The organism is Acidovorax sp. Root217 (assembly GCF_001428645.1).
GTDB lineage: Bacteria > Pseudomonadota > Gammaproteobacteria > Burkholderiales > Burkholderiaceae_C > Acidovorax.
Map to the genome: position 1 here is coordinate 97,374 of NZ_LMIH01000006.1, position 54,760 is coordinate 152,133.

At 68.1% G+C, this 54,760-nt stretch carries 55 protein-coding genes (1 of these 55 running past the window's edge); 29 read left to right on the forward strand and 26 right to left on the reverse strand.

Translation table 11 applies throughout. The features are described 5' to 3' along the window. Positions 1-157: 157 nt before the first annotated feature. The 3 genes from ASE31_RS04500 to ASE31_RS04510 all read left to right on the forward strand — a co-directional run bounded on the left by ASE31_RS04500 (position 158) and on the right by ASE31_RS04510 (position 3,240). Complete coding sequence (locus tag ASE31_RS04500) at positions 158-1,582, forward strand: FAD-binding oxidoreductase (protein ID WP_057200346.1); 1,425 nt, start codon at positions 158-160, stop codon at positions 1,580-1,582. Positions 1,583-1,717: 135 nt separating this feature from the next. Beyond that, on the forward strand, positions 1,718-2,467 hold the full coding sequence (locus ASE31_RS04505; RefSeq protein ID WP_057200347.1) for a hypothetical protein: 750 nt from the start codon (positions 1,718-1,720) through the stop codon (positions 2,465-2,467). Positions 2,468-2,499: 32 nt separating this feature from the next. Continuing rightward, the gene (locus ASE31_RS04510; protein WP_057200348.1) at positions 2,500-3,240 is read left to right on the forward strand and encodes a metallophosphoesterase; all 741 of its coding nucleotides are present in this window, start codon (positions 2,500-2,502) and stop codon (positions 3,238-3,240) included. A 13-nt stretch (positions 3,241-3,253) separates the two neighbouring features. Here the strand turns inward: ASE31_RS04510 and ASE31_RS04515 are convergent, their stop codons facing one another. Together ASE31_RS04515 and ASE31_RS04520 are read right to left on the reverse strand one after the other, a co-directional pair. Beyond that, the gene (locus tag ASE31_RS04515) at positions 3,254-3,598 is read right to left on the reverse strand and encodes an antibiotic biosynthesis monooxygenase (RefSeq protein WP_057200349.1); all 345 of its coding nucleotides are present in this window, start codon (positions 3,596-3,598) and stop codon (positions 3,254-3,256) included. Beyond that, the gene (locus ASE31_RS04520; protein WP_057200350.1) at positions 3,595-3,939 is read right to left on the reverse strand and encodes an NIPSNAP family protein; all 345 of its coding nucleotides are present in this window, start codon (positions 3,937-3,939) and stop codon (positions 3,595-3,597) included. The genes ASE31_RS04515 and ASE31_RS04520 overlap by 4 nt, the downstream gene beginning before the upstream one ends. 116 nt (positions 3,940-4,055) lie before the next feature. On the opposite strand from ASE31_RS04520, the gene ASE31_RS04525 reads away from it, so the two are divergent. Then, positions 4,056-4,379, forward strand: coding sequence for a YnfA family protein (locus ASE31_RS04525; RefSeq protein WP_057200351.1), 324 nt, complete (start codon positions 4,056-4,058; stop codon positions 4,377-4,379). 4 nt (positions 4,380-4,383) lie between these two features. Here the strand turns inward: ASE31_RS04525 and ASE31_RS04530 are convergent, their stop codons facing one another. Then, positions 4,384-5,229: a FadR/GntR family transcriptional regulator gene (locus ASE31_RS04530; protein ID WP_057200791.1), complete on the reverse strand. Its 846-nt coding sequence runs from the start codon at positions 5,227-5,229 to the stop codon at positions 4,384-4,386. A 259-nt stretch (positions 5,230-5,488) separates the two neighbouring features. Between ASE31_RS04530 and ASE31_RS04535 the strand changes: the two genes are divergently transcribed. The 7 genes from ASE31_RS04535 to ASE31_RS04565 all read left to right on the forward strand — a co-directional run bounded on the left by ASE31_RS04535 (position 5,489) and on the right by ASE31_RS04565 (position 12,886). Next, positions 5,489-6,694: an ABC transporter substrate-binding protein gene (locus ASE31_RS04535; RefSeq protein WP_057200352.1), complete on the forward strand. Its 1,206-nt coding sequence runs from the start codon at positions 5,489-5,491 to the stop codon at positions 6,692-6,694. Positions 6,695-6,786: 92 nt separating this feature from the next. After that, a complete protein-coding gene (locus tag ASE31_RS04540) occupies positions 6,787-7,647 on the forward strand; it encodes a branched-chain amino acid ABC transporter permease (RefSeq protein WP_057200353.1) in 861 nt (286 codons plus the stop codon). Between the two features lie 8 nt (positions 7,648-7,655). After that, complete coding sequence (locus tag ASE31_RS04545; protein ID WP_057200792.1) at positions 7,656-8,654, forward strand: branched-chain amino acid ABC transporter permease; 999 nt, start codon at positions 7,656-7,658, stop codon at positions 8,652-8,654. Further along, entirely contained in the window at positions 8,651-9,436 is a 786-nt protein-coding gene (locus ASE31_RS04550; protein ID WP_057200354.1) for an ABC transporter ATP-binding protein, read from the forward strand. Before ASE31_RS04545 ends, ASE31_RS04550 begins: the two co-directional genes overlap by 4 nt. Next, positions 9,433-10,137: an ABC transporter ATP-binding protein gene (locus ASE31_RS04555; protein WP_057200355.1), complete on the forward strand. Its 705-nt coding sequence runs from the start codon at positions 9,433-9,435 to the stop codon at positions 10,135-10,137. The genes ASE31_RS04550 and ASE31_RS04555 overlap by 4 nt, the downstream gene beginning before the upstream one ends. A gap of 26 nt (positions 10,138-10,163) precedes the next feature. Next, positions 10,164-11,420: a Zn-dependent hydrolase gene (locus ASE31_RS04560; protein ID WP_057200356.1), complete on the forward strand. Its 1,257-nt coding sequence runs from the start codon at positions 10,164-10,166 to the stop codon at positions 11,418-11,420. Continuing rightward, positions 11,417-12,886, forward strand: coding sequence for a M81 family metallopeptidase (locus ASE31_RS04565; RefSeq protein ID WP_057200357.1), 1,470 nt, complete (start codon positions 11,417-11,419; stop codon positions 12,884-12,886). Before ASE31_RS04560 ends, ASE31_RS04565 begins: the two co-directional genes overlap by 4 nt. A 19-nt stretch (positions 12,887-12,905) precedes the next feature. Here the strand turns inward: ASE31_RS04565 and ASE31_RS04570 are convergent, their stop codons facing one another. Continuing rightward, positions 12,906-14,492: an ABC transporter substrate-binding protein gene (locus tag ASE31_RS04570; protein WP_057200358.1), complete on the reverse strand. Its 1,587-nt coding sequence runs from the start codon at positions 14,490-14,492 to the stop codon at positions 12,906-12,908. A 152-nt stretch (positions 14,493-14,644) separates the two neighbouring features. Beyond that, positions 14,645-15,115, reverse strand: coding sequence for a BON domain-containing protein (locus tag ASE31_RS04575; RefSeq protein ID WP_057200793.1), 471 nt, complete (start codon positions 15,113-15,115; stop codon positions 14,645-14,647). 115 nt (positions 15,116-15,230) lie between these two features. Between ASE31_RS04575 and ASE31_RS04580 the strand changes: the two genes are divergently transcribed. The 5 genes from ASE31_RS04580 (at position 15,231) to pdeM (ending at position 22,048) form a co-directional block, all read left to right on the forward strand. Further along, positions 15,231-15,734, forward strand: coding sequence for a DUF2199 domain-containing protein (locus ASE31_RS04580; protein ID WP_057200359.1), 504 nt, complete (start codon positions 15,231-15,233; stop codon positions 15,732-15,734). A 101-nt stretch (positions 15,735-15,835) separates the two neighbouring features. Beyond that, on the forward strand, positions 15,836-16,897 hold the full coding sequence (locus ASE31_RS04585; RefSeq protein ID WP_057200360.1) for a ligase-associated DNA damage response exonuclease: 1,062 nt from the start codon (positions 15,836-15,838) through the stop codon (positions 16,895-16,897). After that, on the forward strand, positions 16,894-18,606 hold the full coding sequence (locus ASE31_RS04590; RefSeq protein ID WP_057200361.1) for an ATP-dependent DNA ligase: 1,713 nt from the start codon (positions 16,894-16,896) through the stop codon (positions 18,604-18,606). Before ASE31_RS04585 ends, ASE31_RS04590 begins: the two co-directional genes overlap by 4 nt. Beyond that, positions 18,603-21,317 carry a ligase-associated DNA damage response DEXH box helicase gene (locus ASE31_RS04595; protein WP_057200362.1) on the forward strand — a complete coding sequence of 905 codons (2,715 nt, stop codon included), beginning with the start codon at positions 18,603-18,605 and terminating at the stop codon, positions 21,315-21,317. The genes ASE31_RS04590 and ASE31_RS04595 overlap by 4 nt, the downstream gene beginning before the upstream one ends. A 23-nt stretch (positions 21,318-21,340) precedes the next feature. Beyond that, positions 21,341-22,048, forward strand: a complete 708-nt coding sequence (gene pdeM / locus ASE31_RS04600) for a ligase-associated DNA damage response endonuclease PdeM (RefSeq protein WP_057200363.1) — start codon at positions 21,341-21,343, stop codon at positions 22,046-22,048. A gap of 19 nt (positions 22,049-22,067) precedes the next feature. Here pdeM and ASE31_RS04605 read toward each other — a convergent pair whose 3' ends face one another. Beyond that, a complete protein-coding gene (locus ASE31_RS04605) occupies positions 22,068-22,478 on the reverse strand; it encodes a nuclear transport factor 2 family protein (protein ID WP_235514263.1) in 411 nt (136 codons plus the stop codon). Between the two features lie 304 nt (positions 22,479-22,782). On the opposite strand from ASE31_RS04605, the gene ASE31_RS04610 reads away from it, so the two are divergent. Then, positions 22,783-25,017, forward strand: coding sequence for an NADP-dependent isocitrate dehydrogenase (locus ASE31_RS04610; protein WP_057200364.1), 2,235 nt, complete (start codon positions 22,783-22,785; stop codon positions 25,015-25,017). Positions 25,018-25,119: 102 nt separating this feature from the next. Here the strand turns inward: ASE31_RS04610 and ASE31_RS04615 are convergent, their stop codons facing one another. Next, positions 25,120-26,511 carry a hypothetical protein gene (locus tag ASE31_RS04615; RefSeq protein ID WP_157412359.1) on the reverse strand — a complete coding sequence of 464 codons (1,392 nt, stop codon included), beginning with the start codon at positions 26,509-26,511 and terminating at the stop codon, positions 25,120-25,122. Positions 26,512-26,795: 284 nt separating this feature from the next. Between ASE31_RS04615 and ASE31_RS04620 the strand changes: the two genes are divergently transcribed. From ASE31_RS04620 to ASE31_RS04645, 6 genes are all read left to right on the forward strand, one after another. Then, positions 26,796-27,449, forward strand: a complete 654-nt coding sequence (locus ASE31_RS04620; protein ID WP_057200366.1) for a TetR/AcrR family transcriptional regulator — start codon at positions 26,796-26,798, stop codon at positions 27,447-27,449. Between the two features lie 16 nt (positions 27,450-27,465). Beyond that, the gene (locus ASE31_RS04625; RefSeq protein ID WP_057200367.1) at positions 27,466-27,798 is read left to right on the forward strand and encodes a hypothetical protein; all 333 of its coding nucleotides are present in this window, start codon (positions 27,466-27,468) and stop codon (positions 27,796-27,798) included. A gap of 202 nt (positions 27,799-28,000) precedes the next feature. Next, a complete protein-coding gene (locus ASE31_RS04630) occupies positions 28,001-28,993 on the forward strand; it encodes a tripartite tricarboxylate transporter substrate binding protein (RefSeq protein ID WP_057200368.1) in 993 nt (330 codons plus the stop codon). Between the two features lie 108 nt (positions 28,994-29,101). Continuing rightward, positions 29,102-30,265: a Gfo/Idh/MocA family protein gene (locus ASE31_RS04635; protein WP_057200369.1), complete on the forward strand. Its 1,164-nt coding sequence runs from the start codon at positions 29,102-29,104 to the stop codon at positions 30,263-30,265. Positions 30,266-30,313: 48 nt separating this feature from the next. Then, positions 30,314-31,525, forward strand: coding sequence for a dihydrodipicolinate synthase family protein (locus ASE31_RS04640; RefSeq protein ID WP_057200370.1), 1,212 nt, complete (start codon positions 30,314-30,316; stop codon positions 31,523-31,525). A gap of 5 nt (positions 31,526-31,530) precedes the next feature. Beyond that, positions 31,531-32,409, forward strand: a complete 879-nt coding sequence (locus ASE31_RS04645) for a sugar phosphate isomerase/epimerase (protein ID WP_057200371.1) — start codon at positions 31,531-31,533, stop codon at positions 32,407-32,409. Between the two features lie 30 nt (positions 32,410-32,439). Here ASE31_RS04645 and ASE31_RS04650 read toward each other — a convergent pair whose 3' ends face one another. After that, positions 32,440-33,687: an MFS transporter gene (locus tag ASE31_RS04650; protein WP_057200372.1), complete on the reverse strand. Its 1,248-nt coding sequence runs from the start codon at positions 33,685-33,687 to the stop codon at positions 32,440-32,442. Between the two features lie 104 nt (positions 33,688-33,791). Here ASE31_RS04650 and ASE31_RS04655 point away from each other — a divergent pair, with 104 nt between their 5' ends. Continuing rightward, complete coding sequence (locus ASE31_RS04655; RefSeq protein WP_057200373.1) at positions 33,792-34,628, forward strand: helix-turn-helix domain-containing protein; 837 nt, start codon at positions 33,792-33,794, stop codon at positions 34,626-34,628. A gap of 141 nt (positions 34,629-34,769) precedes the next feature. Continuing rightward, positions 34,770-35,363, forward strand: coding sequence for a DUF4124 domain-containing protein (locus ASE31_RS04660; RefSeq protein ID WP_057200374.1), 594 nt, complete (start codon positions 34,770-34,772; stop codon positions 35,361-35,363). 45 nt (positions 35,364-35,408) lie between these two features. Here ASE31_RS04660 and ASE31_RS04665 read toward each other — a convergent pair whose 3' ends face one another. Together ASE31_RS04665 and ASE31_RS04670 are read right to left on the reverse strand one after the other, a co-directional pair. Beyond that, positions 35,409-35,846: a hypothetical protein gene (locus ASE31_RS04665; protein WP_057200375.1), complete on the reverse strand. Its 438-nt coding sequence runs from the start codon at positions 35,844-35,846 to the stop codon at positions 35,409-35,411. 16 nt (positions 35,847-35,862) lie between these two features. After that, on the reverse strand, positions 35,863-36,270 hold the full coding sequence (locus tag ASE31_RS04670) for a tautomerase family protein (RefSeq protein WP_057200376.1): 408 nt from the start codon (positions 36,268-36,270) through the stop codon (positions 35,863-35,865). Positions 36,271-36,411: 141 nt separating this feature from the next. Between ASE31_RS04670 and ASE31_RS04675 the strand changes: the two genes are divergently transcribed. After that, complete coding sequence (locus ASE31_RS04675; RefSeq protein WP_057200377.1) at positions 36,412-37,329, forward strand: LysR substrate-binding domain-containing protein; 918 nt, start codon at positions 36,412-36,414, stop codon at positions 37,327-37,329. Positions 37,330-37,350: 21 nt separating this feature from the next. On the opposite strand, the gene ASE31_RS04680 is transcribed toward ASE31_RS04675, so the two are convergent. The 4 genes from ASE31_RS04680 to ASE31_RS04695 all read right to left on the reverse strand — a co-directional run bounded on the left by ASE31_RS04680 (position 37,351) and on the right by ASE31_RS04695 (position 40,911). Beyond that, entirely contained in the window at positions 37,351-37,992 is a 642-nt protein-coding gene (locus ASE31_RS04680) for a nucleoside/nucleotide kinase family protein (protein WP_057200378.1), read from the reverse strand. A gap of 15 nt (positions 37,993-38,007) precedes the next feature. Then, complete coding sequence (locus tag ASE31_RS04685) at positions 38,008-38,799, reverse strand: ATP-binding cassette domain-containing protein (RefSeq protein ID WP_057200379.1); 792 nt, start codon at positions 38,797-38,799, stop codon at positions 38,008-38,010. Further along, positions 38,799-39,758 (reverse strand): ABC transporter permease, encoded by a 960-nt coding sequence (locus tag ASE31_RS04690; protein ID WP_057200380.1) that lies wholly within the window; start codon positions 39,756-39,758, stop codon positions 38,799-38,801. The genes ASE31_RS04685 and ASE31_RS04690 overlap by 1 nt, the downstream gene beginning before the upstream one ends. Before the next feature lie 145 nt (positions 39,759-39,903). Continuing rightward, positions 39,904-40,911 (reverse strand): sugar ABC transporter substrate-binding protein, encoded by a 1,008-nt coding sequence (locus ASE31_RS04695; protein ID WP_057200381.1) that lies wholly within the window; start codon positions 40,909-40,911, stop codon positions 39,904-39,906. Positions 40,912-41,226: 315 nt separating this feature from the next. On the opposite strand from ASE31_RS04695, the gene ASE31_RS04700 reads away from it, so the two are divergent. The 3 genes from ASE31_RS04700 to ASE31_RS04710 all read left to right on the forward strand — a co-directional run bounded on the left by ASE31_RS04700 (position 41,227) and on the right by ASE31_RS04710 (position 44,724). Further along, complete coding sequence (locus ASE31_RS04700; RefSeq protein WP_200961070.1) at positions 41,227-42,243, forward strand: LacI family DNA-binding transcriptional regulator; 1,017 nt, start codon at positions 41,227-41,229, stop codon at positions 42,241-42,243. Positions 42,244-42,573: 330 nt separating this feature from the next. Next, positions 42,574-43,206, forward strand: coding sequence for a flavin reductase family protein (locus tag ASE31_RS04705; protein WP_057200382.1), 633 nt, complete (start codon positions 42,574-42,576; stop codon positions 43,204-43,206). 93 nt (positions 43,207-43,299) lie between these two features. Beyond that, complete coding sequence (locus tag ASE31_RS04710; protein ID WP_057200383.1) at positions 43,300-44,724, forward strand: hypothetical protein; 1,425 nt, start codon at positions 43,300-43,302, stop codon at positions 44,722-44,724. A 7-nt stretch (positions 44,725-44,731) separates the two neighbouring features. Here the strand turns inward: ASE31_RS04710 and ASE31_RS04715 are convergent, their stop codons facing one another. From ASE31_RS04715 to rsmG, 12 genes are all read right to left on the reverse strand, one after another. After that, positions 44,732-45,670 carry an alpha/beta hydrolase gene (locus tag ASE31_RS04715; RefSeq protein ID WP_235514264.1) on the reverse strand — a complete coding sequence of 313 codons (939 nt, stop codon included), beginning with the start codon at positions 45,668-45,670 and terminating at the stop codon, positions 44,732-44,734. A 34-nt stretch (positions 45,671-45,704) separates the two neighbouring features. Further along, on the reverse strand, positions 45,705-46,640 hold the full coding sequence (locus ASE31_RS04720; RefSeq protein WP_057200385.1) for a hypothetical protein: 936 nt from the start codon (positions 46,638-46,640) through the stop codon (positions 45,705-45,707). A 28-nt stretch (positions 46,641-46,668) separates the two neighbouring features. Beyond that, entirely contained in the window at positions 46,669-47,286 is a 618-nt protein-coding gene (lpoB, locus tag ASE31_RS04725) for a penicillin-binding protein activator LpoB (RefSeq protein WP_057200386.1), read from the reverse strand. Positions 47,287-47,315: 29 nt separating this feature from the next. Continuing rightward, entirely contained in the window at positions 47,316-47,714 is a 399-nt protein-coding gene (locus tag ASE31_RS04730; RefSeq protein ID WP_057200387.1) for a YcfL family protein, read from the reverse strand. Between the two features lie 31 nt (positions 47,715-47,745). After that, entirely contained in the window at positions 47,746-49,296 is a 1,551-nt protein-coding gene (locus tag ASE31_RS04735) for a COG3014 family protein (protein WP_057200388.1), read from the reverse strand. A gap of 321 nt (positions 49,297-49,617) precedes the next feature. Continuing rightward, positions 49,618-50,370, reverse strand: coding sequence for a hypothetical protein (locus tag ASE31_RS04740; RefSeq protein ID WP_057200389.1), 753 nt, complete (start codon positions 50,368-50,370; stop codon positions 49,618-49,620). A gap of 424 nt (positions 50,371-50,794) precedes the next feature. Continuing rightward, complete coding sequence (locus ASE31_RS04745; RefSeq protein WP_057200390.1) at positions 50,795-51,712, reverse strand: ParB/RepB/Spo0J family partition protein; 918 nt, start codon at positions 51,710-51,712, stop codon at positions 50,795-50,797. Between the two features lie 57 nt (positions 51,713-51,769). Continuing rightward, entirely contained in the window at positions 51,770-52,066 is a 297-nt protein-coding gene (locus ASE31_RS04750; RefSeq protein WP_057200391.1) for a cupin domain-containing protein, read from the reverse strand. 6 nt (positions 52,067-52,072) lie between these two features. Further along, positions 52,073-52,642: an alpha/beta hydrolase gene (locus ASE31_RS04755; protein ID WP_200961071.1), complete on the reverse strand. Its 570-nt coding sequence runs from the start codon at positions 52,640-52,642 to the stop codon at positions 52,073-52,075. A 35-nt stretch (positions 52,643-52,677) separates the two neighbouring features. Next, positions 52,678-53,478: a ParA family protein gene (locus ASE31_RS04760; protein WP_057200392.1), complete on the reverse strand. Its 801-nt coding sequence runs from the start codon at positions 53,476-53,478 to the stop codon at positions 52,678-52,680. A gap of 16 nt (positions 53,479-53,494) precedes the next feature. After that, positions 53,495-54,109: a LysE family transporter gene (locus tag ASE31_RS04765; RefSeq protein WP_057200393.1), complete on the reverse strand. Its 615-nt coding sequence runs from the start codon at positions 54,107-54,109 to the stop codon at positions 53,495-53,497. A gap of 122 nt (positions 54,110-54,231) precedes the next feature. Then, positions 54,232-54,760, reverse strand: the 3' portion of a protein-coding gene (gene rsmG, locus ASE31_RS04770) for a 16S rRNA (guanine(527)-N(7))-methyltransferase RsmG (protein ID WP_057200797.1). It continues 149 nt past the right edge of the window; 529 of the gene's 678 nt are visible here — the last part of the coding sequence; its start codon lies off the right edge, out of view; the stop codon is at positions 54,232-54,234.

The following is a 54,760-nucleotide window of genomic DNA, read 5'->3' on the forward strand; positions in this document are numbered from 1 at the left end:
TCGAACGTAATGTAAATGGCCCGGTACGCGGCGACATCGGTGCATACCCGGGTGCATCCGCGCCGCATCCAGGGATGTGCGGCGCACAAGCACACGCCCCGGACCATGCCGCCCTAAAATGACCGAAGCACCACTGCCCACGCACGGAGACAAACCCATGAACGCCCCCACCGCCGCCTCGCACCTGCTGCCCGAGATCCACCTGCGCGAGGTGCCCCAGGCGCTGATCGATGCGCTGCAGGCCCGTTTCGGCGCCCGGTGCTCGCTGGCCCAGGCCGTGCGCGAGCAGCATGGGCGCGACGAAGGCTCACTGCAGGCGCCACCGCCCTCGGCCGTGGTGTTTGCCGAAAGCACGCAGGACGTGGCCGATGCCGTGAAGCTGGCCAGCCAGTACGACGTGCCGGTGATCCCCTACGGCGCGGGCTCCTCGCTCGAGGGCCATCTGCTGGCCGTGCAGGGCGGCATCAGCATCGACGTGAGCCGCATGAACCAGGTGCTGAGCATCGATGCCGAGGACCTCACGGTGACAGTGCAGCCCGGCATCACGCGCAAGGCGCTCAACGACGCGGTCAAGGACACGGGCCTGTTCTTCCCCATTGACCCCGGTGCGGACGCCAGCATCGGCGGCATGAGCGCCACGCGCGCCAGCGGCACCAACGCCGTGCGCTACGGCACCATGCGCGAGAACGTGCTGGCACTGGAGGTGGTGACCGCCAGCGGCGAGGTCATCCGCACCGGCACGCGCGCCAAGAAGAGCAGCGCCGGCTACGACCTCACGCGCCTGATGGTGGGCAGCGAGGGCACGCTGGGCGTCATGACCCAGATCACCGTGCGGCTGTACCCCCTGCCCGAAGCCGTGTCGGCGGCGATCTGCTCCTTCCCGAGCATCGAGGCGGCCGTGCGCACCACCATCCAGACCATCCAGCTCGGCGTGCCGATCGCGCGCGTGGAACTGATCGACCACCACACCGTGCGCATGGTCAACGCGCACAGCAAGCTCGGCCTGCGCGAGGAACCCATGCTGCTGATGGAGTTCCACGGCTCGCCGTCGAGCGTGAAGGAGCAGGCCGAGACCGTGCAGGAGATCGCCAGCGAGTTCGGCGGCAACGCCTTTGAATGGGCCAGCACGCCCGAGGAACGCACGCGCCTGTGGACCGCGCGGCACAACGCCTACTTCGCGGCGGTGCAAAGCCGCCCCGGCTGCCGTGCCATCAGCACCGACACCTGCGTGCCCATCAGCCGCCTGGCGGACTGCCTGCTCGACTCGGTGGCCGAGGCCGAGGCCAGCGGCATCCCCTACTTCCTCGTGGGCCACGTGGGCGACGGCAATTTCCACTTCGGCTACCTGCTGGACCCGAACATCCCCGAAGAGCGCGTGACCGCCGAGGACCTGAATCACAAGCTCGTGGCGCGAGCCCTGGCGCTGGGCGGCACCTGCACCGGCGAGCACGGAATAGGCCTGCACAAGATGGGCTTTCTGCTCGACGAGACCGGAGCCGGCGCGGTGGACATGATGCGCGCCATCAAGCGCGCACTGGACCCGAAGAACATCCTGAACCCGGGCAAGATCTTCGCGCTGTAAAGGCGGCCGTGAGGCCGTTGCCCCGGACGCGGCCTGGTTTGCGGGCATAAGTCACACATTCCCGCAGGGCGGTGCGGCGCGCCGCATACAGGCTGGCGTATCGTGGCCGATTTCCGGCCTCTTGCTTCGCCTGCCATGCACGCCACCCACCGCCCCTTGGTCTTTGCCATCGCCCTTGTGGGCGGCCTTTTCTTTGGCGCCCTGTTCGCGGTGTCCCTGGCCCGGCCCGCCTGGGTGGAGCAGACGGCCCGCACGATGATCCGCGCGCAGATCGAAAAGAGGACCGGCGAGAAGATCGCGGCGCTGGACGCACGCTTTCTCGATGGCAAGGCACGAGCCCTGCTGCAGGAGCGCGAGCGCGAAATCGCCGCCGTGCGCAGGGCACTCACCGACGGACTGCCCGCACGCATCGCGGCCATCGCGGCCGAAATGGGCATCCCCGAATGCGAATGCCGCAAGCGCACCTCCGAACGCATGGCGCTGAAACTCGGCACCCTGCAGCAGATGCAGACGCAGCTCTCGGACCTGATCCGTACCCAGTACCTGGAGACCGCCGGCCAGCTGCTGCGCGAACTGCGCATCTTCAGCGGCGCCAATGCCCTGGCCTTTGCCCTGCTGGGGATCGCGGCGCTCAGGAAGCCTGCAGCCCGCCTACAGCTGCTGCCCGCCGCGGCCACCTTGCTGCTGGCCACGGCTGCTGCCAGCGGGGTCTACCTGTTCGGGCAGAACTGGCTGCACACCATCGTCTTCGGCGACTATGTGGGCTGGGCGCTGCTGGGCTATATTGCACTGGTCTATGCATGGCTGTGCGACCTGCTTTTCAACCGCGCGCAGGTGACCGCCCATTTGCTCAGCAGCGCCGGCGGCAGCGTGTCCCCCTGCTGACGACTCAACCGCCACCCCACGCCCCCCATTCCATGCGCATCGCTTTTGTCTCCGACATCCACGGCAACCTCGCGGCCCTCGAAGCCGTGGCGGCGGACATTGCCCGGCGCGGCGCCGACCGGGTGGCGAACCTGGGCGACAACCTTTCGGGCCCCCTGCTGCCGCGCGAGACGGCGCAGTGGCTGATGGCCTCGGACTGGCTGTCGCTGGTGGGCAACCACGAGCGCCAAGTGCTGCAACTGCGCCCAGGACACGGCGGGCCTTCGGACCAGTACGCGCATGCGCAGCTCACCGAAGCGGAGTTTGCGTGGATGCGCAGCCTCACCCACACCCTGCGCCTGGACGAGGGCGTGCTGCTGTGCCATGGCTCGCCGCGCAGCGACCATGAATACCTGCTCGAAACGCTGGATGGCTCCACGGTGCGCGCCGCCACCCCGACCGAGATTGACGAGCGCCTGGCAGGCCAGTACGCACCGCTGATCGCCAGCGGCCACACGCACGTGCCACGCCAGGTGCGCCTGGGTGCGGGTGTTCTGCTGGTCAACCCCGGCAGCGTGGGCCTGCAGGCCTACGGCGACGACCACCCCGTGGCACACAAGGTAGAGAACGGCACGCCTGAGGCGCGCTACGCGATCGCCGAATCAACCGCGCAGGGGTGGCAGGTGGAGCACATCGCCGTGCCTTACGACCACGAATCGATGGCCCTGCTGGCCGAGCGGCGGGGCCGGCCGGAATGGGCCCATGCCCTGCGCACCGGTCGCATGCCGGTGTGAGGCCTGCCCTTTTTCAGCCATGCACCGCACGCGAATCACCGGGCGCCTGCGCCCGGTCGTTCATGCCGTAATCGCGCACCACCGCCGCCACGCGCAGCCGGTAGTCGGCAAGCACATGGTCGCGCCCGGTCGCCTGGGTGCTGCGGTGTGCCTCCTGCTGGCGCCAGCGGGCCACGGCTTCTTCGTCGCGCCAGAAGGACAGCGACAGCAGCTTTCCCGGCGTGGCCAGGCTCTCGAAGCGCTCGATGGAGATGAAGCCGTCGATCTGCGCCAGCAAGGGCTTCAAGGCCGCGGCGGCATCCAGGTAGGCGCCGCGCTGGCCGGGCGCTGGCAGCACCTCGAAGATCACGGCCATCATGGCGTGGACTCCTGCGCGTGGGCCGGCAGGCCCAGCGTGCCCTGCACGCCCTGGGTGAACGTGCGCTCCTCGCGCAGGATGAAGCGCTTTTCCTGCGCGAAGGCAAAGTTGGCACGGCCCTCGGCATCGGTGCGCAGGCGCGCGCGGTAGGCCTCGTAGGCGGCCAGCGAGTCGAAGCCGATCAGGCCCCAGGCCTCGTAGTTGCTGCCCTCGTGCGGCAGGAAGTAGCCCAGCAGGTGGCCGCCGCAGCGCGGGATGATCTCACCCCAGCGCCGCGCATACTCGGCAAAGGTGTCGCGCTGGAAGGGATCGATCTCGTAGCGGATGAAACAGGTGATCATGGAATGCAAAGCCTCGTGTTGGAACAGGCTTCACGATAGGCGCTTGACCGCCCCGGATGCTTCGCCCACCATCGAAGCATCATGACCAAAGTCGCCCTGCCGACCCTGCCCTCCGCATGAAGACCCTGCTGCTGTTCATCGCCACCGCGCTGGCCGAGATCGTGGGCTGCTACCTGCCCTACCTGTGGCTCAAGCAGGGCAAGACTGTATGGCTGCTGCTGCCCGCAGCCGCCAGCCTGGCGCTGTTCGCCTGGCTGCTGACCCTGCACGACACGGCGGCCGCCGGACGGGTGTATGCCGCCTATGGCGGCGTCTACATCGGCGTGGCGCTGGCCTGGCTCTGGGCGGTGGACCAGATCCGACCCACGGCCTGGGATGTGGCTGGCGTGGCTGTGGCCTTATGTGGCATGGCGCTGATCATGTTCCAACCGGCGCGCTGAACCGCTAATCGGCAGTCTTCGGCTTGGTCGTCTTGGCGGTGGCTTTGGGCCGCACATGGGCCGAGCGCGGGCTGCGCAGCGTGTCGGCGTCCAGGATCAGCCGGCCCTGGATGCGCCCCTTCATGCGCTTGACGCTACTGGCCGCGTCCTGCATGTGCCGCGCCATCAGCGTGCGCACGGTTTCCACGTCGCGCGCCCGCGCGGCCTGCACGATCTCGCGGTGGAAGTTGGCATTGACCTCGCCAAAGCGCCGGTGCTCGGCCTTGGGCGTGCGGTTGCCGTAGACGATGAGCTGGCGCAGCATCTCGTTGATGAGTTCGCAGTTGAAGCGCAAAAATGGGTTCGGGTTGGCCGCGGCCAGGATGTCGTGGAAGTTCACGTCCTCGCGCCGCTGGCTGAGCATGTCCTCGCTGCTCGAAGCCGGGTCGCAGCAGGCGATGGAGTGCTCCAGCGCCTCGAAGTCGGCCTCGGTCAGGTGCGGCACGGCGCCGGCGGCCAGCTCGGGCTCCAGGAACTGGCGCACGGCATAGATGTTGTCGATGGTCACTTCCTGGAAGAACAGGTAGTTCTGCATGAACTGCAGGGTTCGGTCCAGCGGCACCTCGGCGATGGTGCCGCCGCCCGAGGGGCCGGTGGAGATGGTCACCAGCCCCTGCACCTCCAGCGACTTGAGCGCCTCACGGATGGTGCCCTTGCTGACCTCGAACTGCGCCTGCAGCTCGCTCTCGCGCGGCAGGCGGTCGCCCGGGCTCAGGTTCTTCTCGGTGATCAGGCGCTTGATCTCCTGCGCCACCAGGTCGGGGCGCTTGAGGGCTTTGAGCGGCTTCTGTGCGGACGGTTTGGTTGGCATGGAGGGATTGTCGTTGCTCGGACGGATGCGCACGCCGGTGCGCGGCAGGGGTGAAGTACCGCCCATGGTGCAGTGTATGCACCGCATGGGGGCGGCGGAAGGGATGCAGGGTTTCCACGCACGGTGTTTATTCTATTTATCACTATAAATAGCAGAAATGAGCGCGAACGACGCTCTGCAGCGATGGCACGCCATGTGCTTTGCACAAGCCGTGCCCCGCTTTCGGCCACCCGGCCTCAACCCCTCCACAGGAGCCCCCATGCACCGTCGCCACCTCTTGCAACTCTCTGCCCTGGGCGCACTGCCCGCATCGCTGGGCCTGGCCCAGAGCGCCTGGGCGCAGGCCAGCGGCGCCATCCAGTTCGGCTGCCCGGTGCCCATGTCGGGCGCGTTCGCGGCCAACGGCAAGTTCGCGGACCTGGGCATGAAGCTGGCCATCGAGCAGTACGGCACGGCCCTCAAGCGCCCCCTGGCCTACACGGTGCTGGACACCGAAGGCAAGCCCGCCACGGCCGTGCGCAAGGTGCAGGAGTCCTCGCAGCAGCAGGGCACGCGCTTCTTCGCGGGCGGCATCCTGTCGTCCGAATCGCTGGCCATGGGCAAGGAGGCCGAGAAGGCCGGCGGCATCTTCATCACCACCGCCGGTGCCGACGAAATCACGGGCAAGGACTGCAATGCCGCCACCTTCCGCTGGTCGGTGCCCACCTTCGGCGCCATCGAGCAGACGGTGCGCCCCCTGGCCGAGGCCCTGCCCAAGGCCAAGCGCTGGTACACCATCACGCCGCAGTACGTGTTCGGCGACGGTCTGCTCTCGGCGGCCAAGAACATCTTCAAGGAAAAGGGCCTGGAGCACGTGGGCAACAGCTACCACTCGCTGACCGAGAAGGAGTTCAGCGGCTACCTGACCAACGCCATGGCCGCCAAGCCCGACGTGCTGGTGCTGCTCAACTTCGGCTCGCAGTCGTCCGACGCGCTGCGCCAGGCCGTGAGCTTCGGCATGCACAAGAACATGACCATCCTAGTGGCCTGGGCCTCGGGGCTGGAGCAGTTCGAGTCGCTGGGCGCCGACCTGTGCGAGGGCGTGTACTTTGGCGCGCAATACTGGCACACGGCCAATGCACCGCTGAACCTGGACCTGGTCAAGCGCAGCAACGACAAGTTCAAGTCCAACCCCAACTACAGCCTGGCGGGCTCGTACATCTGCACCAAGCTCATGATCGACGGCATCATCAAGGCTGGCACGGTGGAGCCCAAGGCCGTGATCGCCGCCATGGAAGGCATGAAGTACCAGGGTCTGACGGGTGATGAAGAGATCCGCAAGGGCGACCACCAGGTGCTCAAGAACTACTACCTGCTCAAGGGCAAGGCCAAGGCGAAGATGGCCAACAAGGACGACTACGTGGACGTGGTCAGCTCGGGCAAATCCTTCCTGCCCCTGGACCAGACCGGCTGCAAGCTCGCTTGAGCACCACGCGGCCCACTGGGCCGCGCCCTGAATCAGCACCCATCCATGGCCCCGCACACGGGCCGGGTGTCCCCTCCTTCTTCCCCTCGTCCATGAACATCTACCTGCTACAGGCCATCAACGGGATCGGCATCGGCATGCTGTACTTCCTGCTGGCGGTCGGCCTGTCCATCGTGTTCGGCCTGCTGCGCTTCGTGAACTTCGCGCACGGGGCGTTCTACCTGCTGGGCGCCTACTTCTGCTTCCAGATGACGCGCTGGGGGCTGAGTTTCTGGCTCGCCCTGGCCGTGGTGCCCGTGGTCGTGGGCGCGCTGGGCTGGCTCACCGAGAAGCTCGTGCTGCGCCATGTGTACGCCAAGCCGCACGAGTTCCACATCCTCGTCACCGTGGGCCTGGCCCTGGCCATCCAAGAGCTGGTGATCCTGCAATGGGGCCCGCTCGGCGACAGCGTGCCGGTGCCTGACCTGCTGCAGGGCGTGGTCATGTGGGGAGGCATCGTCTACCCCAAGTACCGGCTGTTCGTGATCGGCTTTACGGCCGTGCTGGCCGTGGGCCTGTGGTACGTGCTCGAAGGCACGCGCCTGGGCAGCGCGGTGCGCGCGGGCAGCGAATCGACCGAGATGGTCTCGCTGCTCGGCATCAACGTGTTTCGCATCTTCAGCCTGGTGTTTGCGCTGGGCGCGGCCACCGCGGCGATTGCCGGGGTGCTGGCCGCCCCGATGCGCGGGGCCGAGCCCTTCATGGGCATCGAGGCGCTGGGCGTGGCCTTCATCGTGGTGGTGGTCGGGGGCATGGGCAGCTTTGCCGGCGCGCTGATCGGCGGCCTGCTGATCGGCATCGTGCAGAGCGTGATGAGCACCGTGTGGCCCGAGGGGGCGCGGCTGATGATCTACATCGCCATGGCCGCCGTGCTGCTGCTGCGCCCGCATGGCCTGCTGGGCCGCAAAGGATGAACACCACCATGACGACACTTCTGCGCAAAAATTTCCACCTGCTGCTGGCACTGGCCGTGGTGCTGGTGATGCCGCTGACCATGCAATCGGGCTCGCTGGCCAGCGAGGTGCTGATCTATGGCCTGGCCGCCATGGGCTGCAACCTGCTGCTGGGCCACACCGGGCTGCTGTCCTTCGGACAGGGCATCTTCTTCGGCCTGGGCAGCTACACCATCGCCCTCACGCTCACGCGCTGGCCCCTGCCGATGCCGCTGGCCCTGGCGCTCGCCGTGGTGATGGGCGCGCTGGGCGCGGCCATCGTCGGCTGGGTGGCCATCCGCCAGCGCGGCACCTACTTCGTGATGCTGACCCTGGCCTTCGCGCAGATGTTCTACTTTCTCGCCTACTCCATGCCCGGCATTACGGGCGGCGACAACGGGCTGATGGACATCCCGCGGCCCTCGCTGGCCATGGGCGGCTTCACGCTGTGGCCGCTGGTCTCGCCGTGGCAGTACTACGGCTTCGTGGCCACGGTGTTCCTGGTGGCCTTCTGGCTGCTGCAGAAGGTGTCGGCCTCGGTCTTTGGGCGCACGCTGCTGGCGGTGCGCGACAACGAGGAGCGCGCAGGCGCCATCGGCTACAACCTGCGCTTGCTCAAGCTGCAGGCCTTCGTGATCTCGGGCGCGGTGACCGGCCTGGCCGGCGCTCTGCACGCCATGATGACCGGCATCGCCCCACTGGCGAATGCCGAATACCACACCAGCGAAATGATCCTCGTCATGACGGTCATCGGCGGCACGGGCAACCTGCTGGCCTCGCTGCTGGGCTCAGCCTTCTACCTGCTGCTGGGCGACTGGCTCTCCACCCTGTGGCCGCGCTGGCTGCTGATCTTGGGCGTGGTGCTGATGGTGGTCAGCCTGGGCATGCAACGCGGCCTGTGGGGCCTGGGCGAATCCATCTGGAACCTGCTGCGCGGCAAGGGCCGCGCCGAAAAGGCCGACGCCAGCACGCAAGGAGGCCAGGCATGAGCACTGCAACCCTCTCCCCCATCCTGCTCGAAGCCGTGGGCGTGGAAAAGCGCTACGACAAGTTCGCAGCCCTCGCGGGCGTGGACCTCAAGGTGCGCGCGAACACGGTCCATTCGGTCATCGGCCCCAACGGTGCCGGCAAGACCACGCTGTTCCACATGCTCACGGGCACCAAGGCCGTGAGCGGCGGGCGCATCGTGTTCGACGGGCACGACGTGACGCACGAGCCAGACCACCGCCGCGTGCAGCGCGGCATGGCGCGCTCGTTCCAGGTGACGAGTCTGTTCCTGACCCTGCCCGTGCGCGAGAACCTGCGCCTGGCCGCCCAGGGCACGGCGCCGCGCCACGCGCTCAACTGCTGGCATGCGCCGCAGGGCGCGCGCTCGCAGGCCGAGGTGGTGGCCAGCGTGCTGGCCCGCCTGGGGCTGGAGCGCCATGCCGACACGCCGGTGGGCAACCTCTCGCACGGCCAGCAGCGCCGGTTGGAGGTGGGCATGGCGCTGGCCGCGCGGCCCAAGGCGATCTTCCTGGACGAGCCCACCTCGGGCATGGGCATCGACGACCTCGATGACATGAAGCGGCTGATCCAGGGCCTCAAGGACGAGCACACCGTGGTACTGATCGAGCACAACATGAACATCGTGATGGACATCTCCGACACCGTGACGGTGATGCAGCAGGGCCGCGTGCTGGCCGAAGGGCACCCGCACGCCATCCGCAGCGACGACCGGGTGCGCAGCGCCTACCTGGGCAACATGATCACGGGGGGCAAGGCAGCATGACGATCCTCGACATCCAGGGCTTGCACGCCCACTACGGCAAGAGCCATGTGCTGCAGGGCGTGGACCTGCGCGTGGGCGACGGTGAGCTGGTCACCCTGCTCGGGCGCAACGGTGCCGGCAAGACCACCACGCTCAAGAGCATCTGCGGCGTGGTGCCGCCCACCCAGGGCCGTGTGCGCTTCGCGGGCGACGAGGTGCAGGGCCTGGCCACGCACGCCATCGCCCAGCGCGGCGTGTGCCTGGTGCCCGAGCACCGCGGCATTTTCAAGCTGCTCACGGTGGAAGAGAACCTGCTGCTGGGCCAGCGTAAGCGCTCGCCCTGGCAGCTGCCGGACATCTACCGCATCTTTCCGCGCCTCAAGGAGCGGCGCAGCAATGGCGGCGGCCAGCTCTCGGGTGGCGAGCAGCAGATGCTGGCCATCGGCCGCGCGCTCATGAATGCGCCGCGCCTCTTGATGCTGGACGAGCCCGTGGAGGGCCTGGCGCCGGTGATCGTCGAGGAGATCGTGGCGCAGCTCAAGACCATCAAGGCCGCGGGCGTGGCCATTTTGCTGGTGGAGCAGAACCTGGAGGTCTGCACCCAGCTGGCCGACCGGCACTACGTGATCGAGCAGGGCGCCATCGTGCACGAGGCGGACAACGCCGCCTTCCTGGCCGACGACGCCATCAAGGACCGCTACCTCGGCGTCGGCCTGGCATAGATTTTTCAGGAAAGCTTACCGTGAACATGATGACCAACCCCTCTGCCCTGCTGCCGCGCGTGAACGGCGCGCGCCTGTGGCAATCGCTGATGGACCTGGCGCAGATCGGCGCCACGCCCAAGGGCGGCGTGTGCCGCCTGGCCCTCACCGCGCTGGACGGCCAAGGCCGCGACCTGTTCGTGCGCTGGGCGCGCGAGGCCGGCTGCAGCGTGCGCACCGACGCCATCGGCAACATCTTCGCGCGCCGCGCGGGGCGCAACGACGCCCTGCCCCCGGTGATGACCGGCAGCCACATCGATACCCAGCCCACGGGCGGCAAGTTCGACGGCAACTACGGTGTGCTGGCTGGCATCGAGGTGGTGCGCACCCTGAACGACCACGGCATCGCGACCGAAGCCCCCATCGAGGTGGCGGTGTGGACCAATGAAGAGGGCTCGCGCTTCGTGCCGGTGATGATGGGCTCGGGCGTGTTCGCCGGCGCCTTCACGCTGGAGCATGCGCTGGCCCAGCGCGACGCGCAGGGCACCAGCGTGGCCGAGGCACTGACTGCCATCGGCTATGCGGGCACCGCCGGCCCCACCCCGCCCGTGGGCGCGTACTTCGAGGCGCACATCGAGCAGGGCCCGGTGCTGGAAGCCAATGGCTGCGTGATCGGCGTGGTGCAGGGCGCCCTGGGCCAGCGCTGGTACGACGTGACCGTGCAGGGCATGGAGGCCCATGCCGGCCCCACGCCCATGGAGCTGCGCCGCGACGCGCTGCTGGCCGCCAGCACGCTGGTGGCCGAGGTGAATCGCATCGCCCTGGCCCATGCGCCGCATGCCCGCGGCACGGTGGGCGTGCTGGAGGTGTTCCCGAGCTCGCGCAACGTGATCCCCGGCAGCGTGCGCATGACGGTGGACCTGCGCGCCGCCGACGACGCCGAGCTGCTGCAGATGGACGCCGAGCTGCGCACCGCCTGCGAGCGCATCGGCACGGCCCACCGCACGCCCATGGCGGTGGAGCAGGTGGTGTACTTTGCGCCGCAGCCGTTTGCGCCCGCGCTGGTGCAAGGCGTGCGCGCCGATGCCCAGGCCCTGGGTTACACCGCGATGGACGTGGTCAGCGGTGCCGGGCACGATGCCGTGTACCTAGCACGCCTGGCGCCCACCGCCATGGTCTTCGTTCCGTGTGCCGACGGCATCAGCCACAACGAGATCGAGGACGCCGAGCCCGAGCACCTGGAGGCCGGCTGCAACGTGTTGCTGCAGGCCATGCTGCGCAGCGCGAAGGTGGTGGCCGCATGAAGATCCTCATCGCCCGCCTGAACCACGAGACCAACACCTTCTCGCCCGTGCCCACGCCGCTTGCGGCGTTCGCGCCCACCTACGGCGAAGAGGCCTTGCGCGACAACCTGGGCATGCGCACGGCCATGGCCGCCTTCATCGACCTGGCCCAGGGCCTGGGCGCCACGCTGGTCACGCCGGTGTCGGCCATGTCCAACCCCAGTGGCCTGGTGCACGCCGCCGCCTACGACGAACTCACCCGCCGCATCGTGGAGGCCGCCCCCGGCTGCGACGCCATCCTGCTCGACCTGCACGGCGCCATGGTGGCCGAGAACAGCCCCGATGGCGAGGGCGACCTGCTCGAACGCGTGCGCGCCGCAGCGCCCGGCGTGCCCATCGGCGTGGCGCTGGACCTGCACGGCAACATCACGCCGAAGATGGTCGCCAACGCCGACGTGATGGTGGGCTTCAAGACCTACCCGCACATCGACATGTACGAGACCGGCGAGCACGCGGGCCGCCTGCTGCTGGCCATGCTGCAGGGCCAGGCGCGCTACAGCGTGCGCTGGCACCAGCTGCCCATGATGGGCCACACCCTGCGCAGCACCACGCTGCAGGGCGCCATGCTGCGTGCAGTGGATGCCGCCCGCGCGGCCGAGGCCGATGGCGTGCCAGCCGCTTCGGTGTTCGCGGGCTTCTCGCTGGCCGACATCGAGGCGCCGTTCATGAGCGTGGTGGTCACCGGCCTTGCCGATGCGCCCGAAGCAGCGCAGGCCGTGGCCGACCGCATCGCGGCCACCATCTGGCAGGAGCGCACCGAGTTCGTCTACGACAGCGAGCCCCTGGCGCAGTCACTGCAGCGCGCACAGACCCTGGCGCAAGGCGCCGAGCGCCCGGTGCTGCTGCTGGACCACAGCGACAACTGCATGTCCGGGGGCACCTGCGATGCCATGGACGTGCTGCAGGCCGCGCTCGACGGCGGCCTGTCGGACATCGCCGTAGGCCCCCTGTGCGACCCCGAGGCGGTGGCCGAGCTCGTGGCGGCCGGCGTGGGCGCGCAGTGCACGGTGCGCCTGGGCAACAAGGTGCCGCTCACCCAGCTCAACGTGGCCAAGGAGCCCGTGGCGCTGACCGGCACGGTGCGCGCCATCAGCGACGGCGAGTACACCGTGACTGGGCCCATCTACACCGGGCAGCGCTGCGCGATGGGGCGCACCGTGCTCTTCGACACCGGCAGCGCACAGATCGTGGTGACCGAGAAGACCCACGAGCCCTGGGACCTGGGCGTGTTCTCGTGCGTGGGCGTGGACCCCACGGCGCACCGCTTCGTGCTGCTCAAGTCGCGCATGTACTGCCGCCCGGTGTTCGTACCGCTGTCGCACGCGCTGGTCGAATGCGACAGCCCCACGGGAGTGACCAGTTCCAACTACGCGCTGTTCCCGTTCAGGAACGTGCGCCGGCCGGTGTTCCCATTGGACGCGGTTTGAGGGAACACCGGCACCGGCATCAGTTCACCTTGATCAGGCGCCAGTCGATGCGGTTGTCAGGCCGCTGCACCAGCTCGACGTTCTTCTTCATCGCCCAGGCCAGCATCTGGTTGTGCAGGGGGATGTTGGCCACCGTGTCGTTCTGCAGCTGCAGGCCTTCGGTCAGCAGGCGGTTGCGCACGGGCTGGTCGATCTCGGTCTTCACGCGGTCCACGACGTAGTCCATGCGCTCGTTGCTGTAGCGGCCCAGGTTGTAGTTGCCGTCGCCGCCCGTGGTCTTGGTACGCGTGAGCGACTGCAGGGTGTACAGCGCGTCGAAGGTCGGCACGCCCCAGCTGAGCAGGGTGATGCTGGCTTCGTGCCGCTGCGCCATGGGGTAGTAGGTGATGGAGGGCATGGTGCGCAGCTTGGCCTTGACGCCCACGCGCGCCCACATCGAGGTGATGGCCTGGCACAGGTTCTCGTCCTGGATGATGGAGTTGTTGCTGCAGGCGAAATCGACCTCGAAGCCGTCCTTGTAGCCGGCGTCGGCCAGCAGCGCCTTGGCGGCATTGGGGTCGTAGGGCAGGCGCTTGTCCACGGCCTCCGTCCAGCCGTTGACCAGGGGCGAGACCATGGCGCCCGTGGGCTTGGACATGCCGCGCATGGTCACACGCTGCAGGGTGGCCACGTCGATGGCCTGGTACAGCGCCTTGCGCACGCGCAGGTCCTTGAGCGGGTTCTTGCCCTTCACGCTGCTGCCCGGCAGCTCGTCGCGGAACTGGTCCAGGGCCAGGTAGACGGTGCGGTTCTCGACCATCTCCATGACCTTGATGCTGGGGTTGGCCCTGAGCCGCTCCAGGTCCTGCAGACTGGTGTCGCGCACCATGTCGACCTCGCCCGAAAGCAGGGCCGCGATGCGCGTGGCCTCGGACTTGATGGGCGTGTAGACGATCTCGGTGACATTGCCCTCGCTCTTGCCGGCATTCCACCACTGCGGGTTGGCGGCAAACACCAGCTTCTGGTCGGGTACCCATTCCTTGAGCACGAAGGGCCCGGTGCCCATGGCATTGCGGTGCGAGAAGGTCTCGTCCTTGGACTTGATGTCCTTGGGCTCGACAGCGTTGTTCTTCTCGGACCAGGCCTTGCTCATCACGCGCAGCTCGGTCAGCTGGTTGAGCAGCACCGGGTTGGGGTTCTTCAGAAAGATGTCGATGCTCTCGCCATCCACCTTGGCGATGCGGTCCATGCTCTGGGTGTAGATGGCGTAGGTGGAACTCTTGCCCATGGCGCGCTGCAGCGAAAACACCACGTCATCGGCCGTCATGGTGGAGCCGTCGCTGAACTTCACACCCTGGCGCAGCTTCACGCGCAGCTGCGTGGGGCTGACCTGCTGCCAGGACGTGGCCAAGAGCGGCTCGACCTTGAGCGTGCGGCTGTTGAACATCACCAGCGACTCGTACACCGCGGCATGGATGCCGTTGCCCAGGGCGCTGTTCTGGGAGTGGATGTCCATGGTCTGGATGTCGGTGGACCCGGCCCACTTGAACGGTTTTGCCGATGCGTGGGGGGCGATGGCTGCCAGGGCCAGGGTGGCGGCCGCGAGCAGGGAGTGCTTGAAGTGCATGGGGGTTTCCTTTGCAAAACAGGAAGGTTTGTAAGAACCGGCAATATGCAGCAGGACGCGCGCGCGCAAAAGCCCCCGTCCGGGCAGTGTGGTTCGCCCGCGCAATTGCGCGTCAGGGCCGATTGCGCAAACGCCGCACCTGCGGTATCTGTCTACTTGGCAAGAGGGTAGCGCGCTGCGCCCCGTTCGGTACCCACCTGCAGCAGGTTGATCACGCCCATCACGTCGTCCACCAGCTCCACGGCCTTCTCCAGCGCCCGCGCCTGCTCGGCGGACTGCACGCAGCCCATCAACGTGACCAAGCGCCGCTCGCCCAGCACCCACACGCTGGTGTCCTGAAAGCGCCCCTCCTCGCGGACGTAGCGCTGCACGCGCGGGATGATCTCGGCGTCGTACAGGTAGGAGTTGGACAACCGGCAGCGCCCCACGCGGTGGCAGCTGCCGCCATGCTGCGAGCGCACATGGGCCAGCTCACGCACCTCGGCCTCGGTGTACAGAGGGCCCTCGGGCACGGGGCAGGCCGCGATGGCCGAGGTCACCTGTACGAAGGGGTCATTGAAGGCGTTGGTGCGGGCGACGGGCGCCTGCGGCACCGGGCTTTGCGCAAAAGCGCCCGATACCATGGCAACGGCCAGTGCCAGGGTGCACCGCCGAACTCCATGGAATGTGAAAATGCCTTTCATCGGATGCCCTCCTTTCGGCACAGCCGCTGCTCCACCAACGAATGAACGCGTTCCCATGACCGGATTCCTTTGCGCAACCTGCGGCCAGACCCACGACAGCATACCGATGTGCCTGGGCGCCCCTGCACCGGAGCTCTGGTTCTCGGTACCCGAAGCAGAACGTGAAGCAAGGGCAGAACTGTCGTCGGACCAGTGCGTCATCGACGGCCAACACTTTTTCATTCTCGGCCGGATCTTGCTGCCCGTCGTCGACGGGGACGATTCTTTCGTCTGGCTCGCATGGGTGTCCCTGAGCGAGGCGAATTTCATGCGCAGCTGCGAGCTGTGGGAGAGCGAAGGGCGCGAGGCCGAGCCAGCGTTTTTCGGTTGGCTGCAAAGTGCCCTGCCTGGCTATGCGCCTGGCACGCTGAGCCTGAAGACGAACGTGCAGACCATGCCCCTGGGACAGCGCCCCCTCATCACGCTGGAGCCGACGGACCATCCGCTAGCGATGGAGCAGCGGGAGGGCATCACCATGGCCCGGGTGCAGCAGATTGCGGAAGCGGCTTTCCATGGATGATCGACGGCAGCGCCGGCTGTAGGACACGGCTGCGAGTTGCCGGACGAGCCATCGCAGGGCTCCGTTCCACGCTTAGGATGGACTGCACTCCTACCTGCACCATGCCCAGCGACCTCATCGTCCACCGCCCCGAAGGCCTGTACTGCCCGGCCGGCAATTTCTACATCGACCCCTGGCGGCCGGTGGAGCGGGCTGTGATCACGCATGCGCATTCGGACCATGCACGCATGGGCTCGGCGCACTACCTGGCGCACCAGGACAGCGAGGGCACGCTGCGCAACCGGCTGGGGGCCGACATCGATTTGCAGACGCTGGCCTATGGCGACACCATCGACCACCACGGCGTGCGCCTGTCGCTGCACCCGGCGGGGCATGTGCTGGGTTCGGCCCAGGTGCGGGTGGAGCATGGCGGCCAGGTGTGGGTGGCCTCGGGCGACTACAAGCTCGAGGACGATGGCACCTGCCCGCCGTTCGAGCCGGTGCGCTGCCATACCTTCATCACCGAGTCGACCTTTGGCCTGCCGATCTACCGCTGGCCCTCGCAGCCCGTGCTGTTCGCCGACATCAATGCCTGGTGGGCGGCGAATGCGGCCGTTGACAAGGCCAGCGTGCTGTATGCGTATGCTTTCGGCAAGGCGCAGCGGCTGCTGCACGGGGTGGACGCGGGCATCGGCCCCATCGTCGTGCATGGCGCGGTGGACCCGCTCAACGCCGTGTACCGCGCAGCAGGGGTGGCGCTGCCGCCCACGCTGCGCGTGACGGACCCAGGCGTTACCAAGGCCGAACTGCGCCGCGCGCTGGTGCTGGCACCGCCCTCGGCGGCGGGCACGCCCTGGCTCAAGCGCTTTGGCGAGCATTCCGATGCCTTTGCCAGCGGCTGGATGCTGGTGCGCGGCGCGCGCCGGCGCCGCGGCGTGGACCGGGGCTTCGTGATGAGCGACCACGCCGACTGGCCCAGCCTGCAAAAGGCCATCGGCGCCACGGGGGCGGAGCGCATCATCGTCACCCACGGCAGCACCGAGGTGATGGTGCGCTGGCTGTGCGAGCAGGGGCTGGACGCCCAGGTGTTCGCGACCGAATACGGTGCCGACGACAACGAGGGCGATGCCGGGGCAGCGCCGCCAGCGCAGGCCGAGGCACCGGCGCCCGAGGCAGCGCCATGAAGGCTTTTGCCACGCTGTTCCAGGCACTGGACGCCACCACCGCGCAGTCGGCCAAGCTCGCGGCGCTGGTGGCCTACCTGCGCGTGGCGCCGCCGGCCGATGCGGCCTGGGCCACCTACTTCCTGGCGGGGGGCAAGCCGCGCCAGATGGTGCCCACCAAGCGCCTGAAGGCGCTGGCGCAGGAAGCGGCGGGCCTGCCCGAGTGGTTGTTCGAAGAAAGCTACCAGGCCGTGGGCGACCTGGCCGAAACCGTGGCCCTGCTGCTGCCCCCGCCTGTGCAGCCGGTGGATTTGCCGCTGGCCGAGTGGATGGCCCAGCTGCTGCCCCTGCGCGCCCTGCCGCCCGAGGAGGCCGACGCCCGGCTGCGCACGCAGTGGGACATGCTGGCGCCGGAGCAGCGCTTCGTGTACTTCAAGCTCATCACCGGCAACTTCCGCGTGGGGGTGTCGCGCCTGCAGGTGACCCAGGCGCTGGCCACCGTGAGCGCGCTGGACCCCAAGCGCATCGCCCACCGGCTGATGGGCTACACGCAGATCGGCCGACAGCCGCAGGCGGGCGACTACAGCGCGCTGGTGGCGCCCGTGGAGGAAGCTGCGGACGGCGACACGGGCAGTGCGGCGGACCCAGGCATGGCCGGCCAGCCCTACCCCTTCTTCCTGGCGCACCCGTTCAGCCAGCCGGTGGCCGAGATGCCCGCGCTGCTGGGCGCGCCAGAAGACTGGCTGGTGGAATGGAAGTGGGACGGCATCCGCGCGCAGATCGTGCGCCGCGGCGGTGCGGTGTGGGTCTGGTCGCGCGGCGAGGAGCTGGTGACCGACCGTTTCCCCGAGCTGGCCGAGGCGGCGATGGCGGCCTTGCCCGACGGCTCGGTGGTCGATGGCGAGATCCTGGTGTGGCTGCCCGATGAGCCCCAGCCCCGCCCCTTTGCCGACCTGCAAAAGCGCCTGGGCCGCAAGACCCTGGGCCCGAAGCTGCTGCGCGAGTTGCCCGTGGTGCTGGTGACCTACGACCTGCTCGAACATGCGGGCCAGGACCTGCGCCAGCAGCCCCAGCAAACGCGCCGCGCGCTGCTGGAGGCCACGCTGCTGCAGTCCGACGCGGCTGCCATTGCACCCGCGCCGCAAAACACACTGCGCCTGAGCACGCTGCTGCAGGGCAATGACTGGGAAGACCTCGCGCGCCAGCGCGAGGCGGCGCGCGGGATGGGCACCGAGGGCTTCATGCTCAAGAATCGCCAGGCGCACTATGGCGTGGGCCGCACCAAAGACGTGGGCGTGTGGTGGAAGTGGAAGATCGATCCCATGAGCGTGGACGCCGTGCTGATCTACGCCCAGCGCGGCCACGGCCGCCGCGCAAGCCTGTACAGCGACTACACCTTTGCCGTGTGGAACGGACCACCCGACGACCCCGAGCGCCAGCTGGTGCCTTTCGCCAAGGCCTATTCGGGCCTGACGGACGTGGAGATCGGCCAGGTGGATGCCATCATCCGCAAGACCACGCGCGAGAGCTTCGGGCCGGTGCGCAGCGTGGATGCGAGCATGGTCTTCGAGCTGGGCTTCGAGGGCATCGGCAAGAGCCCGCGGCACAAGAGCGGCATCGCGGTGCGCTTTCCGCGCATGCTGCGCTGGCGCCAGGACAAGACCGTGGCCGAGGCCGATACCCTGCAGACCCTGATGGCCCTGTTGCCAGGGCAGGACGCCACCGCATGAGCACCGCCCGCCGCCCGCGCAAGCCGCTGCCCACGGTGGCCACCAGCGCGGCCACCGGCTGGATGGCTGCGCGCGGCTGGCAGCCCTTCGGCTTTCAGCAGGAGGTGTGGCGCGCCCTGGGCGAAGGCCGCTCGGGCCTGCTGCACGCCACCACCGGCGCGGGCAAGACCTATGCCGTGTGGCTGGGGGCGCTGCAGCACCTGGCGCTGGCAGGCGCGCCCGTGGCACCCGTTGCAGAGGCGAGCGCGCGCACGGCGCTGCGCACACGCCGTGCTGCAGCACCGCCGCTCACCGTGCTGTGGATCACCCCCATGCGCGCCCTGGCCGCCGACACGCTGCGCGCACTGGCAGCGCCCCTGCCCGACCTGGCGCCAGACTGGACCAGTGGCCTGCGCACCGGCGACACCGCCAGCGGCGAGCGCGCCGCGCAGGACCGCCGCCTGCCCACGCTGCTGGTGACCACGCCCGAAAGCGTGTCGCTGCTGCTGGCGCGGGCCGATGCCCATGAGCGCCTGCGCCATGTGCAGCTGGTGGTGGTGGACGAGTGGCATGAGCTGGTGGGCAACAAGCGCGGCGTGCAGACACAGCTGGCGCTGGCGCGCCTGTCGGGCTGGAACCCCGCCCTGCAGGTCTGGGGCATGTCGGCCACGCTGGGCAACCTGCAGGAGGCGCTTGACACGCTGCTGCCCCGCCCGGTGCAGGGCGCCCCCGCCGCACCGCCCGCCGTGCTGGTGCAGGGCCGCATCGACAAGGCGCTGCAGGTGGACGTGATGCTGCCCGCCAAGGTGGACCGCTTTGCCTGGGCCGGCCACATGGGCCTGGCGCTGCTGCCTCAGGTGGTGGAATCCATCGAGGCCTGTGCATCCTCACTGGTGTTCACCAACACCCGCTCGCAGGCCGAGCGCTGGTACCAGGCGCTGCTGGAGGCACGGCCCGACTGGGCCGGCACGATCGCGCTGCACCATGGGTCGCTGGGCCAGGAAGTGCGCGCCTGGGTGGAAAACGGGCTCAAGGCCGGCCTGCTCAAGGCGGTGGTCTGCACGTCGAGCCTGGACCTGGGCGTGGACTTTCTGCCCGTGGAGCAGGTGCTGCAGATCGGCTCGGCCAAGGGTGTGGGGCGGCTGGTGCAGCGCGCGGGCCGATCCGGGCACGCGCCGGGGCGCACGTCGAGCATCACCCTGGTGCCCACGCACAGCCTGGAGCTGGTGGAGGCGGCCGCCGCGCGCCACGCGCTGGCGCTGGGCCGCATCGAAGACCGGCACACGCCGCGCGCGCCGCTCGATGTGCTGGTGCAGCACCTGGTCACCGTGGCGCTGGGAGGCGGCTTCGTGCCCGAGGCGCTGCTGGCCGAGGTGCGCCGCGCCCCGGCCTATGCCGCGCTGGCCGACAACGACTGGCAGTGGGCCCTGCAGTTCGTGCGCCAGGGCGGGGCCTCGCTGACCATCTACCCCGACTTCCAGCGCGCCGCGCCCGATGAGAAAGGCGTGTGGCGCGTGCCCGATGCGCGGCTGGCGCGCCGCCACCGCAGCAACATCGGCACCATCGTCAGCGATGCCAGCATGCAGGTGCAGTTCGTGAGCGGCGGGCGCCTGGGCTCGGTGGAAGAGAGCTTCATCGCCCGGCTGCGCAAGGGCGACGTGTTCATGTTCGCCGGGCGCCTGCTGGAGCTGGTGCGCACCCAGCAGATGACGGCCTACGTGCGCATCGCCCCCCGGGGCAGCGCCGCGCTGCCGCGCTGGAACGGCGGGCGCATGCCGCTGTCGAACACGCTGGCCGACGCCATGCTGGAGATGCTGGAGCAGGCCGAGCGCGGCGTGTATGCCTCGCCCGAGATGCAGTGCGCCCGCCCCCTGCTGGCCGTGCAGGATGCCTGGTCGGCCCTGCCCACGCCCGGCCGCCTGGTGGCCGAGACCCTGCACACCCGCGAGGGCTGGCACCTGTACCTGTACCCGCTGGCGGGCCGCCTGGTGCACCTGGGCCTGGCCGGCCTGCTGGCCTGGCGCGCATCGCAGCAGGTGGCCAACACCTTCTCCATCGCCGTCAACGACTATGGGCTGGAGCTGCTCTCGGCCAAGCCCATCGATTGGGCCACGCTGCTGCCGCGCATCCTGGGCGAGGGCACGCCCACCGCCCTGGGCGGCGGGCTCGAAGAGGAGGTGCTGGCCAGCCTCAACGCCACCGAGATGGCGCGCCGACGCTTTCGCGAGATCGCGCGCATCGCAGGCCTCATCTTCCAGAGCCACCCGGGCGAGCAGCGCAGCAGCCGCCAGTTGCAGGCATCGTCCTCGCTGTACTACGACGTGTTCGCCCAGTACGACCCCGACAACCTGTTGCTGGCCCAGGCCCGCGCGGAGCTGCTGGCCAACGAGCTGGACATGGAGCGCCTGGCCCGCACGCTGCGCGGCATGCAGGCGCAGACCCTGTCCATCCATGCGCTGGAGCGCCCCACCCCGTTCGCCCTGCCCTTGATGGTGGAGCGCTTTCGCGAACGCCTGAGCACCGAGACCCTGGCCGACCGGCTGGCGCGCATGGTACAGGCGCTGGAAAAGGCCGCCGACGACACCACCGGCACCCACCTCGCCGACAATCCCGTGGACCCGGCCGACATGGCCTGGGATGTGCCCGACGGCGCCACCGCGCCACCCCGGCGCGCGCGCCGAGGCGATGCGGGAGACAGCCCCCGCCGACCCCGAAGGCGCCACGGATTCTGAGCACGACGACGACCGAAACCCCCTTGAACGCAGACCCTTCTTTCGCCCATTCACCCACCGCCCCTCCCCCAGGCGCCCAGGCCATCACCCTGCCTGGCGGCACCGCCCTGTGGCTGCTGCCCCAGCGCGCCGTGTGGTGGCCTGCCGCGCGCGCCGCCTTCGTGGCCGACGTGCATTTCGGCAAGGCCGCCACCTTCCGCCGCGCGGGCCAGCCCGTGCCACACGGCACCACGGCCGACAACCTGGCCCGGCTCGACGAAGTGCTGGCCGTGACGGGCGCGGAGCACCTGGTCTTCCTCGGAGACTTTCTGCACGCGCGCAGCGGTGCGGCAGACGCCCTGTGGCAGCAGCTGCAGCCCTGGCGCGAAGGCCAAGCTGCAGTGCGCATGACGCTGGTGCGTGGCAACCACGACGTGCATGCGGGCGACCCGCCAGAAGCCCTGGGTATCACCCTGGTCGATGAGCCCTGGCAACCGATGGAGGGGGTCGAGGTGCTGGCCTGCCACCACCCGCATTCGGTAGCGGGGGCCACGGTGCTGGCGGGGCACCTGCACCCCACGGCGACCCTGTACGGACTGGCGCGTGACAGCGTGCGCCTGCCCTGCTTTGCATGGACGCCGGGGCTGGTCGTGCTGCCGGCGTTCGGAGCGTTCACGGGATCCGCGGTGGACCAATTGCCACCGGGCACGCTGCGTTTCGTGGTGGCAGGGGCGCAGGTCCGGCGCCTGTGAGCGCACGGCGCGCGCTGCGTCAGAACATTCCGTTCCCGTGCGCCGACCGTTCGGGGACCACCTGCAGCACATCCCAGTGCTCCACGATCTTTCCGTCCGCGTCGAGCCGGAAGATGTCGATGCCCGCATAGTCCTTGTCGCCCGGCCAGGTCTGCAGGCAATGCAGCACCACGTGGTCCCCCTCGGCCAGGGCGCGCTTGAACTCCACGTGTTTGCCGGGGTACTCCCGCGCCATGCGCTCGAAGTAGTCGATGAATGCCTGCTTGCCATCGGCCACGTGCGGGTTGTGCTGGATGTAGACGCTGCCTGCGTACCGTTCGATGGCCTGCGCGGGCTGGCACTGGTTGAACATCAGGTCATAGAAGGCCATGACGTTGCGCTTGTTCTGTTCCTCATCCATGCGGGCCTCCTGGTGGCTGCGGTCAAGCATAGGGCCACCAGCCGGAGCCCTGAACCGCCGGCCATATTGCCACGCGGCCTGCCGCTTGGCCCTTCTGCCGATGAGGATTTTGAGCTGATTTGGGGCCGCGCCATCTGGACTCCCCGCCCCTCGCACAAGAGCAAACCGATAAAAAAAATCCCCCGACCCAACGGTAAATTTTGCATAGTGGAATTCAATTGCAAAAATGGGGGTCCGGGAAAGCAGCAAAAGACGAGAATGCGAGAGCATTCGCGTTTGGCCCCTGCCATACCCCGGCAAAGGGCATTTACACACCCGTTTCGTGAGACAAGCCATGACGACACAGCAACCGACCATCATCTACACCCTGACCGACGAGGCACCTCGCCTGGCCACGGCTTCCTTCCTGCCCATCATCCGCACGTTCGCCGCACCTGCCGGCATCAACGTGGCGGAGTCGGACATCTCCGTGGCCGCCCGCGTGCTGGGCGAGTTCCCCGAGTTTCTGAAGGAAGAGCAACGCGCTCCGAACACCCTGGCCGAGCTGGGCAAGAAGACGCTGCAGCCCGATGCCAACATCATCAAGCTGCCCAACATCAGCGCCTCGGTGTCGCAGCTCAAGGCGGCCATCGCCGAGCTGCAGGGCAAGGGCTACGCACTGCCCGACTACCCGGACCAGCCCAAGGACGACAAGGAAAAAGAGATCAAGGCGCGCTACGGCAAGTGCATCGGCTCTGCTGTGAACCCCGTGCTGCGCGAAGGCAACTCCGACCGCCGCGCGCCCGCCGCCGTGAAGAACTACGCGCGCAAGAACCCCCATTCGATGGGTGAATGGAGCCAGGCATCGCGCAGCCACGTCTCGCACATGCACCACGGCGACTTCTACCATGGCGAAAAGTCCATGACGCTGGACCGCGCCCGTGAAGTGAAGATGGAACTGATCACCAAGAGCGGCAAGGCTATTGTCCTCAAGCCCAAGGTCGCGCTGCTCGACCGCGAGGTGATCGACAGCATGTTCATGAGCAAGAAGGCGCTGCTGGAGTTCTACGAGAAGGAAATCGAAGACGCGCGCAAGACCGGCGTGATGTTCTCGCTGCACGTGAAAGCCACGATGATGAAGGTGTCTCACCCCATCGTGTTCGGCCACTGCGTGCGCATCTTCTACAAGGACGCGTTCGCCAAGCACGCCAAGACGTTCGACGAGCTGGGCGTGAACGTGAACAACGGCATGGTCGACCTGTACGCCAAGATCGAGACGCTGCCCCAAAGCCAGCGCGACGAGATCAAGCGCGACCTGCACGCCTGCCACGAGAACCGCCCCGAGCTGGCCATGGTCGACTCGGCCAAGGGCATTACCAACTTCCACTCGCCCAATGACATCATCGTGGACGCGTCCATGCCCGCGATGATCCGCAACAGCGGCAAGATGTGGGACGCCAACGGCCGCCTCAAGGACGTGAAGGCCGTGATGCCCGAGTCGACCTTCGCCCGCATCTACCAGGAGATCATCAACTTCTGCAAATGGCACGGCGCGTTCGACCCCAAGACCATGGGCACGGTGCCCAACGTGGGCCTGATGGCCCAGCAGGCCGAAGAGTACGGCTCGCACGACAAGACGTTCGAGATCGCCGAAGACGGCGTGGCCAACATCACCGACCTGGCTACCGGCGAAGTGCTGCTGTCCCAGAACGTGGAAGCCGGCGACATCTGGCGCATGTGCCAGGTCAAGGACGCCGCGATCCGCGACTGGGTGAAGCTGGCCGTCACGCGCGCCCGCAACTCCGGCATGCCCGTGGTGTTCTGGCTCGACTCGTACCGCCCGCACGAGGCGCAGCTGATCACCAAGGTCAAGATGTACCTGCACGAGCACAACACCACCGGCCTCGATATCCAGATCATGAGCCAGGTGCGTGCCATGCGCTACACGCTGGAACGCGTGATCCGCGGCCAGGACACCATCAGCGCCACCGGCAACATCCTGCGCGACTACCTGACCGACCTGTTCCCCATCATGGAACTGGGCACCTCGGCCAAGATGCTGTCCGTCGTGCCCCTGATGGCCGGCGGCGGCATGTACGAAACGGGTGCCGGCGGCTCCGCGCCCAAGCACGTGCAGCAGTTGGTGGAAGAAAACCACCTGCGCTGGGATTCGCTGGGCGAGTTCCTGGCGCTGGCCGTGTCGTTCGAGGACATGGGGCTGAAGACCGGCAACGCCAAGGCCAAGGTCCTGGCCAAGACGCTGGACGCCGCCACGGGCAAGCTGCTGGACAACAACAAGAACCCCTCGCCCAAGACCGGCCAGCTGGACAACCGCGGCAGCCAGTTCTACCTGGCCCTGTACTGGGCCCAGGAATTGGCCGCGCAGACGGACGACAAGGAACTGGCAGCGCACTTCGCGCCGCTGGCCCAGGAACTGACCGCCAAGGAAGACACCATCGTGGCCGAGCTGGCCGCCGTGCAGGGCCAGCCCGCCGACATCGGTGGCTACTTCCTGCCCGACGTCGCCAAGCTGGACGCCGTGATGCGCCCCAGCGAGACGCTGAACAAGGCACTCAAGGCCTTTGCCTGATTCTTTCGCTGCGGAGCCCCACACTCCCATAGCCCAGGGCCCCGATCGGGGCCCTTTTTCTTTGCCTGTTGCCCTGCCAGCAAGCAAGCTGGCGGGTGCGGGCTACGGCCGGTCGCGGTCCACCACGCGGCTGTTCAGGGGCTTGGGCACGTAGGCGGGCAGGAAGGCGCAGCCCTTGCCGAATTGGGCCTCGTAGGCCGGGCACTGCTGGGCAATGCTGTCGGGCGTGGGCTTCACGCCCTCGTCCACCCAGCGCAGCAGCGCGGTCATCAGCGTGGGGTAGGTCGGGTCGCTCAGGTAGCTGTGGGTGTTGTGCTGGGTGAAGGTCTGCACCAGGCGCGCGCCGCTGCCGGCGCGCTCCATGGTGCCCTTGAAGTAGGCATCGAGCTCGACGAAGGCGGTAGGGTCGTCCACGCCCTTGACGGTGAGCACCGGCACGGCGATGCGGCCCGTGGGGTCGGTGTCCTGCGCGAAGCGCGCCAGGGCCTGCGGATCAGCCTTGTAGCGCAGCACGGCAGCGTTGAGCGCCGCATCGTCGGCGGAGCCCGTGTACCGGGCGCCCGTGTTGCCGAAGGGGCTGGCGTCGCCCGTGCGCAGGTGCACCACGTCACGGTAGTGGAAGGTGCCCCAGTTCAGGTGGCTCTGGATCGAGCTGGCAGGGATGCGGAGCACGTCGACGATGGTCTTGACCTTGCGCTGTTGCTCGGGCGTGCGCTCGGCGGCCGGCTTGTTCAGGCCCAGGCACTCGTTGGCGCGGGCCGTGAGCTCGGCGGCGCTCATCTTCGCATCGGCCGGCAGGCCGATGTTCAGCGGGTACTGCGCCTCGCTGGGCAGCGGGTGGTTGTTGCACAGGTGCTGGTAGACCACGCGCAGGTCGGTGCGGAAGTCGTACGAGCGGCTGCCCCCGGCCAGCAGGCCGCTGGTGAGCAGCACGGCATCGTAGGGCTTGCCGGCCCCGTTGCCGAACATGTCGGCCCCCATGGCGGCCACGCCGGCGCCCCAGGACTGGCCGTGCAGGATGGTGCGGCGCGGCTGGGCCACCTGGGCCACGAAGATCTGGCGCAGCCGCTCGGTGTCCTCGGCCGCGGCGCGCACGGCCACACCGCCCTGGCGGAAGGTGCTGCCCGCCCAGGCATAGCCGGCGCGGACCATGATGGACCAGCGCTCCAGGTCCTCCACCGCGCGCTCGGCCTTGGGCGCGCCCAGCGTGGGGCCGCCATGCGAGTGCATCACCAGCACCCGGTTCCACTGGTTCGGCATGGCAATGAGGTAGTAGGCCCCCGCCGAATCCTGGCCCGACAGGCAGCGTGCGATGGCCGCGATGTCCTTGGGGCAGGCGGTGGCGACCGGGGCCGCCTCCTTGCTGGCAGGCAAATCGCCCACACTGGCGGTCGGCGGCGTCTTCATTGGGGCGCAGGCGGCCAGCAGGCCGGCGGCCAGGCCCGCCAGGGGCAGGCGCATCGCGCGCACGAGGGGTGCAGGAAGGGAGTGCATGGGCGATTCGTCTCCGGGTATGTTGTGTGGTTCTGCGAAAGCAGCGGGCGGCAAGGGCCTTGGCACATCGTAGAAAGGGCCCTGCGTGCCGTCAAATAGCCTGTGCAGGGCAGCTCCATATGCTGTGCGTATGCAGATGCGCCAGCCGGGAACCTGTTGGCGCTCTGGCTATAGTGCCGGGTGCCCGTGTGGACCCCTGCCGCGCCGTGCATCGCCACCACAAAATCGCTTCTGGATTTCCAGAAGGACTGGATTTTGTTAACCATATAGTGAACTATTCGGGCATGACCAAAGACACAGAGCCGACTCCTGCCAAGGAGCGCCAGCGCGACGCCGACCGCTCACAGAGCGCGATCTTCAGCGCGGCACGCGACGAATTCGCCGAGCACGGCCTGGGCGGCGCCCGCATGGACCGCATCGCCGAGCGCGCCGGCCTGAACAAGCGGTTGATCTACTACTACTTCGAGGACAAGGAAAAGCTCTTCCAGGCCGTGCTGGAGCAGGCCTACCTGCACATCCGCGAGGAGGAGCGCAAGCTCAACCTGCTGGAGCTGGAGCCCGCCACCGCCATCCGCCGGCTGGTGGAGTTCACCTGGGTGTACTACCTGGAGAACCCGCAGTTCCTGACCCTGCTCAACAGCGCCAACCTGCACAAGGCACGCCACCTGCAGGAGTCGCAGCGCGCGCGCGAGATGAACTCGCCGCTGATCGCCACGCTGGGCGAGGTGCTGGAGCGTGGCCGGCGCGAGGGCAGCTTTCGCGGCGGGGTGGACCCGCTGCAGCTGTACGTCTCGATTGCCGGGCTGTCGTACTTCTACCTGTCGAACAACCACACGCTCTCGGCCATCTTCGGGCGCGACCTGATGGCGCCCAAGGCCCGCAACGAGCGGCTGACGCACATGTGCGATGTGATCCTGGGCTATGTGCTGAAGGACTGAGGGGAAACACCACTCCATGTACATCGCAACGCTCCTGTTCTACTTCGCGGTCCCTGCAGCCATGGCGGCCTTTCTCCTCTGGCGCGCCTACCAGATGGGCACCGGGAAGCGTGTCGAACTCACCCGCCAGTGGATCGTGCGCCCGCCCGAAGGGATCGAAGGCTGCGCGCGCCTGTTTGCCTGGAGCGACCTGCTCTTTGCCGCCAGCCTGTTGCTTGCCCTCGGCCTGCTGCTCTGCCTTCCGCACTATGCGGCCGCGTGGATTGCGCTCATGGCACTTGGCGGCTTTGTGCACCAGGGCTTCACTGGGTATGCACTCGCCAGGCTGCGCAAGAAGCCGCCTCGCTGACCTGCAGCCGCAGCTGCAGCGCGCTCCCTGGAGTGCGGCGCACCGCTGCCCGCAGTCCTCTTCTCACCCAGTCCACGGGTAAACCCCTAGCCCTGTTGAACGCGTCTGCGTTGACGCAGGCGCAGCAATGCCTAAAAATCTGCTCTATTCACCATTCAGTGAATTAAAGAGCAAGTCCAAGCCTGCCAACGGAGACAAATCCATGCCCTTCATCTGCACCACCCGCCGCGCTGCCGCCACTGCCCTGGCGGCAGCCACGCTCACGTCGCTGTCTTTCAGCGCTTTCGCGCAGGGCGCCTACCCCACCAAGCCGGTGCGCATGATCGTGCCCTTCGCGGCGGGCAGCACCACCGACATCATTGCGCGCGCCATCGCCGACAAGATGGGCCAGAGCATGGGCCAGTCGCTGGTGGTGGACAACCGGGGCGGGGCCAGCGGCACCATTGGCCAGCAGGCGGTAGCCACGGCTGCGCCCGACGGGTACACGGTGATGATCCATTCCTCCTCGCACACCGTGAGCCCGTCGACCTTTGCCAAGCTGCCGTTCGACACCACGGGCGACTTCGCCGGCGTGACGCCGATCTCGTCGCTGCCCAATGCGCTGGTGATCTCGCCCGCCAAGGGCATCAAGACGCTGCAGGACCTGGTGGCTTCGGCCAAGGCCAAGCCCGGCACGGTGAACTTCGCCTCGGCCGGCCAGGGCAGCGCCACGCACCTGAACGCCGAGAAGTTCAAGCTGGCCGCGAAGATCGACGCCACCAACATCCCCTTCAAGGGCTCGGCCGAGGCCGTGACCGAGGTGCTGTCGGGCCGCGTGGACTACTACTTCTCGCCCATCGCGCCCGTCATCGGCCAGATCAAGGACGGCCAGCTGCTGGCGCTGGCCGTGGGCTCGCCCAAGCGCGCGGCCGCCCTGCCCGACGTGCCCACCACGGCCGAGGCCGGCGTGCCCGGCTCGGAATTCAACTTCTGGATCGGCATGATGGTGCCGGCCAAGACGCCGCGCGACATCGTCAATCGCCTGCACGACGAGGTCGTCAAGGCGCTGGCCACGCCCGAGGTGAAGGAGCGCTTCCTCAAGCTCGGCGCTGACGCCTGGACGCTCAAGCCCGAGCAGTTCGACGCCTACATCAAGGACGAGATCAAGAGCAACGCCGCACTCGTCAAGGCGGCGGGTCTCCAGCCCACCCAGTAAACCCGGCCGCGCAGCACCGCACGCCCGCCCCTGCCATGGGGGTGGGCCAGGCCGCGCCTTTGCCATTCCTTTTTTGCAACCTTTGAACTGAACGAACGGACCGACACCATGGCAACCCAACGACTCGGACTCATCATGCACGGCGTCACCGGCCGCATGGGCATGAACCAGCATCTGATCCGCTCCATCTGCGCCATCCGCGCGCAGGGCGGCGTCGTGCTTTCCAACGGCAACCGCGTGATGCCCGACCCCATCCTGATCGGCCGCAACGCCGAAAAGATGGAGGCGCTGGCCAAGGCGCATGGCATTGCACGCTGGGGCACGGACCTTGACGCCGCGCTCGCCAACCCCGAGGACACGGTGTTCTTCGACGCCGGCACCACGCAGATGCGTCCCACGCTGCTGGCCAAGGCCATCCGCGCGGGCAAGCATGTGTACTGCGAAAAGCCCATCGCCACCAATTTGAACGAGGCGGTGGAGATCGCGCGCCTGGCCTCGGGCTCGGGCCTCAAGCACGGCGCGGTGCAGGACAAGCTGTTCCTGCCCGGCCTGCGCAAGCTCGATATGCTGCGCCGCGCGGGCTTCTTCGGCCGCATGCTCAGCGTGCGCCTGGAGTTCGGCTACTGGGTCTTCGAAGGCGACCTGCAGCCCATCCAGCGCCCGAGCTGGAACTACCGCAGCGAAGACGGCGGCGGCATGATCCTGGACATGATGTGCCACTGGCGCTATGTGCTGGACAACCTGTTCGGCGAGGTGAAGTCGGTCTCGTGCATCGGCGCCACGCACATCCCGCAGCGCTGGGACGAGGCCGGCCAGCCGTACAAGGCCACGGCCGACGATGCGGCCTATGCCACCTGCGAGCTCACGGGCCACAACGGCGAGCCGGTGATCGCGCAGCTCAACATGAGCTGGGCCACGCGCGTGCGGCGTGACGACCTCGTCACCTTCCACGTGGACGGCACCGACGGCTCGGCTGTCGCCGGCCTGTCGAGCTGCCGCGCGCAGAGCCGCGTGGCCACGCCACGCCCGGTGTGGAACCCCGACGAGAAGCAGACCATGAACTTCTTCGACCAATGGCAGGAGATCCCGGATTCGCAGGTCTACGACAACGGCTTCAAGATCCAGTGGGAGCACTTCATCCGCCACGTGGTGGAAGACGCGCCCTATAAGTGGACCCTGCCCGAAGGCGCCAAGGGTGTGCAGCTGGTCGAGGCGGCCCTGGAGAGCTGGAAGGAGCGCCGCTGGGTGGACGTGACACCGCTCAAGGGCTGAGCCCGCCGCAGCAATCCCTTTTTTCCATCCACTTTCTCCGATCACCACATGGCCCTCAGCCTATCCCTGCCCACGGCCGATGGCCGCATCACCCACTACACCCTGCAAGGCCGCACGCCGGTCGTGCCGCAGCAGGGTGCGGTGTTCAACCGCATCGCCTACTCGGCCGCCCATGTGGTGGCGAATCCGCTGGCCGCCATCGACCCCTGGCTGCAGTGCGCCGTGGACTGGGACGCGACCATCGCCTACCGCCAGCGCCTGTGGTCGCTGGGCCTGGGCGTGGCCGAGGCCATGGACACCGCGCAGCGCGGCATGGGGCTGGACTGGCCCACCTCGCTGGAGCTGATCCGCCGCTCGCTCGACGCGGCGCGCGACTTCGGGCCCGGCGCGCTCGTGGCCTCGGGCTGCGGCACGGACCACTTGGTGCTGGACGAGGTGAGGTCGGTGGACGACGTCATCCGCGGCTATGAGGAGCAAATGGAGGCCATCGAGAAGCTCGGCGGCAAGCTCATCGTGATGGCCAGCCGCGCGCTGGCCCGCGTGGCCAAGAGCCCTGCGGACTACGAGCGCGTGTACGACCGCATCCTCTCGCAGGCACGCCAGCCCGTGGTGCTGCACTGGCTGGGCGACATGTTCGACCCGGCGCTGGCGGGCTACTGGGGCTCGCGCGACGTGGACGCGGCCATGGACACGGCGCTGGCCGTGATCGCCGCCCACCCGGACAAGGTCGACGGCATCAAGATCTCGCTGCTCGACAAGGACAAGGAGATTGCCATGCGCCGCCGCCTGCCCGCCACGGGCGGCACCGACGGCCAGGGCGTGCGCATGTACACGGGCGACGACTTCAATTACGCCGAGCTCATCGCGGGCGATGGTGCGGGCGCCGCGAAGCGCCAGGGCCAAAGCGATGCGCTGCTGGGCATCTTCGACGCCATTGCACCGGCCGCGAGTGCGGCGCTCGCGGCCCTGGCCGCAGGCGACACGGCGCGCTTTCACGCCATCCTGGGGCCCACGGTGCCGCTGTCGCGCCACATCTTCGCGGCGCCCACGCGCTTTTACAAGACGGGCGTGGTCTTCATGGCCTGGCTCAACGGGCACCAGAGCCACTTCACCATGGTGGGTGGGCAGCAGAGCACGCGCTCGCTGGTGCATTTTGCGCAATTGTTCCGCCTGGCCGACCAGGCCGACCTGCTGGAGCAGCCCGAACTGGCCGTGCAGCGCATGGGCCACCTGCTGGCATTGCACGGCGTGAGCGCCTGACCGCCATGCGTGACTTCTCGCAAGACCACCGCTGGCTGTCGATCAACACCGCCACCGTGCGCAAGCAGCAGGGGGCCGAGATGCCGCTTTCGCGCATCATCGACCAGTGTGCCGAGCGCGGCATCCGCGCCATCAGCCCCTGGCGCGACCAGGTGGCCGCTGCCGGCCTGGATGCCACCGCGCGCCAGTTGCGCTCCCACGGCATGGCGCTGTCGGGCTATTGCCGCGGCGGCTTCTTCCCGGCGGCCGATGCCGCTGGCCTGCGCGCCGCGCTCGATGACAACCGCCGCGCCATCGACGAAGCCAAGACGCTCGATGCCGCCTGCCTGGTGCTGGTGGTGGGCGCCCTGCCCGGCGCGCTGGACGGCACGCCGCACTACACCGACCTCGCCCGCGCACGCGGCGAGGTGTTCGACGGCATTGCCGCATCGCTCGACTACGCGCGCCAGGTGGGCATGCCCCTGGCCATCGAGCCGCTGCACCCCATGCAGGCGGCCGACCGCGCCTGCATCAACACGCTGGAGCACGCGCTGGACATCTGCGATGCGCTCGATGCACAGAAGACCGGTGCGCTGGGCGTGGCCCTGGATGTGTACCACGTGTGGTGGGACCCCAAGCTCGCGCAACAGATCGCGCGCGCCGGCCGGGAGCGCCTGCTGGCCTTCCACGTTTGCGACTGGCGCCTGCCCACGCGCGACCTGCTCAGCGACCGGGGCATGATGGGCGATGGGGTGATCGAACTGAAGAAGATCCGCCAATGGGTGGAAGCCGCAGGCTTCGCGGGCTATGCCGAGGTGGAGATCTTCTCGGCGCTGGACTGGTGGCAGCGCACGGGCGAGGACACGCTGGACACCTGCATCGCGCGGCATTGCACCGTGGTTTGATGTGGCGGGCAGCGCCCGCCACATGCTGCTTCAGGCGGCCACCGGCGCCAGGGTGCGCCGCACGCGGCGCACATTGAAAGCGCTGGCGATCAGCACGCCCTGCACCACGGCCAGGCCCAGCAGCACGGCCGTGAAACGGCCCTGGTCCAGCAGCACGCCGAACAGCAGCGGCGACAGCGCCTGGCCGATGTCCAGCCCCGAGTACACGATGCCGTAGACACGGCCCGTGGAGCCCTCGGGCGTGGAGCGCTTGACCAGCAGGTCGCGCGAGGGGCCGGCGATGCCGGCACAGAAGCCCATCACGCCGAACATCACGGGCACCAGGGCGCCGGGCGGATGCGCCAGCGCCAGGGCCACCGCCACGCAGGCCGCCAGGCCGAAGCCCACGCCCACGATGCGCTCGCAGCGGCTCGGCTCGGCGGCGAGAAAGCCGCCGAGCACCATGCCACCCGCGCTGGCCACCATGTAGACCGTGAGGCACATGGCCGCCAGCGCCACCGGCACCGCGTGCAGTTGTCGCGCGGCCTCGGGCGCGAAGGCCTGCACCACGTTGAGCGAGACGGCGTAGAAGAAGAAGAACGCAAAGCACATCCACACGGCGGGGATGCGCAGGAAGGCGAAGTTGCCTTGCGCTGGCACGCCGGTGGCGCCGACCTTGGCAGCTGGTGGCAGGGCCGGCAGTTCGAGGTGGCGGCGGTTGAACAGCAGCACCAGCAGCACGGCAAACGCCAGCACGCCGGCACAGACCAGCGCCACGCGCCACGAGAACGCGATCGCCAGCGGCACCAGCATGGCCGGCGCCAGCGCCCAGCCCAGGCTACCGGTGATGCCGTGCACGCTGTAGGCATGGCCCAGGCGTGGCGCGCTCACGCGCCGGTTGAGCAGCGTGTAGTCCACGGGGTGGAATACGCCGTTGCCGATGCCCGCGAGCACCGAGAACGCAGCCAGCATGCCGTAGCTGGTGCTGGCCGCAAAGCCGAACGCGGCCAGGCCCAGCAGCGCCAGGCCGCCGAACAGGATGGGGCGCGGACCGAAGCGGTCGACCACGAAGCCCGAGCCCGCTTGCACGGCGCACGAGACCACGAAGAAGATGGTCATGAGGAAGCCGAGTTCGGTGTAGCCGACCTGGAAGGCGTCCTTGAGCCACGGGAACAGCGGCGCCAGCAAGAGCTGGCTGTAGTGGCTGATGAGGTGGGCGATGCCCACGAGGCCGATCACCCCGGCGTCGGCACGCAAGGGGACGGCAGCAACGGGGCTGGTGGGGTTGGCAGAGGTCATGGCGGCATCGTAGTATTGCGCCTGGATTTCTGGAATGCGACGGAAAGACAGCTTTCGGCGAATTTGCGCCAACAGCGCATACAAAACAAAGCACGGAGCCCCCGATGGCACGCACCAGCCAGGTTGCCCCGCTCGGGGACATGGACCCCTTTGCCCCCAACCCTTTACACCCGGTGCGGGTGCGTGCGCGCAACATGCCGGCCGATACGCATTTCGAGCCGCACCGCCACGCCTGGGGGCAACTGGCCTACTGCGCCAGCGGCGTGATCCAGGTGAGCGTAGTGGCCCCGGTCGCACCGACTGCCTACATCGTGCCGCCCTCGCGCGCGGTGTGGATCGCCCCTGGCGCGCTGCACGCCATCGCCGTGCTGGAGGCGGCTGCGTTCCGCACCCTGTACATCGACCCCAGTGTGGTGCCCGCCGACGGTGCCGTCTGCCGCGTGATGGCCGTGACGCCACTGCTGCGCGAGCTGGTGTCCGCGCTGGACCCGGTGGGCGGCACGCCGCCCGGCCCCGCACGCGAGGCAGCCCTGACCGCGCTGGTGCTGGGCGAAATCGGCGACGCCGAAAGCCTGGCCCTGGGCGTGCCCCTGCCCGGGCCCGACAGCGACAAGCGCCTGCGCGCCCTGTGCACCGCCGTGCTGGAGGCGCCCGGCCGCCACGCCACGCTGCACGATTGGGCCACCGACAGCGGCGCCAGCGAACGCACCCTGGCCCGGTTGTTCCACGCGCAGTTCGGCATGGGCTTTGCGCAATGGCGCAAGCAGGCGGTGCTGGCCCATGCCCTGCCCCGCCTGGCGCGCGGTGAATCGGTGGGCCAGGTGGCCGCCTCCAGCGGCTATGCCAGCGAAAGCGCGTTCTCTGCCATGTTCAAGGCAGCCATGGGGCAGCCGCCGAGCTGGTTCATCGGCAGGAACGATGCCTATGCGCCTTCCGCTTAAGTTGCCAGCCACCGTGCGCCACGCGTTCGTGGCAACCGCCAGGTTACTTTCGGCAACCGCTCAAACAGCAGGAGCGATTGAGCAAGCCCGGTGCGGCGATACTGGCAACCTGCAACACAAGGTTTCGGGGGAGAGGGAAGCATGGTTCGACAGCTGTTCATTGCTACCGCCTGTCTGGCGCTGGCGGCCCCGGTCTGGGCCATCAACAAATGCACGGGGCCCGATGGCAAGGTGTCCTTCCAGGACGCGCCTTGCGCGGGCAGCGGCAAGGGCGAGAAGGTCGAGGTGCGGCTGTCGAGCAGCGGCATAGGCAGCGCCGCGCCCGCTGCCGGCGCTGTAGCCCCTGCGGCCAGCCCGGCCTCGGGTGCATCGGCAGCGGCCCCCGCGGCAGGTGCCGCATCCGCCCCTGCCACACCGGCGGCTGCCACGGCGCCGCCCCCCCGCAAGGAAGGCGCCTTTGGCGAAACCTGGCGCCGAAAGACCGATCTGGAGCAACGCCTGGTCCGCGAAGCGCGCGGTGCACTGCAGACCCACCGGCAGCGCTGTGCGGACGAGCAGCGCGACCGGGCCGCCCGCCGCACCCAGGCGCGCACCAACACCGCCGTGGCCGTCTCCGAGCAGGCCATCACCGCGGAAATGCAGGCCGCAGCCGCCGCCTGCGAGCTGCGCGCGCGTGAGATGCAGGCCAATGTGGACGCGCTGGAGAAGGAACTCCGGGAGCTGAGCAAGAAGTAGGTTCAGCGTCCCTGCCTGCGCACCGCTGCGCGGCGACTTCGCAGCCTATCGTTTTGCAGCCAGCCCCTCGGGCCAGAAAGCCGCCCGGATGTCCGGCGCACAGTACGGCACGGCGATCACAGCGCCCCACAGGGCACTTCCCAACGCAAAGGATCCGTGGGCGAGGCCCGACAGCACCACGGGCCCACCGAACACCAAGAGGACACACATCGCCAGGCCCGACCACAACGCAAAGCCGGGCGCCCAGGGGCGAAACCGCAGCAGGCCATAGATACTGGCAAGCATGGCGACCAGGGCCGTCAGCGCCCCCGAGACCAGCGCCAACGTGATGGTCGGCTCCTGGTCTTCCTCCAGGTAGTTCTGGAAAGCGTCCCTCAAGCCCTGGGGCACCAGCTCAGGCAGCAGGAGCCGCTCAGTGACCTCGGCCAGTATGGGGAACACCACGGACGCGATGACCAGCCAGCGGTAGTTTGTCGTGTTCAAAAAAATTCCCGTGTGTTCAGCCCGGCGCTCCGACCTGCTGCACCAGCGCCATGGCAAAGCGCCCGTGTCCCACGGACCAGTCCGAATAATCGTTCTCGTGCATGAAGATGAACACGTCGGCCGGGGCCACGTGCGCCATGGCCTGCAGGTTGTGCGCGATCGCAGCATACAGCGCGCGCTTCATCGCATCGCTGCGCCCGCGCCGCAGGGTGATCTCGACAACGACCACCGCGTCCGACCGCGTCACGCCATTAAAGCTGCGGCTGAAGGCGAACTGCCCCGGCGCATAGCCGGTGACCATGTTGAACAGCTCGTCCTCGGGCATGCCGATGCCCTCGACCAGCGCCTGGTGGATGGCCTGGACGATGGCCTCGCGCTCGGTGGCTGGGGTGGCTTGGGGCAGATGGGTGTGGATGAAAGGCATGCCGGTATGTTCCTGAAAATCAACAATGAGCCCGGCGCGCGCTAGGGTGCCTGCGTCGGATGAGCCGAAATTGTTGCGACTGCCGCCTCGGCCGAAAAGCGATTTATGCTCCGGTCCTATGTGCATCCAAATCACATAGCCATGAAACACCGCCTGCCCCCGCTCGCTGCCCTGCGCGCCTTCGAAGCCGCCGCCCGCCTGGGCCGCATGACGGCTGCAGCCGAGGAGCTGTCGGTATCGCCCGGCGCCATCAGCCGCCAGGTGCGCCAGCTCGAAGACCACCTGGGCCTGGCTCTGTTCGACGGGACCAAGGCCCGGCCCACGCTGACGGCCGCGGCGCGCACGCTGCAGCCGGTGCTGACCCACGCCTTCCAGCAGATCGAGGACACGGTGCGCGCCCTGGGCGACGCCCACCACGGCCCGCTCGACGTGGCCTGCTTCAGCACCTTCACCGTCAAGTGGCTGATCCCGCGGCTGTTCGACTTCCACGCGCAGCACCCGGGCATCGAGGTGCGGCTGCGCACCACCGACACGGGCACCGGTGCGGCGCGCGAGGGCTGCGACCTGCTCATCACCGCCGAGGACGCGGGCATGCCCCGCGATAGCGCCACCACCCTGCCCCTGTTCGCCGAGCGCCTGGGGCCGGTGCTGGCCCCGGCGCTGGCCGCGCGCACCGGCATGCCGCGCACGCCTGCCGATCTGGATGGCCAGCCCCTGCTGCACACACGCTCGCGGCGCAACGCCTGGGCAATGTGGGCCGCATCGGCGGGCACGGCGCTGCCCGCAGCGGCCACCGCCCAGGGCCCGGTGTACGAGCACTACTATTTCACGCTGGAGGCGGCCGTGCGCGGCCTGGGCATCGCCGTGGCGCCCTGGCACCTGGTGATGGACGACGTGCAGGCTGGCCGGCTGGTGGCGCCGCTGGGTTTCGCCGTATCGGGCTACGACTACCTGGCGCTGCGGCGCACGGGGGCCGCGCACCCGCGGCTCGATGTGTTCTGCGCCTGGCTGGGGGCGCAGGCACACACGATGGCCCTGCCCTTCACCATGCAGGCTTGAGGGCGACGCCGGGCCCAGGCGTCAGTCATCCCAGCGAAACAGCCTGTGGGCGCGGGGCCTGGTGGCCTCGATCAGGCGCGCGTTGGGCTCATCGGTGCGGCTGACCCATGCCAGCGCATCCTCGCGGCTGCGGCCATACTCTTCATGGCGCTGGGTCAGGCGGCGGGTGCGCAGGCCGTCGTCGACATCGACGTACCAGACTTCGTCCAGCAGCCCGGCAACGCCTGCCCAATGGCCGCTGTCGAGCAGCAGGTAGTTGCCTTCGGTAATGACCAGCCGGGTCTGCGGCGCCACGGCGATGGCGCCTGCGATGGGCTCTTCGATCTCGCGCCGGAACTCCGGTGCATAGACGACTTCGCCGGGCTGCTGCGCCCGCAGGCGCCGCAGCATGGCGGCATAGCCTGCGCTGTCGAAGGTGTCGGGAGCCCCTTTGCGATCCGCACGGCCCAGCCGTTGAAGCTCCACATTGGCCAGGTGGTATCCATCCATGGGAACCACCTGCGAGACATCGGCGAAAGCCTGCTGCAAGGCCATGGCCAGCAGGGATTTTCCGGCGCCTGGTGGCCCGACCAGCCCGAGCAGCTTGCGTTGGCCGTCCTGGAGGAGTTGATGCGCACGCGCCAGGTGGCAGGGCGGGACGGAGGGAAGTGTGCGGATCGTCATGCGTTCATGGATTCTTCAGGCCCGCCATTCGGCCGGGATCTTTTCCGCAGGCAATGCACCGGTCATGACCGAGACCGTGTCGCTCATGGTCACCGCCTTCGGGTCGAGCACGGCACCGCGCTTGCCCAGGCGCGCGACGTGGATGCGGTCGGCGATCTCGAAAACATGGGGCATGTTGTGCGAGATCAGCACCACCGCCAGGCCCCTGTCGCGCACGCGGCGGATCAGCTCCAGCACCATGTTGCCTTCCTTGACGCCCAGCGCTGCGGTCGGCTCGTCGAGGATCACCACATGCTCGGCAAAGGCTGCCGCGCGCGCCACGGCCACGCATTGCCGCTGCCCGCCGGACAGGGTTTCGACCGCCTGCGTCATCGAGCGGATACCGACCTTCAGGTCGTTCATGCGCGCAATGCTTTCTTCCAGCATCCGCTTCTTGTCGAGCATGCGCAGCACATTGCCCAGGAAGCCTGCACGGCGCAGTTCGCGGCCCAGGAAGAGGTTTTCGGCAATCGTCATCGCGGGGGCAACGGCCAGGTCCTGGTATACGGTTTCGATGCCTTCGCGGCGCGCATCGACCGGACCCTTGAACTGCACCGGCTTGCCGTCGAGCTCGATCACGCCGGCATCGGGAATGGTCGCGCCCGACAGGCACTTGATCAGGGAGGACTTGCCGGCACCGTTGTCGCCGATCAAGGCGAGGATTTCGCCGGCACGCAGCTCGAAGTCGGCGCCGTCCAGGGCCGTGACCTGGCCGTAGCGCTTGACCAGGCCCGTGGCGCGCATGACGACGGGGGATTGCGCAGCCATCAGCGGCCTCCTTTGCGCGACAGTTGATCGACCGTGACGGCCAGGATCACGAGGATGCCGGTGATCAGCATCTGGTACACCGACGACACGCCCATCAGCGTCAGGCCGTTGCGCAGCACCCCCACCACCACGGCCCCGATCAGCGAACCGAGCACCACCCCGCGGCCGCCGAACAGGCTGGTGCCGCCCAGCACGACGGCCGTGATGGCGTCCAGCGCCTCGGTCTGTCCGGCGTTCGGATCGCCCACGCCGGTGCGGGCCACGGCCAGCAGCGAGGCGATGCCATAGAACACCCCGGACAGGGCATAAACGCCCAGGATGATGCGCTCTGGCGGAATGCCGACCAGCCGCGTCGCCTCCGGGTTGTTGCCCACCGCGTAGACATGCCGGCCCGACGCCGTCTCGCGCAGCCAGAACCATACGCCCAGGTACAGCAGCACCATCAACACCGTGCCGTACGCGATGTTGGTGCCGCCGATGGCGAAGGTACTGCCCAGCCAGGTCATGGCCCCAGGCACCTCGGTGACCGTCTGCGCCCCCGAATACAGCTGCGTGATCGCAAAGGCGATGTTGAAAACGCCCAGCGTGACGATGAACGGCGGCAGCTTCAGGCGCGTGACGAGCAAGCCGTTGATCAGAGCGAACAAGGTCGTCACGGCGATGCCAGCCAGCACCGCCAGAAACGGCGGCAGCCCGAAGTCGGCGGCCACCTTGGTCATCACGATGCTGCCCAGCGCCATGATCATGCCGCACGACAGGTCGATGCCGGCGGTCAGGATGATCAGCGTCTGGCCTATGGCGATGACGCCGACGACCATGACCTGCTGCAGGATCAGCGAAAAGTTGTCGGCACTGAGAAAGCGGTCGGTGGTGGCGCCGAAGATGGTGCAGGCAATCAGCAACGCGATGAAGGGCCCGAGCTGGCCGAGGGGGGGCAGTTTGTCTTTCAACGTGATGATCCTCTGGATGGGGGGCTGAAGGCAGGCACACGGCGCCTCCCATCAACCCGAACGCTGCAGCAGCGCCGACAGGCGCGGTGTTGCCCAAGCATGCCAGGCGCCGCGGCGGGACCCGGCCCCGCGCAGCCGCCTGGTGCGCAAATGGCTACTTCTTGCCCCAGCAGAGGTCGGCGCCGGTCTTCACGTCCTTGCTGTCGACGCCCGCAACGGCTTTGCCGGCGATCAAGGTCACGCCGGTGTCGGTGTAGCCGCTGACTTTCTTGCCGCTCTTGGCGTACTCGATGCCGGCCTCCACCCCCATGGCCGCCATTTTCAGGGGGTACTGCTGCGAGGTGGCTGCGATCTTGCCAGCCGCCACATCCCGGACGCCGTCGCATCCGCCGTCCACGGAGACGATCATCACGCCCTTTTCCTTGCCGGCCTTTTGCAGCGCATTGAATGCGCCTGCGGCTGCCGGCTCGTTGATGGTGTAGACCAGGTTGATGTCGGGGTTCTTCTGCAGGCAGTTCTCCATCGCTGTCTGGGCCTTGCTGCGGTCACCGAAGCTGTCGGCCATGCACACCACCTCTGCGGGCTTGGCCAGTTCGTTGTTCTTTGCCTCGTAGCTGGCCAGGCCGAAGCCCTGCAGGAACCCGTTGTGCCGCTGCGCACCGACCGGATGGCCAGGCAGAAGATCGAGCGTTGCGATCTTCACCGGCTTGCCCTGCGCACCGGCGGCGAGGGCGGCCTTGGCGTACTGGCCAATCAGCACGCCGGCCTTGTAGTTGTCGGTGGCGAAGAGCGCGTCGGTGCCATCGGCAGGGTCGGTCGGGCTGTCCAGCGCGATCACCATCACCCCCTTGTCGCGCGCCTTCTTGATCGCGGGGAGGATGGCCTTGGAGTCGTTGGGCGTGATGAGTATGGTCTTGGCGCCTGCGCCAATCATGTTCTCCATCGCGGTGATCTGGCCGGCGTTGTCGCCATCGGCCTTGCCGGCGCCGCTCAGCAGTTTGGCCCCCTTGGCCTTGGCGACCTCGGCGGCACCCTCCTTCATCTTCACGAAGAAGGGATTGGTCTCGGTCTTGGTGATCAGTCCGATGACCGGCGTATCGGCCATCGCCGTGCCAGAGGAGGCCAGCAGGGTTGCGATCAGGGTGGCGTGCTTCAAGTTCATCGGATGTCTCCAGGATGTGGTCGGGTGCCAATTCAGCGATGCGCAGGCCCTTGCCTGTACACCTGCTGTGTGCGATTATCGTAATGCGCAAGCGCTTGCGCAAGCGCTTGCTACCTAGGGAAATCCATAGCATCCGCAGGCTTCCGGTATCTGTTTGTCACGGCCTTCTGCTGCCCCTGTGCATGGAGCAGGACAGCGGCAATTCAGTGCAGAAATACCGGAATGGGTGCGATACGATGAAGAAGCCTCTGGCCTGTCCACCACAGCACAGCGTGGCAGCACGGGCCATGGAAGTTGGAGCTCAACGGAGAAATGATGATCACGATGGAAACCGTCGCGGCGGCCGCAGGGGTATCGACTTCAACGGTCTCGCACGTCATCAACAAGACGCGCAAGGTGCACCCCGATACCGAGCGGGCCGTGCTGGACGCCATCGACCGGGTCGGCTACTCGCCGAACCACCTGGCGCGTGCCCTGGCAGGTGCGCCGACCAGGACGGTCGGGGTCGCCATTTCGGTACTGTCCAACCACTACTTCGCAGCCGTGGTGCGTGCCATCGAGGCAGAGTGCGCAAAAAGGGGCCTGATGATGCTGCTGGCCGACACCCACGAGGATGCGGACTACGAGTTGAAGGTGGTGCAGGCCTTGCATGAGAGGCGTGTCGACGGCATCGTGATTGCGCCCTGCGCCGAGCCGCAGCACCGCGCACTCGACTACCTGCGCGACAAGGGTGTACCCACCGTCCTGGTCGACCGGTTTGTGGGGACCACATTCGATCAGATTGGCGTGGAGAGCCGCGATGCGGCCCAGACCCTGGTGGAGCACCTCATCGGGCTGGGCCACAGGCGCATTGCATTGGTGTCGGGTGCACCGGGTCTGTCCACGACGACGGAACGGCTCGAAGGCTACTGCCGCGCGCTGGCGGCGGCAGGCATTGCTTTCGACCCCGCCCTGGTCCAGAGCGGCGAGTCGCGGTCTGGGCCGGCCTGCGCGGCCGTCCACCACCTGCTGTCACTGGACCAGCGCCCCACCGCCCTGATGACCGGCAACAACCTGATGACGATTGGCGCCATGCAGGCCTTGCGCTCTGCGGGGCTGAGCGTTCCCGACGACATTTCGCTGGTTGGCTTTGACGACTTCGACTGGGCTGACGTCTTTTCTCCACGCCTGACGGTCATGGCGCAGCCGGTGGAAGAACTCGGCACCCGGGCTGTCCGCCTGTTGGCCCGGCGCATTGCCGACCCTGGTGCGCGTCGCCAGACCGTGCGGCTCGCGCCCACGCTGCGGCTGCGCGACTCTGCCGGAGTGCCTGGCTCCAGGCGACACGGTTGATGCCCCTGGGAACATTGAAATAGTCGCCCAGCACAGCAGAGCCCGAGGCTGGACCATGGCTTGGCCCGAGCGCTGCAGTATGGGCACGCGCACGGTGCGGGCGAAGTAGTTCGGCAGCTCCTGGTGATTACAGTCCAGCGCGGCGCGAAGGGACGAACGCGAGTCAACAGGTGGCCCGGCCGCTATCGAAAATGCAAATTTCTCTCATGCTGCCGTATAGCCCCAACGATCTGCCGACTGTGTTCCCTGCCCGCCATCAACCCCGGCCGTGCACACTCGACGCGCTTCACGTATGGTGGCGGTTCCGCCCCTCCCACTCTGCCCTGCCCCATGGCCACACCAGCCCCCTCTTCCATCCACAGCTACGAGCCGCGCAACGGCCATGGCCTGCCGCACGACCCGTTCAACGCCATCGTCGGGCCGCGCCCTATCGGCTGGATTTCGACGCAGAGCGCCGCTGGTGCGCTGAACCTGGCGCCCTACAGCTTCTTCAACGCCTTCAACTACGTGCCGCCCATCGTGGGCTTTGCGAGCATCGGCTACAAGGACACGGTGCGCAATGTCGAGGAGACGGGCGAGTTTGTCTGGAACCTGGCCTCGCGCAGCCTGGCCGAGGCCATGAACCAGAGCTGCGCGGCCGTGCCGCCCGAGGTCGACGAGTTCGCTCTGGCCGGGCTCACCCCGCAGGCCAGCACCCAGGTCGCGCCACCGCGCGTGGCCGAAAGCCCGGTGGCCTTCGAATGCCGGCGCACGCAAATCCTGCAGCTGCAGGGGGTGGACGGCGTGCAGGTGCCGACCTGGCTGGTGCTGGGCGAGGTGGTGGCCATCCACATCGACAAGGCGCTGCTCAAGGACGGTGTCTACGACACGGCCGCAGCAGGCCACATTTTGCGCGCAGGGGGCCCGGCCGACTACTTCACGGTGGGCCCGGAACAGCTGTTCAAGATGTACCGCCCCCGCTGAGCCAGTTCCGCCCGGTTGCCAGCGGTTACAACTGAGGGCGAGCGGCAGGAAACCAGGCGTGGCAGCATCCATGCGAGATCTCAGGAGACCGCCATGCCCCGCCCTTCCCTCGCCCTGCTGGCCTCGCTGGCGCTGCTGGCCAGCGCCGCCGTGGCCGCGCCCACCGTGGGGCCCTGCCCCGTGCTGCCGGCCGACCATGTGTTCAACACGCGCATCGACCAGTTGCCGGTGCACCCGCAGTCGGCGGCCTTCCTGCAGACCATCAGCCCGAGTGCGCGCCGCCTGCACCTGGACTTGGGCCAGAGCGAGGACATGGCCAGCACCGAGTACTGGGGCATTCCGTACAACGTGGTGCGCGGCAGCCAGATCACCTGGCCCGCGGTCTACTTCGATGCCGACGGAGCCCCCGACGAGAGCGATTGCGCGCGCGCCGACGGCAGCCTGGCGCGGCCCTGCACGGGCCTGACCAGCCCCGCGCGCCTGCCCTTCCCGCTGCAGCCCAAGGTGGAAGGCGGCATCAGCAGCAACAAGGCGGTCTACAACGACCACCACATCCTCAGCGTGGACACCGACACCTGCACGCTGTGGGAGAGCTACCTGAGCTATGCCCGGCCCGATGGCGGCTGGGACATCTACAGCAGCGCGGCCTTCGACCTGCGCTCGAACGCGCTGCGCCCTGCGGGCTGGACCTCGTCCGACGCGGCGGGCTTTCCGATTTTCCCGCTGCTGCTGCGCGCCGACGAGGCCAGCACCGGCGAGATCCAGCACGCGCTGCGCTTCACCATCCAGAGCAGCAAGATCCGCACAAGCTACACCTGGCCGGCGCGCCACCTCACGCGCAACGGCGATGCCTCGGCCGCCAAGCCGCCCATGGGCCAGCTGTTCCGCCTGCGTGCCGACTATGTGGTGCCGGACAGCTACACGGCGCAGGCCAAGGCCATCCTCAACGCGCTCAAGCGCTATGGCATGTACATCGCCGACGGCGGCTCGGACATGTACATCACGGGCGACCCGAGCCGGCTGTGGCAGGACGCGACCATCTCCCAGGTGCAGACCGTGCCGCACACGGCCTTCGAGGCAGTGGACCTCTCGCCCATCGCCGCGCGCGCGGGCTTCAGCGCCGACAGCGGGCGCGTACCGCCGGCAGCGGGGACCGGGCCCACCACACCAGCCAGCTTTTCAGGCACGACCGAAGGCACGGTGCAGTCGCTGCGGCTGACCGGGCGCGTGCAGCCCGCATCGGGCGACGTAGGCCAGGGCGGTGTGGTCTATGTGGTGGCCGCCGTGCCGGGCGTGGGCCTGGCGGTACTGTCGCCGCAGGGCTGGACGCTGTTCAACGGTGCCTCGACACCGGCACCGGCATGGCAGGGCACGCTGGCCGCTGCCCAGACCGTGCCCATCCTGGAGCTGGTCAACGTGAGCGGCCTGCGCGGCACCCAGTTTTTCCTGGGCTACGGCACCAGCCTCGCCGACATGCTGAACAACGGCAAGTTCCAGCTGATCTACACCGTGCCCTGAGATTCCGTCAGCGCGACAGGGGCGCGCACAGGCCCTGCTGCGGGTCGCGCGCCCACTGTTCGAGCCAGGCCCACAGCTGCTGCACGCCGTCGCGGCCCGGGCTCTGCAGCCCATGGTCGGCACCCGGAATTTCCCGCACACACCAAGGCGCCGTACGGCCCGCAGCCAGCCGGGCACCTTGCTCAAAAGCAGCCGGCGGCACCAGCGCATCGGCACCGCCCCACACCTGCAGCACGGGCCAGGGCCCCTCGCGCAGGGGCTGGGCCAGCGGCCAGTGCCACAGGTCGCGCCAATAACCCAGGCTGCGGCCCTGCGCCAGCGTGCTGTCGGGCTGGCCGCCGGCCTGCTGGCGGCCCAGGGCCTCCCAGTCGGCTGCGGCACCCAGACGCTGCGCCTGCAGGGCACCCGCTTCGCGCGGGTCGAGCCCGCTGGAAGACAGCAGCACCAGGCCCGCCAACCCAGGCACCTCGGGCGCGAGCGAAGGCAGCAGCTCGCCCCCTTCGGAGATGCCGACCAGCACCTGGGGAAGCACGGGCAGGCCCTGCGCCTGGCGCTGCCCCGCATCGGCGCGCAACGCGGCGCGGGCATGGTCGCGCCACGCCGAGAGCCGGTCGGCCTGCACGAAATCGGCAGCGCAGGCCCCCGCCGCCGTGCGCGCACCGGGCGCCACGCCGGGCTTGTGCAGCACCAGCACCTCGGCATGCAGCAGGCCCGCGAAATAGCGGTCGGCCAGCGGCCCCATCCCGGCGCAGCCCGATCCCGGCACCACGACCACGCGGTAGCGCAGCGGCGCGGTGCGCGCGGGCCGCTGCAGTGCCTGCACGCGGACCTCTCCCGCCCCGGGCAACAGGTAGGGGGCGAAGGCCGTGGCATCCGCAGCAGCCTGCGCGGCGCAACCGGCCACGAAAAAGGCCAGCGCGAGGCTGGCCTTCAGGGCGGGACGCATGCGGCCCATCATGGTTGCAGGGAACCCGCCAAGCTCACTTGAGGATCAGCACCTGGTCGGGCTGCTGGGGCACGGGCATGGGCTGGCCGCCGCCCTGGTAGACCACGGGCGGTGGTGGTGGGCGCACGCCGCGCGCCAGATGGGCGTCGGTGTAGCCCAGCTGGCCGGCCAGCTGTTCGTACACGCTCTGCGCCAGGCTGCGCGAGGTTTCGCTGATCACCTTGGCCCGGTTGGGCGGAGCGATGTCGCCGCGGTTGGACAGGATCTTGGTGTCGTTGCCTTCGCCCTGCGCGGAGAAGGCGGCCTTGATCTCGTAGGTGCGGGTGTTGATCAGCGAGAAGTCGGCCAGGAGCTGCAGGCCATACTGGCGCGTGGCGCTGCTCGTGCCCTGCAGGGGCGAGAGCGCATCGGTGAAGTTGATGCTGGAGACCACGCCGAAGAGCACGTAGTCGGCACCGGCGAATTCGCCCTTCTTGATGCGGGCGGTCACGTTGGCCACCTGGTTCTGCGCCTGGGGTGCGGCCATCTTGCCGGTCTGCACCTGGTTGAGCACCTGCTCGGCCTTGCTGTTCTGCGGCTTGCCGGCATCAAAGCCCTTGCCCTGCACCAGGCGGAAGTAGGTGCCCTGCAGGAGGGCGCCCTTGATGTCGTTGGTGTAGCCACCCAGCTCGCGCTGCTCGATGTAGCTGTAGCGGCCGGCCACGTAGGTGCCGCTGGCCTGCTCGGAGGCCTGCATGGAGTGGCTGCCCGAGCCGCCGTACATGCCGTGGCTGGCGCTGCCGCCGGCGCTCATCTGGGCACTGCGCTGGTAGGCGCCGGCCACGAAGTATTCCGAGACCTGCTGGGCATAGGCCAGGTCGGTCACGGCGATCTTGGGGGCGGCGTTCTGGGCCTGGGCGCCAGCGCTCCAGGTCAGGGCGGTGACGGCCAGCACGGACAGTGCGGCCGCGAGGGTGGTTCTGCGTTGCATGGTGAAGTCCTTTCAGTGCCGTGGTCGATCAGCGCTTGCTGGTCTTGCGGATTTCTTTTTCGTCCTGCCATTCCACGGTGCCTTCCTGCACGTCGAACAGCTTGAGCGTGAACTTGTAGTACACGTCCTTGGTGGAGTTGCTCTGCTTGACGATGCTGGTCAGCTCGCCTTCCATGCTGTACTTGGCGGCCGTCATCTGGCCGACCTTGGCGGTGGTGCCCTGCTTGTACAGGCCGCTCTGGTTCTGGCGCTGCAGCTCGTCCACGCCCTGCTGCATCTCGTTGATGGAGCGCACGAAGCGCACCTTGCCGGACTTGACCAGCGAGGTCTGTATCGAGTTCATCACGTTGGTGGTGTCGATGTACTCGCTGGTCTTGTTCTTCACGGTGGAGATGGTCACCGTGGGGCGGCCCTGGAAGATGCCCGTTTCGAGCAGGCCACCGGTCATCTTCTCGGCGATCATCTGCAGGTCGGTGGAGCCGAACTCGTTGGTCACCAGTTCCACGGCCTTGGCGTCGCCGTAGTTGACCTGGCGGTCAAAGCGCACGGTGGGCGAGGACAGGTTCTGGCAGGCCGAGAGGGCCAGAGTGCTGGCCGCGAAGGCCAGGACGAGCGCGGTGCGCTGGATGCTGCTGTTGCGTTGCATGGTGTTTTCTCCGGTCGGCGCTGCGGTGTTCAGCGCGGTTCTACGTTCATTTCCAGGCGCAGGTCGACTGCGGCGCTGGTGGGGGCTACGCTCTTGACGGTCTGCTGGCCCAGGCCCAGCACACTCATCTGCTTCCACGACTCTCCGTCACCCACCTGGTTGCCCACCTGGTCCAGCCACTTGAAGCGGTAGAACACGGTGCGGTCGGTGCGGCCCATGTTGGCCATGTCGGCCTGCACCACCAGGATCTCGTTGGTGCGCACGATGCGCATCTCGCGCACGGCGATGCTGTTGGCTTCGCCGCGCAACGCCACCTTGGAGGCCACGGCGATGGGGGTCGCAGGGTCGTGCAGCTGGGCGTGGGCCGCAGCGCCGGTCAGTGCCATCACGGCGACGCCGATGGCGGTCAGGTGGGTGCGGATAGTCATGGGTAAGGCTCCTTGGAAAACGGTCTTCGGTTCAGTTCTTGGCCGGGGTCACGGGCGCTGCCGCGGGCTTGGCCGCAGGCCGCGTGCGGTTGGTGGTGGTGGTTGTCTTGGTGGTCGTCGTCGTCGTGGAGATCGTCTTGGTGGACGAGGAAGGCACGTCGACCGCTGGGGCCACGGCGGCCGTGGAAGCCGTTGCGGCCAGTTGGCCGACCGAGGCCACGTCGCCCATGAGCACGCTGTTCTCGTACAGGCGCAGGGGCACCAGGGCGTACTGGCCGTCGACCTTCACGGGCTGCGGCAGTGCGCGGCCGTTGATGGTGATGGTGTGCTCTCCGGGTGGCAGGTAGCCACGGGCCACGTAGACACGGCCGGGCAGCATGCGCCACATGCGGTCATCGGCCTGTTCGGTGGCCGAGGCCGCCACGGCACCCACGATGCCGCCCAGCAGGCCGCCCTTCTTTTGCAGCTGGTCCTGCAGCACGCCCTTGGCGACGGCGCGCGTGAAGCCGCGCAGCACCATGCCGGGCATTTCGTCCTTCAGGGCGCGGCGTGCCATCACGTTCACGTCAACCACTTTTTCGAGCTTGAAGTCCGTGCCGGCGGCCGACAGGTTGGTCAGCGGCGCGTCGCGCGAAGGCTCGATCACGGGGTAGGAAACGCTCACCGTGGTCCAGCGGCTGCCCACGGGCACCGGCAGGGTGAAGGCGCGGGGCTTGCGCGCAGGGGCGTCGCCGGCCTCGACCACGAACAGCACGTCGGTCATGCGCTGGCGGCGCTTCCAGGTGAAGCTGGTGCGGCTGTCCAGGCCGCGCAGGCCTTCTTCGAGCACGCCGGTCTCGGGCTTGAGCTCGATGGCCTTGCGGTAGCCTGGCGCGGCCAGGCCCGGCTCATTGAGCATTTCGTACAGGAAGCCGGCCAGGTAATGGCTCAGAGCATTCTGGTAGCCGTTCTTCAGGGCCAGCACTTCGGGGTCGTTGAAGGTCTCGACGGGGTAGCCGTTGAGCTCCTTGCCGCCCGAGGTGGCGCCCTTGGACTTGGCTTCCTGCTCGGCCGCCAGGGTTTCCTTGGAGCGGAACTCGGCAATGATGGCTTCGCGCTCATGCGTGCGCTTGATGTCCACGCGGGCGTTTTCCACGTCGCCCACGGCCACGCGGTTGAGCGCCAGGCGCGTGGTCAGCCAGACCTTCTCGTAGTCCTGGCCTTCATAGGCCTTCAGGCGCTCGCTGATCAGCGCTGCGCCCACGGTGCCCATGAGCTTTTGCGGATTGCTCTTGGCCGTGTCTTCCCATTCCTTGACCTTCACGTCGGCCAGCAGGAAGGCGTTCGTGCTGTCCGCGTAGCGGCGGTCCATGCGCAGCAGCTCGCCGCGCTCCATGTTGAAGAGCAGCGCGGTCTTCTCGTCCTCGGTCTTGGCCGTGGATTCGAGCTGCGCGATGGCGGCGGGAATGCCACCGCTGCGGCCGGCGCCCTGCACGTCGCTGGCGAGCTTGTCATGGCTCTGCATCGTCGCGCAGCCCGTGAGGGCGGCGCTCAGCGCCAGCACCCACAGAAGGCGGGGGCGGAATTGGGGTCGAATGGTCATGAATACTCCTTGCAAATGATTCGGGTGTTCACCAGAAAACCCCGGCGACGCGCCCCTGCTACAGCAACGCGGCGGCAGACACCCATGGGGGTGCCGAACGCGGCATGCTGATTGCGATGGAGGTTGTCGACCGGACAAGGAAAGCTGTGCAGGACCTCGCGCTCCCTCCTGGCGCTGGTCCTCGCGGTTGCGGCTGCAAGCCCCTTGTGGCTGTGAATTTCTTGGTTCTTGTGTGCTCTGAAGCCAGGGCGCAATGTAGCAAAAGGATGTATCTTTTCTGTAACCGACAAGGGCTGGGGAAAACAGTTGTAGCGGTGCATTTCAGGCCCCCTTTTCAGTCAGCAAGGGCAGGCGGTAGATCCACACCACCCGACCGCCCGGTGCACGCAGCTGGGCACGGGGCAGCAGGCCGGGCACGGCGAACTCCAGGCTCACCAGCCAGGAGCCGGGGGCCATCTCGGCCTGGGCCTTGGCGGCGGCGCGGGCCATGCTCTCGGGGCGCTGGAACAGGTAGACCATCTGGTAGCCGCTCCAGTCGGCCTGCCACATGTCGCCACGGCGCACCTTGGCCCAGGGGCAGCGCAGCGCGCAGGCCAGGCGCAGTGGCCAACTCCATTCCAGGCCCTCCATGCGTGCATCGGGATAGGCGTGGCGCAGCGCGATGAGGCCATCGCCCAGGCCGCAGCCGGCGTCGAGCACCCGGGCGCCCGGCGCCAGGGAAACCTGTACCGCCAGCGCCTGCAGCGCATGGCGCGGCGTGGGGAAGATGGGCGCGTCACGCCAGGCATTGAGGGGGTAGACCGCCAGCAGCAGGGCCAGCGGCACCAGCCAGGCCCAGGCCGGCAGGCTGGCCAGGCCGGTGATCGCCAGCGACAGCGGAAAGCCCAGCGCAATCAGCGCGCGGCGCCACCAGCTGGCACCCAGCAGGCTCGCAGCCGTGCCCAGCAGGCAGGCGGCCACCAGCGCCGCCATGGGGGGCACGGCCCGCTGCAGGCTGAGGTACAGCAGCCATGCTCCCGCCCACGCCAGCAGCGCGGGAAGGGGCCAGGGCAGCAGGCGCAGTGGCATATACATTACAGGCCGAAAAGGCCTTGCTGGGAATGGGCGGTGCCGGAGACGATCAGGCGCACAGTCTGCGCGCAAATGGCGCAAATGGCCACGCCCGGCAGGCACCATCCTGTGGCCAGGACGGCAGGGAACGGCGGGCGGTGTGCGCGGGACATGGGGCTCTCCAGAACTCCCCCGGTGCACATGCCCCGGGATGGAATGGAGCGCAGTGTAGGCCGGCATGGCGCACCGCAACACGCCTGTGCAAGCCGCCGCGGCACGATTGTGTGCACTTTGTCACGTGGCCCCGTGCCAGAGGGCTCCGTGCGCCCTGAACAGGCACCGCCCAGAGCGGACAACAAAACTCAGCGAAGCGGTTCTGGCCAAGCGCTGCGTCGCAGGCAGTACGACGGGTACGACAAGACGCAGCAACGACGCCAGAAGAATTTTGTTAGCCGCGCAGGCGCTCGATCAGGCCGTTGAGTTCTTCGATGGAGCCGAACTGGATCGCCAGCTCACCCATGTCTTCCACGCGCCCTGCCCGCTTCACGCGCTTCTTCACGCGCACCTCGACCTCGGCCATGAGCAGGTCGGACAGCTCTTCTTCCACGCGCCGCAGGTCGCGCGATTTTTCCTTCTGGGGCTTTTGCGGCATGAGGCTGAACTCGGCACCGATCTTCTTGACCAGGGCCTCGGCCTCGCGCACCGAGAGCTTCTTGGCCGCGATCTGGTTGCCGGCCGTGATCTGCGCCGCACGGTCCAGCGACAGCAGCGCGCGCGCATGGCCCATGTCGATGTCGCCGGCCATGAGCATGGTCTGCACCGGCTCGGCCAGGTTCAACAGGCGCAGCAGGTTGCTCGCGGCGCTGCGCGAGCGGCCCACAGCCTGAGCGGCCAGCTCGTGCGTGAGGCCGAACTCCTTGACCAGGCGCTGCAGACCATGGGCCTCTTCGAGCGGGTTCAGGTCTTCGCGCTGGATGTTCTCGATCAGCGCCATCGCGGCCGCAGCCTCGTTGGGCACGTCGCGCACCAACACCGGCACGCGGTCCAGCCCGGCCAGCCGCGCGGCACGGAAGCGCCGCTCGCCGGCGATGATTTCGTACTTGCCGGCGTTCTCGCCATCGGCCAGGCGCCGCACCAGGATGGGCTGCATGATGCCCTGCACCTTGATGCTCTCGGCCAGCTCGTACAGCGCGCCCTCGTCCATGCGCGTGCGCGGCTGGTACATGCCGGGCACCATCTCGGCCAGCATCAGCGTGTTGGGCAGGCCGGCATCGGCCGCGTGGGCTTGCTCGGAGGCTTCGCTGACCTTGGGGCCCAGCAGGGCTTCAAGGCCGCGTCCGAGGCCCTTGGGTTTTTTGGTGACCATGGTGAGAGAGCTTTCTTTTTCTATGTTCTGGGAATCAGGGACGGCGCGGCGCCGCCATCACTGGTCGATGATCACCAGCGTGCCATGGCTGCCCGGCGCCACCGCATGCGGCACGCCGGCGGGCACGATGAAGACCTCGCCGGCCTGCACCTCGGTGACCTGGCCCTGCAGATCCAGGCGCATGCAGCCCTCGATCACGAGCAGGGCCTCGTCGAAGTCGTGCGACTCGTCGGGGTAGGCACCGTCGTCCATGCGCAGCACCTTGACGTTGGCGTTGGCGGCCCGGCCGATGACGCGCGACGACCAGGCGTTCGGAAACGACCGGGCTGTCTCAAGGAGATTGGTTTTGGACATGGCGGGTCACGTGATGGGCTGCGGTGGTACGGCGGGCGATTGCAGGCCGGCCAGCAGGGCAAGCCCCTCGGGCCAGTCCGCCAGGCCCGACCCGGCATTGATGTGCCCGCGCTCGCCGTAGTCGATGAAACGCGCGCCCCAGGCCTGGGCCAGGCCCTCAGCCCGCTCGAAGCTGCAGTACGGGTCGTTGCGGCTACCCACCAGCACGGCAGGGAACGGCAGGGGCTGGCGCGCAATCGGCGACCAGCCCGGCAGGTAGCCGGCGATGTCCTCGCGCTCCACGTCGCCCGGCGCCACCAGCAGCGCACCCTTTACGCGGTGCGTGTGGGACGAGTGCGCAGCCCACCGGGCGGTGAGGATGCAGCCCAGGCTGTGCGCCACCAGCACCACGGAGCCGGGGGCATCGACGATGGTTTCTTCGAGCCGCGCCGTCCAGTCACCGCGCAGCGGGCGCATCCAGTCGTGCTGCTCCACGCGCGCAAAGCCATGCAGCGCCTCCCAGCGGCTCTGCCAGTGGTCGGGGCCGGAGCTCTGCCAGCCGGGCAGCACGAGGACGGTATCGGGGGTCACATTCATACTATGAATTTGATAGCAAGCAGGCAGATGCTCGATCAGACAACGGCGGGCTTCTTGCCCAGCGCCTTCATGCTCTGCACACGCTCGACCATCTCCTGCGCGAACTCGATGAAGGCCTGGCTGCCCTTGGCCAGCGGGTCGAACACCACGCCAGGCAGGCCGTAGCTCGGGGCTTCGGCCAGGCGCACGTTGCGCGGGATCACCGTGTTGAACACCTTGTCGCCGAAGTGGTCCTTGAGCTGCTCGCTCACCTGTTGCTGCAAGGTGATGCGCGGGTCGAACATCACGCGCAGCAGGCCGATGATCTGCAGGTCGGCATTGAGGTTGGCGTGCACCTGCTTGATGGTGTTGACCAGGTCGGTCAGGCCTTCGAGCGCGAAGTACTCGCATTGCATGGGCACGACCACGCCATGGGCCGAGCACAGGCCGTTCAAGGTGAGCATGGAAAGCGAGGGCGGGCAGTCGATGAGCACGAAGTCGTAGTCCGCATCCACTTCGGCCAGCGCGGCCTTGAGGCGCTTTTCGCGATGCTCCAATGCCACCAGCTCGACCTCGGCGCCGGCCAGTTCGCGGTTGGCGCCCAGCACATGGTAGCCGCATTTCTCGGAGAGCACCGCCGCCTCGCGCACCGAGGCGGATTCGAGCAGCACGTCGTAGACCGTGAGGTCGAGCTTGCGCTTGTCCAGGTTCGAACCCATGGTGGCATTGCCCTGCGGGTCCAGGTCCACCATCAGCACGCGCTGGCCGATCTTCGCCAGGCCGGCCGCCAGGTTGACGGTGGTGGTGGTCTTGCCGACACCACCCTTCTGGTTGGCAATGCAAAAAATCTGGGCCATGGGGTGGATGCCTTGTTTACTTCGAAATGGCCAGCTTGATGCCGAAGCCGATCAGAAACACGCCGGCGACTTTTTCGAGCACACGGCCGATAGTGGGGTTGGCGCGCATGCGCTCCGCCAGATGGTGGGTCAGCAGCACGGCAATGAGGCCGTAGGCAAAGGTGAGGGCCGCCACGGTGGCCGCCATCACGCCGAAGGTCAGCAGGCCCTGGTGGCGGGCCGGGTCGACGAACAGCGGGAAGAACGCCATGTAGAACACGATGGCCTTGGGGTTGAGCAAGGTGATCAGCGCGGCCTGCTTGAAGTAGTGGCGCGGCTCGATGTTGAGGATGGGCTGTGCACCGGGCTTGGCCGTGAGCATCTTGAAGCCCAGCCAGGCCAGGTAGGCGGCGCCGAGCCACTGCACGGCATGGAAGGCGGTGGGGTAGGTGGACAGCAGCGCGGCCACGCCGGCCACCGCCATCCACATCAACACCTGGTCGCCGGCGATCACCCCCATGGTGGCAGCCAGGCCACCGCGGATGCCGCCCTTGCTGGTGGAGGTGATCAAGGCCAGATTGCCCGGGCCGGGGATCGCCAGGAACAGCACGATGGCAGCCACGAAGGCGCCGTAATCCGCAATGCCAAACATGAGAACCCCCAGGGGAAAGACGAGCCGCGAGTGGGCGAATACTGCTGCGACAACAAACGAGCAGCGAGCGGCGAGTTTACGCGACCCGTGCGCGGGACCTTGCCCTTTTTACCAACAGCGGGTCATGCCGGGCGCATCCAGACGATGCAGCGCTCGGCCTCCAGGCCCGGCACGGTGAGCTGTTCCACGTGAAACACCTGCACGCTGGCAGGCAGGGCCGCAATTTCCTCCGTGGGGTGCTTGCCCTTCATGGCCAGCCACACGCTCTGCGCGCCCAGTGCCTGGCGCGACCAGGTGGTGAAATCCACCAGCGAGGCGAAGGCCCGGCTGGTCACCACGTCGAAGGGGCCGTCCAGGCTCTCGACCCGGGCATGCACGCCACGCAGGTTGGGGAGCTTGAGAGACACCGCTACCTGCTGGATGAAGGCGGCCTTCTTGGCCACCGTGTCCACGCAGCTCACATCCACTTCAGGGCAGCAGACGGCGATCACCACGCCCGGCAGGCCGGCACCGGCACCTACGTCGAGCAGGCGGGCACCCTGCCCTGGCGGCAAGGCCTCTTGCGCCAACGCGCGGCGCAGCGGCGGTACCGCCGCCAGGCTGTCCAGCAGGTGGTGGGTCAGCATCTCCTTCGGGTCACGCACGGCCGTG

Excerpts from the sequence above, each read along its gene's own strand:
- ASE31_RS04500 (WP_057200346.1), top strand. The coding sequence starts at position 158 with ATGAACGCCCCCACCGCCGCCTCGCACCTGCTGCCCGAGATCCACCTG.
- ASE31_RS04505 (WP_057200347.1), top strand. The coding sequence starts at position 1,718 with ATGCACGCCACCCACCGCCCCTTGGTCTTTGCCATCGCCCTTGTGGGC.
- ASE31_RS04510 (WP_057200348.1), top strand. The coding sequence starts at position 2,500 with ATGCGCATCGCTTTTGTCTCCGACATCCACGGCAACCTCGCGGCCCTC.
- ASE31_RS04515 (WP_057200349.1), bottom strand. The coding sequence starts at position 3,598 with ATGATGGCCGTGATCTTCGAGGTGCTGCCAGCGCCCGGCCAGCGCGGC.
- ASE31_RS04520 (WP_057200350.1), bottom strand. The coding sequence starts at position 3,939 with ATGATCACCTGTTTCATCCGCTACGAGATCGATCCCTTCCAGCGCGAC.
- ASE31_RS04525 (WP_057200351.1), top strand. The coding sequence starts at position 4,056 with ATGAAGACCCTGCTGCTGTTCATCGCCACCGCGCTGGCCGAGATCGTG.
- ASE31_RS04530 (WP_057200791.1), bottom strand. The coding sequence starts at position 5,229 with ATGCCAACCAAACCGTCCGCACAGAAGCCGCTCAAAGCCCTCAAGCGC.
- ASE31_RS04535 (WP_057200352.1), top strand. The coding sequence starts at position 5,489 with ATGCACCGTCGCCACCTCTTGCAACTCTCTGCCCTGGGCGCACTGCCC.
- ASE31_RS04540 (WP_057200353.1), top strand. The coding sequence starts at position 6,787 with ATGAACATCTACCTGCTACAGGCCATCAACGGGATCGGCATCGGCATG.
- ASE31_RS04545 (WP_057200792.1), top strand. The coding sequence starts at position 7,656 with ATGACGACACTTCTGCGCAAAAATTTCCACCTGCTGCTGGCACTGGCC.
- ASE31_RS04550 (WP_057200354.1), top strand. The coding sequence starts at position 8,651 with ATGAGCACTGCAACCCTCTCCCCCATCCTGCTCGAAGCCGTGGGCGTG.
- ASE31_RS04555 (WP_057200355.1), top strand. The coding sequence starts at position 9,433 with ATGACGATCCTCGACATCCAGGGCTTGCACGCCCACTACGGCAAGAGC.
- ASE31_RS04560 (WP_057200356.1), top strand. The coding sequence starts at position 10,164 with ATGATGACCAACCCCTCTGCCCTGCTGCCGCGCGTGAACGGCGCGCGC.
- ASE31_RS04565 (WP_057200357.1), top strand. The coding sequence starts at position 11,417 with ATGAAGATCCTCATCGCCCGCCTGAACCACGAGACCAACACCTTCTCG.
- ASE31_RS04570 (WP_057200358.1), bottom strand. The coding sequence starts at position 14,492 with ATGCACTTCAAGCACTCCCTGCTCGCGGCCGCCACCCTGGCCCTGGCA.
- ASE31_RS04575 (WP_057200793.1), bottom strand. The coding sequence starts at position 15,115 with ATGGTATCGGGCGCTTTTGCGCAAAGCCCGGTGCCGCAGGCGCCCGTC.
- ASE31_RS04580 (WP_057200359.1), top strand. The coding sequence starts at position 15,231 with ATGACCGGATTCCTTTGCGCAACCTGCGGCCAGACCCACGACAGCATA.
- ASE31_RS04585 (WP_057200360.1), top strand. The coding sequence starts at position 15,836 with ATGCCCAGCGACCTCATCGTCCACCGCCCCGAAGGCCTGTACTGCCCG.
- ASE31_RS04590 (WP_057200361.1), top strand. The coding sequence starts at position 16,894 with ATGAAGGCTTTTGCCACGCTGTTCCAGGCACTGGACGCCACCACCGCG.
- ASE31_RS04595 (WP_057200362.1), top strand. The coding sequence starts at position 18,603 with ATGAGCACCGCCCGCCGCCCGCGCAAGCCGCTGCCCACGGTGGCCACC.
- ASE31_RS04605 (WP_235514263.1), bottom strand. The coding sequence starts at position 22,478 with ATGCTTGACCGCAGCCACCAGGAGGCCCGCATGGATGAGGAACAGAAC.
- ASE31_RS04610 (WP_057200364.1), top strand. The coding sequence starts at position 22,783 with ATGACGACACAGCAACCGACCATCATCTACACCCTGACCGACGAGGCA.
- ASE31_RS04615 (WP_157412359.1), bottom strand. The coding sequence starts at position 26,511 with ATGCACTCCCTTCCTGCACCCCTCGTGCGCGCGATGCGCCTGCCCCTG.
- ASE31_RS04620 (WP_057200366.1), top strand. The coding sequence starts at position 26,796 with ATGACCAAAGACACAGAGCCGACTCCTGCCAAGGAGCGCCAGCGCGAC.
- ASE31_RS04625 (WP_057200367.1), top strand. The coding sequence starts at position 27,466 with ATGTACATCGCAACGCTCCTGTTCTACTTCGCGGTCCCTGCAGCCATG.
- ASE31_RS04630 (WP_057200368.1), top strand. The coding sequence starts at position 28,001 with ATGCCCTTCATCTGCACCACCCGCCGCGCTGCCGCCACTGCCCTGGCG.
- ASE31_RS04635 (WP_057200369.1), top strand. The coding sequence starts at position 29,102 with ATGGCAACCCAACGACTCGGACTCATCATGCACGGCGTCACCGGCCGC.
- ASE31_RS04640 (WP_057200370.1), top strand. The coding sequence starts at position 30,314 with ATGGCCCTCAGCCTATCCCTGCCCACGGCCGATGGCCGCATCACCCAC.
- ASE31_RS04645 (WP_057200371.1), top strand. The coding sequence starts at position 31,531 with ATGCGTGACTTCTCGCAAGACCACCGCTGGCTGTCGATCAACACCGCC.
- ASE31_RS04650 (WP_057200372.1), bottom strand. The coding sequence starts at position 33,687 with ATGACCTCTGCCAACCCCACCAGCCCCGTTGCTGCCGTCCCCTTGCGT.
- ASE31_RS04655 (WP_057200373.1), top strand. The coding sequence starts at position 33,792 with ATGGCACGCACCAGCCAGGTTGCCCCGCTCGGGGACATGGACCCCTTT.
- ASE31_RS04660 (WP_057200374.1), top strand. The coding sequence starts at position 34,770 with ATGGTTCGACAGCTGTTCATTGCTACCGCCTGTCTGGCGCTGGCGGCC.
- ASE31_RS04670 (WP_057200376.1), bottom strand. The coding sequence starts at position 36,270 with ATGCCTTTCATCCACACCCATCTGCCCCAAGCCACCCCAGCCACCGAG.
- ASE31_RS04675 (WP_057200377.1), top strand. The coding sequence starts at position 36,412 with ATGAAACACCGCCTGCCCCCGCTCGCTGCCCTGCGCGCCTTCGAAGCC.
- ASE31_RS04680 (WP_057200378.1), bottom strand. The coding sequence starts at position 37,992 with ATGACGATCCGCACACTTCCCTCCGTCCCGCCCTGCCACCTGGCGCGT.
- ASE31_RS04685 (WP_057200379.1), bottom strand. The coding sequence starts at position 38,799 with ATGGCTGCGCAATCCCCCGTCGTCATGCGCGCCACGGGCCTGGTCAAG.
- ASE31_RS04695 (WP_057200381.1), bottom strand. The coding sequence starts at position 40,911 with ATGAACTTGAAGCACGCCACCCTGATCGCAACCCTGCTGGCCTCCTCT.
- ASE31_RS04700 (WP_200961070.1), top strand. The coding sequence starts at position 41,227 with ATGATCACGATGGAAACCGTCGCGGCGGCCGCAGGGGTATCGACTTCA.
- ASE31_RS04705 (WP_057200382.1), top strand. The coding sequence starts at position 42,574 with ATGGCCACACCAGCCCCCTCTTCCATCCACAGCTACGAGCCGCGCAAC.
- ASE31_RS04710 (WP_057200383.1), top strand. The coding sequence starts at position 43,300 with ATGCCCCGCCCTTCCCTCGCCCTGCTGGCCTCGCTGGCGCTGCTGGCC.
- ASE31_RS04715 (WP_235514264.1), bottom strand. The coding sequence starts at position 45,670 with ATGCGTCCCGCCCTGAAGGCCAGCCTCGCGCTGGCCTTTTTCGTGGCC.
- ASE31_RS04720 (WP_057200385.1), bottom strand. The coding sequence starts at position 46,640 with ATGCAACGCAGAACCACCCTCGCGGCCGCACTGTCCGTGCTGGCCGTC.
- lpoB (WP_057200386.1), bottom strand. The coding sequence starts at position 47,286 with ATGCAACGCAACAGCAGCATCCAGCGCACCGCGCTCGTCCTGGCCTTC.
- ASE31_RS04730 (WP_057200387.1), bottom strand. The coding sequence starts at position 47,714 with ATGACTATCCGCACCCACCTGACCGCCATCGGCGTCGCCGTGATGGCA.
- ASE31_RS04735 (WP_057200388.1), bottom strand. The coding sequence starts at position 49,296 with ATGACCATTCGACCCCAATTCCGCCCCCGCCTTCTGTGGGTGCTGGCG.
- ASE31_RS04740 (WP_057200389.1), bottom strand. The coding sequence starts at position 50,370 with ATGTATATGCCACTGCGCCTGCTGCCCTGGCCCCTTCCCGCGCTGCTG.
- ASE31_RS04745 (WP_057200390.1), bottom strand. The coding sequence starts at position 51,712 with ATGGTCACCAAAAAACCCAAGGGCCTCGGACGCGGCCTTGAAGCCCTG.
- ASE31_RS04750 (WP_057200391.1), bottom strand. The coding sequence starts at position 52,066 with ATGTCCAAAACCAATCTCCTTGAGACAGCCCGGTCGTTTCCGAACGCC.
- ASE31_RS04755 (WP_200961071.1), bottom strand. The coding sequence starts at position 52,642 with ATGAATGTGACCCCCGATACCGTCCTCGTGCTGCCCGGCTGGCAGAGC.
- ASE31_RS04760 (WP_057200392.1), bottom strand. The coding sequence starts at position 53,478 with ATGGCCCAGATTTTTTGCATTGCCAACCAGAAGGGTGGTGTCGGCAAG.
- ASE31_RS04765 (WP_057200393.1), bottom strand. The coding sequence starts at position 54,109 with ATGTTTGGCATTGCGGATTACGGCGCCTTCGTGGCTGCCATCGTGCTG.